We start from the raw sequence: 56,416 nt of genomic DNA on the forward strand, positions 1-56,416 counted from the left end.
CGCCACAAGATTTGGCGTGGCCAGCGCCAAAACCATTGCCTTCTTATTGTTGTCGGTTTCAGCCCCCGAGTTTCTGGTAAAAAAATTACCCGCATCGCTGGTGTACGGCTCTCATCAATGGGCGACTTTCAGTGCCGCAGTCGCACGTATTGACGCCAGCCAGCCAGGGTCTGCGGCATCAATGAATTATTCGGCGATCATGGCGCGTGATGAGCAGGCGCCTGTTTCAGTCACAGAGAAGCTCCAACGGCAATACGCGCAAATGCAAGCCGTTACCGACTGGGGCATTGCCAACGGCATCATTCTTGAAAATAGCGATGATGACTATACCTTCGAGAGCATTGGGCGTGCCGTCGATGCCATGCAAACACTGCATACCACCCTCGCTGACTCTGTTACGGCTCTGAACACACCAGTGCCCACTCGCCGAGAATTGGCGCTTGAGGAGCTGAGGAGGGTGTATGGGGCTGAAAATGAGCGTTTTTTTACGCAAAAATTGCTGGGGGATATTGTTCCGGGCTCTCCTGGCCGGAAGTCGTATTCGTTGTTGGACATTTACATGTCCGGCGAGCTGGGCAAGCATTTCTGGATATCCAGTGACCCTGAATTCAATACCGTTAAAGTCAATCTTGGTTTTTCGGCATTGAAAAATATCAAAAGTCAGTTTGTTGAAAAGTTTGATGAGTATACCAAGGGGCTGAAAGAGGCGTTCACTGCACAGTTCAAGTATCAACTATCGTCACTCCCGGCTGAGGACCGGAGATTGATTGAGTATGGCAAGGTCACGACTTTCTCTCTTGTACATCCCAATCGGAATCAAGGACCTGTCAGCTCTTCTCATAAAATTCACCCTTATGTAGACAGCGGCGCGGTATTGATCAGAGCGGATCTTGACGGGAAAGTTTGCCACTATCTGTACTCGCCCGCGCAGGGGCGAATTATCAAGGATGCTGATCCTTCCCGGCCTGGTTTGCAGCTTCCGGGCAGCCGCTTGTATTTTTCCATGTCTCTACCCGATTCGCCTGCTGGCAAAGAGCCTGCTGTCACAATTTTGTGGCAACCGCTAGGTACTCCCTGGCCGAAAAAAGACCCGATTGACTTTGCGGCGTTCTCCATTTACCCCTCCAAATCGTTGCAAGCTGGAACGCCTGGGCCGCATTCCACCAAGCCGCTTGAAACCTTTACCTCGTCTAAGTCAAATGAGCTGGCGAACGCTGTCTCTGCTTATTTCACGCGGGGTTTGGAAGAAGTGAAAGTAGCGGCTAATGGCATGACCGAGATAGAAATTGAAAGACGTACTGCAGAAGTCGTCAATGAGTTTTTTCTAGGATTTATTCCTTTCTACAGTGCGGTTAAGAGTTTCATTGATGGTAAGCCCACGGAGGGTTTTTTTTATGCAGTGCTGGACGTGTTTGGTTTTTTGACGCCTGCATTGAAAGGGGGTATCCAAGGGGCCAAAGCGGTTGTTAAATCCGGGATGGGCTCGGCATTGGGTTTTCTCAAGGGGTTTGGCAAAACGAGTGCCCAGATGATTAACCCTCTTGCAGGTGTTTATGATGTGGGGCGTGGTGTTTTTAATCTAAGCAAGGCGGGTTTTAAAAAGCTACGGCCTCTAAGTGGGCACTACGGTAGTTTCGAGCCCCCTTTATTACGGAGTACAGATAGTATTGCCGAGGGGATTTACCGGCCCTGGGGGGCTAATGCAGATGGTGCTCGGGTCACGGCTGTAAAGCAGAACGATCTATGGTATGCGTTTGACGTTTCCACCCAAACCCCTTACGGGGCACCGTTAAAAGGTTTTGTACCCAGGTCGTACTCACCGTTCATGACCCAGATTATACAAACCGCAAGTTCGACGGCCATTGACGTTGGCGTTTTTTCAGCCATCTCCTTTGCGGAGAATGCCTTAAAAACGCACTATGCGCGTTTGCCTGTACAGGCCACCAGATTTGATCCTGGTGAGGTGGCAGTACCGGAGTTGCCGTCGGTGCCGGGAATTTTTGATCCGTCCCTCCTATCCCGCCTTGACGCCAGTTCGCGGAGCATGACTGAGCTGGATAAGTTAATCCTGGCATTAGTCTCGGGCCATGAGGAACCGATCTGTATAAAGTGTGCGGAACCTCTGGAGTACTTGGATAAGCTGGAAACGGCTCTTGAGAAACTTGAGGATCACACTGTTCTTATAGCAGATGCGTACCAGGTTTATTGCAAACCTTATAATCCACGTGCGCATGGCGATTGGAGCAACAGCAGTTTGATGGAGCGGGTGGAGGCGATTGAGAAAAGAGTCGATGAAGTACGTAAGGCGCTTGTACGGGTTCAGGCGTTGCTTGGCGTATCAGCGTAGTTGCTGTTTGATGTCTTGATTCAATCATGTTGTTACATGCGCTGAACGACTGAGCCTGCGAGGGTTGTTCGCGGTACGCTTTGTGAGCGGTTGCGCAAGCCTGCAACCAGTCGCACTTGTTGGCTTGATTGGCGCATTACTCATCGCGCTACCTGTAGAAAAGTCTGGTTTTTCATATGCAGGGTACGAACTATTAAGTCGGTTGGTTTTCATGCGTCGTGGTTAAGCAATGCAGTCTATCTGTAGGCTTTTATATAAAGTGCTAGTGAAAAGCTGACGATGGGGGGGCGGACATTTTTTCAAATCGGCTGGTCGTTTTCAGAGGTTCCCTACTGACATATTTGGGAATAGATCAGCAGCGTCGGCTGCGTCATTTATGGATCGTTTCGCCACTCAGTGCATGAACAGAGGTTTTGTCTGATTGACGTGCGAGGCGGTTAAATGACGGGTATTTTGGGTTCCAATGCAGCACCAATCCTTTCAAACAGTGTGGCAAGACAGCCTGAGCCGAAAGCCGAGTCTTCTGCGCCAGCCGTTGCGCCACCCCTTGGCGATGCAAGGGTGACGAGCAACCTCGACGCGGCCTTGGCTGATACTCCTGAAGCCCGTGCAACGGCGGACGCTCAGTTGGCGAGGCCCTTCGCAGTCGCATTGGCCACACGTTCTTTCCACACCTCAATGATGCCGCCTGATGTTGAAGTTCCACCTCAGTCCACGCTCGGGCGTTGGCGCACTCAACTGGACAGCGCGTTCAAAAGCCCCAGGGTCCTGGCTTGGGCGGCAGAGCAGGGGCTTGATACCCGAAGCTTAACCCTGGACCCCTCGCGCGGGACGTTGGCCGGCACGGTAAATGGCCAGGCACACACGTTTTCCCTGGCGGACGATTCGGGTTGGTCCGATGTTTCCCGAACACTCTTGTCGATTGCCAGGGTGATCGCGCCGAAGCCTGGGCAGGTGTTCAGTTACCCCTGGCCGGAGGCAAAGGTGCCGCTGTACACGGTGGGGCGATTTTACGGCGAACCGATAGACCTCTCGCCTGCGCAAGCGCGCTTGCACCGCCAGAAATTGAAGAATGGAACACGATTTGAATTTGCACCCATGGCTTATACGTTGCAGCGCTCAGCGCAGGCGTTAACGAAGCAGATTACTGGGCTAGGGGATGACGCTAACCATCAAGCCCTTATTACCGCGCTGAGGTCCCAGGTCGATGATGCAAAAGGGACCATCGACCTGAGCCAGGTCATGATCCCCATCGACCTGCGCTCACATCGGTTTGCCACCGAGCAACGCCGCCAGGTAAGTGTTGCGCAATACCTCCAAAGTGAGGGGTGTACGGTACCTGCCAACAGCAGGGATGCACACGACCTGGCCAGCGCGTTATTTTTTGATCTTGCCCATCGAGTACCCGGGGGGGACGCTGGAGGGGTAAGGCATATTGCTCGATTATTGAGTGACACCGATCTGCGCAAGATGAGGGGCGTGGTCACCCGATGGAAGGCACAGACCGTAACCGATGTGCCAGAAGCTCAGGCCGGTGCCGGGGCCGGCAGCCTGTTGCACAGGCTAATCAGCACGCTGCCTGAACCCACAAGAAAGTTGATAGCGAACAACCCTGCGTCTGTATTGGACGCACTCATTCGGTCCCCCGGGGCACAGGGGCTGGGTGAAACCATACGGAAAAAACTAAATCTGGCTGAATCGCCGACCACTGCGATTGAGAGTGTGAGTGTCGCGATCTTGCAAGAACTGGATCCCGCTTCAGGCCAGTCTTGTTTTAATGTGGCGGGCTATAACCTGTATCAAAAAGGTAATGCGGGCGCCTCAGCCGCGCAGATCGTCAAACGGTTTACGGCTCACCTTGAACATAAGGTTGGCGTGGAAGCAGCGCCTGTTGCCGCGCAACTCTTGCTCTCTGCGGTGGCTCCGGAGTTCCTGGCAAAAGATATTCCACCTTTGCTTGTTATTGGCTCTCACACTTGGGAATCTTTTTCCACGGCGGTTGCACTGATAGAGAAACAAGCCTCCGGCGCGCCGGTGAATATGACCTTCAGCCAAATAATGAAATACGCGGATGCCCAGCTCATCGTTCTTGAAGGGGAGAGCCAGTTAGAGATCGCATCGATTAACCCGCTGATTGCCTGGGGCTTGGCGAATGACGTGATCGAGAAAAAACCAAACGACGTTTATACGTCTGAAGATGTTGCGCGTTCGCTGCGCGTGCTGAAAGAACAGAAAAAAGAGTTGGAGGGCGCGCGCGTCAATTTGTTAAAACCCGTGCCGACACGGGAAGAACTCGCGCTGGCCGAGTTGAAGCGAGTCTTTCCTGATCTGGACCCCACAGCGAAAACGTTGCGGGGCTTTTATGATAAAAGTTATGTTGTGTCACTGCTGGATGTCTATATGACTGAGCCGTATGAGCCGGATATGTGGGTGTCACGAGATAAAAAAGTGTTTCCGTGGGAGGAGATAAAGCGGAGTTTATCCAAGTCTCCAAGCATTAATTCAACATTTTCTGAAGTGTTTGAGTCGTATAAAAAAAGCCATGCGCAAGCTTGGGCCATACAGTTCAAATATCAGATTTCCTTGTTGCCGGCGGCAGAGCGAGAGCGCCTACAACAATCAGATGTCAGCTTCATGGAACTGTCTCGGCTCTTTCTGGGAACGGAGCTTGAACCGGGCCTCTCGTTGTTTCCCGCGCGTGTACCACGAAAACCCACTGTGCAGGAGCTGGAAGATTTAAAAGGTCGTCATGGTTTGCTGATGAAAGTGCAGGGGCGCGACGGGCAGGTTGATTATTATAGTTATTTCCCGGGGCTGGGAAAGCTTGTTAAGGCTGAGGGTGTACCGGGGGAAAACGCCAGTTTTGACGACAGTGCCTATTTCGGCAAACGCTCCAAAACGCGCGAGCCAGGCACCTACAATATCTTTTCGCCCTTTGGCGAACCCAATACAGAGCGTGAACCGCCTGGCGCGATCGGCAACGCGAAGGGTGCTTTTTTTTCCGGCAGGAACGGATCACTGGCCAACGTGGTGGGGCAGTTTTTTACGAAGGATTATGCGGGTTTAAAAGCAGAGGCCGCCGGGGAGACAGCGATAGAAAAGACGACAAAGACGAATCAAAAGATAAACGAATTTCTCCTTTCGCTGGTTCCTTTTTATGACGGTATTAAGGATGCAATCAACGGAAATGTGGCGGGGGCAATTTTTAATATCGGCTTCGACATATTAGGCTTTCTTCTTCCTGGTGCAGCGGCCGGGAGCAAAGCGCTGAAGGCTGGGAAGTCAGTAGGCAATGCCTTGCGACGTTCATTTTTCGCTGGTGTTGGCGCTTCTATCGGGGTCACGGACGCTCTGGATCTCCCGAAGCACATAAAACGAGGGACAGTGACCGGCATCAAAGATGCAAGGTTGTTACGTCAGCATGCAGATGAGGTGTTGCCCCGGCTCAAAGGCAACTATCAATCTTATGACGTAACACGGTTTTATAAAGAGGGTGACATTGTTAAGGGGGCCGCTGTACTGGAAACGAGCGGCGTATTGACGCCTGTCGTCGCTATTTTCAGGAAAGGGGGGTGGTATACATACAGTGCCCTTACGAATACACCGTTTGGCCCGCAGTTAGCGCAGTTTGGTAGTTTAAGCGCACTGGAGTCTTTGAGGCCGCAGCCGAACGTGCTGGATAAAACAGATCTGCCAACGATTGGCACATAATTTTATTGGCGTGAATATATTTTTACTACCTTGCGGCAGGTTTCGTTGTGTGCGTGCAAAAATCCATTTTGTTATTTTTGATTTTATTGGAACTGTTCAGGTGTTTTTTTCACGAAATAAACGAGAGTAAGGGATGACTTTCTAATGTCAATTAATCATTAGGTAAATCATTATGATATTTTCATATTCATTCAGGCGGTCAGCTGTACATTCAAAGTTTGGGGATTTGTTCAGCGGCGGGTGGAATAGAGTCGTTGATGTGCCCCCCCCTCCTAGGACAATTGAAGTTCCAAGGAGCCCGGATGCATCAGGAACGCATTCGGGAAACGGTGCTGACGCCTCTGCTCATAAACCCGTCGATTCCAAACCTACTGGTTTTGATGCGCCAGGGCACGCAAGCGGTACCAAACAGCCTGGAGACGTTGCCGAAGCCGGCACCCCGGAGTCTCTGGAGATAAAAGCCTACAAGGAAGCACAACAAAAAAAGTGGCAAGCTGAAAAAGATGCACAAGCCCGGGATAAGTTGTTTAACCAGCCGACGACGGGCCGAGTCGATGGAAAAGAAGTTGACTCTTTTTCTGTAAGTGCCCTGGAAGAGAGCGCAGAGGCTTTGGTGAAGGCCGAGAAGGCAAACCCCCTCCGGCGCAAGGACATTTTAAAGACGGCGGGAATCACGGCAGCCGTCACAGTACCTTTCACATTTGCCGCGATAGTTGGCGGTGCTACCGTAAACGAACTTCTCAAACCCTATCTCAACCCGCTGCCGGTCGCGGCCACAGAGCAAAGCGTCATGGAAGGGCGGTTGGTGGGGCATACCATGCAGCGTGTATTTCTGCTGGCGAATACCTTGGCAGATCTTCGTTCAGAGCCGCATGTTGGGCCCTCTGTGGCGTGGATGGCGAACACGAATGATGAACGCATGGACAATCTTGAGGAGATGCTTGGGTTCATCGAAACGGCGTTTCGCGATGACGCCAAAAAGGTAGGTATATCGTTTGAGCCGCCTTCAACCGGTAAATCAGAGGACGATATTACGCTGCGGGCCACGGCAATGGAGTCAAGAATGGCGGCGCTCACGGCATTGATGGGCGCAATGAAAGAGAAGCTTACGGCTACCGCTGCATAGGATGAAGGTTCACTTTTTACTGTCAGGATAGTGCTGCCGGCAATGGATAGCCTTTCAAATGCGCTGCTGTATTCAGTGGAAGGTGCGTGCGCCCCCTTGTATCCAGCGGCGCTTTCCATCGGGTTCACGGGGCGCGCCATCGTGCCCTGACACATGAACGCCCCACCTAAAGAGTGCGATTTCCCACGCCCTGCGCTAACCTGCCTCGATGTTTTACGAGGTCGACTATGCACATTCATATTCTTGGTATTTGCGGCACTTTCATGGGCTCGATGGCGGTTCTGGCCAAAGAGCTGGGCCATCACGTCACCGGTTCCGACGCCAATGTTTACCCGCCCATGAGCACGCAACTGCAAGCCCAGGGCATTGAGTTGACCCAAGGCTACGACCCTGCGCAATTCGACCCGGTCCCGGATCTGGTGGTGATCGGTAACGCCATGGTGCGTGGCAATCCGGCGGTCGAGTATGTGCTCAACAAAGGTCTGCCTTATGTGTCCGGCCCTCAGTGGCTGGCAGACCATGTATTGCAAGGGCGCTGGGTACTGGCCGTCGCCGGCACCCACGGCAAGACCACCACCAGCAGCATGCTGGCCTGGGTGCTGGAGCATGCGGGCATGAGCCCGGGCTTCCTGATCGGCGGCGTGCCGCAGAATTTCTCGGTGTCGGCGCGTCTGGGTGATACGCCGTTCTTCGTGATTGAGGCGGATGAATACGACAGCGCTTTCTTCGACAAGCGCTCCAAGTTCGTTCATTACCGCCCGCGCACGGCGATCCTGAACAACCTTGAGTACGATCACGCCGACATTTTCCCTGATCTGCCGGCCATCGAGCGCCAGTTCCATCATTTGGTACGCACCATTCCAAGCGAAGGTCTGGTGATCCATCCGACCACCGAGCCCGCTTTGCAACGCGTGATTGAAATGGGCTGCTGGACCCCGGTGCAAACCACCGGCGCGGGCGGGCAGTGGCAGGTCAAACTACTCAGCGAAGACGGCTCCCGGTTTGAAGTGCTGTTCGAAGGCGTGGCTCAGGGCATTGTCGACTGGGATATGACGGGCCAGCACAATGTCGCCAATGCGTTGGTAACGCTGGCAGCGGCGCGGCATGTCGGCGTGGTTCCCTCCATGGGCATCGCGGCCTTGAGCGCGTTCAAAAGCGTGAAACGCCGTATGGAAAAAGTCGCCGACGTAAACGGAGTTACCATCTACGACGACTTTGCCCACCACCCGACGGCCATCGCCACCACCCTCGATGGCTTGCGCAAACGCGTCGGGGATGCGCTGATCATTGCGATTGTCGAGCCGCGCTCCAACTCCATGAAGCTCGGCGCGCACCGCGATGGCCTGCCGGAAAGCGTCAATGATGCCGACCAGGTGGTGTGGTACGCACCCGCCAACCTGGGCTGGGATCTGCCAGCGATTGCAGCGCAGTGCACTGTGCCTTCCAAGGTCTGCGACTCCATCGAAGGCATCATCGAGTTCGTCAAACAACAGGCCAAGCCTGGCACTCACGTGGTCGTGATGAGCAACGGCGGCTTCGGCGGGCTGCACGGCAAATTGGCCGAGGCTTTGAAATGAGTGGCCCGGAACGCGTCACCTTGGCGATGACCGGCGCGTCCGGCGCGCCCTATGGCCTGCGCCTGCTCGATTGTCTGGTGCGCGAGGAGCGCGAGGTGCACTTTCTGATTTCAAAGGCCGCGCAACTGGTGCTGGCCACCGAAACCGACGTCGCCTTGCCGGCCAAGGTGCAGACCATGCAAGCCTTCCTCACCGAGTACACCGGTGCGGCGGCGGGGCAGATCAGGGTCTACGGTAAAGAAGACTGGATGTCGCCGGTGGCCTCCGGCTCCGGCGCGCCGGCGGCGATGGTGGTGGTGCCCTGTTCCACCGGCACGCTGTCGGCGATTGCGACGGGCGCCTGCAATAACCTGATCGAGCGCGCAGCGGACGTGACCTTGAAAGAGCGTCGCCAGTTGATCCTGGTCCCGCGTGAGGCGCCGTATTCGAGCATTCACCTGGAACACATGCTCAAGTTGTCGAACATGGGCGTGACCATTTTGCCGGCATCGCCCGGTTTTTATCACCAGCCGCAGACCATCGATGACCTGGTGGATTTTGTAGTGGCGCGGATTCTCAACCTGCTGAACATTCCTCAGGACATGCTGCCGCGTTGGGGTGAGCATCATTTGAGCAGCGATGAATAAGGCCCTGCTGGTGCTGTTGGCGCTGCAACTGGCGGGTTGCGCCACGGCGCGTACCCTGGACGCCGCGCAACCCGGTGCGCCGGTGGTGTATGCCGGTACACGCCTGGATTTGTATGCGATCAATGGTGGGTGTTGTGCCAAGGACAGGTTTGGTGCCGAGGCGCCGAGCTATCCGCATGTGGACCTGCCGGCCAGTGCGTTGCTCGATACCTTGCTGTTGCCCCTGTCAGCATTGACGGTGCTGGGGGTGGGGTTTAACGCAACCGGTGGCCTGTAGATCTATAGCGCCTGGGCCGGCCCCATCGCAGGCAAGCCAGCTCCCACCTTTGGAATGCGTTCCCCTGTGGGAGCTGGCTTGCCTGCGATGAGGCCCGGTCAATCACTGCACGTTTATTTGCCTAGCTTGCGCAACTCATCCGACTCCACCACCCGTACCCCATCCTGCTCTTCCAGCGCCAGGCGCCACATCGCGCGGGCCAGTTCGCACACTTCGATGCCGTGGTATTTTCCCGGAATCAAGCGCGACAGCGGCCCGGCGATCTTCTCGGCCAGGCGCGTTTCCAAGCGTTCCCCGAGCAACAAAGAAGGCCGCACGATGGTCAGTTGCGGCCAGTCCTGAGCCCTCAGCGCCTGTTCCATTTCGCCTTTGACACGGTTGTAGAACACCGAGGATTTCGGGTCAGCGCCAATCGCGCTGATTACGATCAGGTGGCGCGCGCCCATTTCCCGCGCACGTTTGGCGAAAGCCACGACCATGTCCAGGTCGACGGCACGAAACGCCGCTTCAGATCCGGCTTTTTTAATCGTGGTGCCCAGGCAGCAGAAGGCGATATCGACCTGGCCACTCAACTGCGGCAGAAACACGGCCGGATCGCCCACCGGGTTTTCCAGGTGCGGGTGTTCCGCCAAAGGCTTGCGGCTGGGCGCCAGTACGCGGGTCACAGTGGGTTCGTTGAGCAGGCGGTCGAGCAAGTGTTCGCCGGTCAGGCCAGAGGCGCCGGCAAGCAGGATATGTTGTGGTGTCAGGTACATGGTGTTTCCCCCTTGTTACACGTTACAGCTTAGTTGCCTTTGGCTTCCTTGCTATTCATGGAGACGCTTTCGAGCGCCTTTCGTGCCTGCTGTTTACGTAATAGTTGCCAATGGGCGACCACGCCCTTGGGGGCCCAGATCTGCGGTTCGGAGGCTTCGAAGTTGTCCGCCTGTTCGCGTTCGGCCACGTGTACCTGTGCCAGTTTGAAGGCTTGCTGTAAATCGTCGGTTTGGTTGAAAGCCTGTGCGAAAAGAGCGTCGCCGAAGTAGGTGAAGTCCTCTTCCTCGGAGCAGCCGAAAGACACACGATCGGCGCGGGAGGCGGTCATGATCAGGGTGCGCTCATCTTTCAAGGCCGGGATAAAACCGCCCGAGTAGCAGGCCGATATCACGATGATCTTGTCGCGGTTCTTCAACGGGGCAAGCACGTTCGCCAACTCATCGGCCGGCAGGTCGGCCAGCTCCATGCGCGGCTGGTCGAGCACCAGTTCATGTTCATGGGTGCCATGGCTGGTGAGGTAGATAAATACCAGGTCTTCCGGGCCGGTGCGTTCGGCCAGGGTTTGCACGGCGCGGCGCAGGCTTTCGCGGGTCGCGAGCGGGCGGTCGGCGATATGGTCGCGGTGGTTGACCAGGCGAATCTGCCCGCGCGCGCCGAAGCGGGTGGCGAGCATGTTGCTGACGTAATCGGCTTCGCGCAGGAACACGCTTTGCTTGCCGTCACCGGCCAGCACCAGGGTGTACAACTCGACGGCGGGGGTGGATGCAGGCACGGCGGCGAGGGCGGCATCAAGCAGGCGGCCCTGGGCCAGTATTCCGGTTTCCAATGGGTCTGGCAGCAGCTTGCCGTCGGCGTCACGCACGCGCATGCCGTTGACCCAGGTGCCGGCCTGCACGGTGCCATCGGTCAATACGAGAGTGCCCTTGCCCTGATAGCTGTCGCTGTCGAAGCCGCCGATATAGAAGCTGCCGTCAGTGAGGTTCAGGCGGCCTTCGCCACTGAAACGCCACTCGCTGAACTGGCCGACATAATGGCTGCCGTCAATGCCGATCAACTCGCCCTTGCCGCTCAGTGCACCTTCCTTGAACTGGCCGATCCACACGTCGCCGTCGGCGTTTTCGTAGCGGCCCTTGCCGTTGAGCTGGTTCTGCTTGAACTGGCCGACATAGATGTCACCGTCGGCGCTGTTGAACGTGCCGTTGCCTTCCAGTTGGCCATCCACGAAGTGGCCGCTGAACTGGTTGCCGCTGTCGTCGTTGCGCTGGCCTTCGCCATTGGGCTTGCCGTGGGCGAACTGGCCCTGGTATTGGCTGCCGTCGGCCAATTCCAGACGACCCAGGCCGGAGTACTGGTCGTCCTTGAATTCACCGCGATAAGTCATTTGCCCCTCTTTGAGGGTGCCTTCGCCGTTGCGCCGGCCATTCTTGAAACCGCCGACGTAGCTGCTGCCCGCCGTGGTCAGGCTGCCCTGGCCGTCAAACAGGCCTTGCTGGAACTGGCCTTTATAGACTTCGCCGTTACTGCCGTGCCATTCGCCCTGGCCGTGCCACTGGCCCTTGTCGAACTGGCCGGCGTACCAACTGCCGTTGGGGTAGTCCACGCGGCCCTGGCCTTGCAGCAAACCGTTGACCACATCACCCCGGTAGCGGCCGCCATCGGGCAGGCGCGCATCGGGCGGCAACAGCGATTCGCCGTCTCCGCAAGCGGTGAGCAACAGGGCAAGGGCAAGGGGAGCGAGTGGGCGCATAGCGGGATCCGGATAATTGAGCGCCGAGTATGCCGCAGCTGCGAGATTCATACATAAATTTACATACACTGTGGCAAGGTTTATCACCTCACCACAGGCACGGCCTTACACGAAGCAGAGTGACAACGACTCGGCGATGTAAGCGGGTTTTTCCTGACCGTCGATTTCCAGAGTGGCGGTGGCCTTAAATAGCCATTGGCCAGGTTTTTTCTCGGTGACGTCAGTCAGGGTGACGTTCAGGCGCACCCTGGAATTGACTTTCACCGGCTGGATAAAACGCACGCTGTCCAGGCCATAGTTGACCGCCATCTTCAGGCCTTCGGGCATGATCAGGATGTCTTCCATCAGCTTGGGCATCAACGACAGCGACAGGAAACCGTGGGCGATGGTGCTGCCGAACGGTGTTTGCGCGGCCTTGACCGGGTCGACGTGGATGAACTGATGATCACCGGTGGCTTCTGCGAACAGGTTGATACGCGCCTGGTCGATGGTGAGCCATTCGGAACGTCCCAGTTCCTTGCCGACATAATCTTTGAGCTGCGCTACAGGTACATAGGGCATTGCGACTCTCCTTGGTTTCATCGGTTTTTATAGGTGTGCGAAATCCATGGTAGATCATCACGGGCAACTGGCCCGGTCAACCCACCATGCTTTTGGCGAATGCCGGAGCATAGGGTGGGCGTGCTTATAATGCGGGCGTGCGAAAAAGGGGGGAGAACGGATGCTGTTACGGGGCCTGACATGGCTGGTGTTGTTTCAATTGATCGGCACCGCGATCAACCATTTGCTGTTGCCGGTGCTGCCGGGGCCGATCATCGGCTTGCTGCTGATGCTGGGGTTTCTGATCTGGCGCGGTGAGGTCGGCGAGCCCCTGAGCCTGGCTGCCAGCAGTTTATTGCGTTACTTGCCGTTGCTGCTGGTGCCGCCGGCGGTGGGCGTGATGGTGTACGCGAAGGACATCGCCGCCGACTTTTGGGCCATCGTCGGTGCGCTGGTGTTGTCGCTGGTGATCGCCATGGGGTTTGTCGGGGTATTGATGCAGCAGATGGTCAAGCGCAAGGAAAAGGACCAATGACCTTCGACTGGCAGGGCGCTTGGGCTGCCGTTATTCATCACCCCTTGTTCGGCATTGGCATCACCCTCGGCGCGTATCAGTTGGTGCTGGCGGCCTTCGAGAAAACCCGCTGGATCTTCCTGCAACCGGTGTTGGTGTCCATGCTGCTGGTGATCGGCGTGCTGGTCAGTTGCGGGCTGACCTATGTCGAGTACCGCAAAAGCACCGAAATCATGGGCATCCTGCTCGGCCCCGCAACCGTGGCGCTGGCCGTACCGCTGTATTTGAACCTGCGGCGGATTCGCCAATTGTTCTGGCCGATTTTTACTACGCTGGTGATAGGTGGGGTAGTGGCGACCGGCCTGTGTGTGCTGCTGGGCGGGTGGTTCGGTGCCGAACACAGGATGCTGATGACCATGGCGCCCAAATCGGTGACTTCGCCGATTGCCATGCTGGTGGCCGAGCAGATCGGCGGCGTGGCCGCGCTGGCGGCGGTGTTTGTACTGATCACCGGTGTGATCGGCGCAATGATCGGCCCGGCGTACTTGTCACGCCTGGGCGTGCACAGCCCCGAAGCGCGGGGCATGGCCCTGGGCATGACTGCCCACGCCGTCGGCACCTCGGTGGCGTTGCAAGAAAGCGAAGAGTGCGGCGCCTTTGCGGCGCTGGCCATGAGTCTGATGGGCGTGGCCACGGCGGTCTTTCTGCCGCTGGCCGTGTCGGTGATGGTTTAAACCCGGGTTTGAAGGAAACCTTATATGAGTCTGGCGCTGTTCCCGCTCAATACCGTGCTGTTCCCCGGCTGCACCCTCGACTTGCAACTGTTCGAGGCGCGCTACCTGGACATGATCAGCCGCTGCATGAAAAAGGGCGAAAGCTTCGGCGTGGTGTGCATCCTCGATGGCAAGGAGGTCGGCATGGCGCCGGACGGCTACGCGCTGATCGGCTGTGAAGCGCTGATCCGCGACTTCAAGCAGCAAGACAACGGCCTGCTGGGGATTCGCGTCGAAGGTGGGCGGCGTTTTCGCGTACGCGACGCCGGGGTGCAGAAAGACCAATTGCTGGTGGCCGACGTGCAATGGCTGGAGGAACTGCCGGACCAGGCGCTGGAAGACGAGGACGCCGACCTGCTGGCCTTGCTTCACGCACTGGCCGAACACCCGATGGTCGCCTCGCTGGACATGGGCACCCACGCCGATGGCCAGCAAGCGCTGGGCAATCAGTTGGCCTACCTGCTGCCGTTCACCGAGGCCGACAAGATCGACCTGCTGCAACTCGACGATCCGCAACAGCGGCTGGACGCGATCCAGATGTTGCTCGACGAGTTGCAGGGCGAACTGTTCACTTAATAGGCGTAGCGCAGCAATGCATGGGAAGTGCCGGTGAGGGCGATAAAGCTCAGCACCGCGACCAGCGCCGGCAGCAGCAACCACCAGGTTTTTTGCGACATGGCCGGCAACGGCGTGCGGTACTGGATGACGGTCAAGCTGAAGGCACACACCGTCATCGCCAGCAGCGTGCCGGCCAGGATGTCCGTTGGCCAGTGGGCGCCGAGGTAGACCCGCGACAGGGCGATGAAGGCCGCCGGAATGCAGCCCATCAGCATCCAGGTCAGGCGCAACCGGGTAGGTTGGCCGCGACCCGCCAGCACCGCCAGCGCCAGGAAAAACGCAAAGGCACCGGACGCGTGGCCGCTGGGCATGCTGAAACTGGTCAGCGGGTCTGTGAGAATCTCCGGGCGGCCACGGGCGAAAAACAGCTTGGTCCCGGTGTTGATCAACGCAGCGCCTGCCAGCGTGGCGCCAACAAACACCGCGTGCTGCCATTGCCGCGCCAGTAACAGCAAGCCAGTAAACACAGCGCTGGCGAAAAACATCTTCTTGAATTCGCCCAATTGCGTGACGCGCACCATCACTTCATCCAGCCACGGGCTGCGGTGCTCTTGCACCAGCGCGCTCAGGCCTGTGTCAAAGTCATTCAGGGAGTGATAGCCGATAAACAGCGCGATCAGCAGCGTCAAGCTGGCGCAGCCAATCCACAAGGTGGCGCGACGATGGCCGCGCAGGCTGCTGTTCAAACTCAATCCGAGCAATACCGCCAAACAGGCCGCGACGATTGCCGCTTCCGGCCAGAAACCTTCCGGTAAGGGCAGGCGGAAGGCGGCACCGGTCGCCCAGCCCGGCAGCAAATAGGCCACCGACCAACCGGCCGCTGCCACGATGCTGACGGCGGCGAAGCGAGGGAAGGGCATGTCGCACATCCCGGCCACCATCGGTAGCATGGGGCGCAGCGGGCCGATGAAGCGTCCAACCAACAGGCTGGCGATACCGTACTTGTGGAAGTAGGTTTCTGCGCCGTTCATCCATTCGGGATGGTGACGCAGGCCCGGTAAACGCCGGATTCCCTGATGGAAATGTCGGCCCAGGAAGTAGGACACTCCGTCACCGACCAATCCCCCCACGAAGCCCAGCAACAAGGTTTCGCTCAGGGACAGCGCGCCACTGCCCGCGAGCGCAGCAATCGCAAACAGCAACACCGTGCCCGGCACGATCAGCCCGGCAATCGCCAGGCACTCCACGCACGCGACGACAAATACCGCCACTGCCAGCCATTCGGGGTTCAGGGTCAGCCAACCGGTAATGCTATCGAGCCATTGGCTCATACACTCAACTCCCTCTCTGTAATCCATAACCCCAAACACTGGAGATCAAACTGTGGGAGCAGGCAAGCCAGCTCCCACAGGGGATCTGCTGTGCTGCCGGTTTTTGTGTTCAATCAATTAAAAAGTAATCGCGGCCTTCGACCTGGCCCCGGCGCAGCGGGTTCCGGGTGCAATACGGCGCATAACCCGCCTCCACGAAGCGGTACATCAAGTGTTCATCACGCCCGTTGGGGATGCCCAAACGGGTGGTTTGAATGATTTGCGCAGGTGTCTGGCCCACGTCTTCGACGTAAAGCAGCTCCTGGTCGAAACGCTTGGCGTCCCACATCGGCACCTTCAAGCCCAGCGCCTTGCACAGCAGGGTCTGGCCCGCGCAGAGTTTCTGGGCGCGGCGCGGGCTGCCATTGGCATCTGGATTATTCAGCAGCATCTGCGCCAGGCTGGCCGGCCCGGACAGCTGGTCTACCCACGGATACGCAGATTTGATCAGCACGGCATTGCCCGGGCCCTGGGCACTGAAGTTCAGTGAATCGCCGCCGCGGGCGTAATACATGTATATGTGGCCGCCATCCAGAAACAAAGCCTTACGCTTTTCTGTGTAGCCGAGTGAGGCATGGCTGCCTTTTTCGGCCACGTAATAGGCTTCGGTTTCAATAATTCGCGCCGAAAGCCAGATTTCGCCGACGCGATGGCGAATGACTTTTCCGAGCAACTCGCGCGCAAGAACTTGCGCGTCACGGTCGAAGAAGCTGTCGGGCAGGGCGCTGGCGGGCAGGTTCGGGGCAAAACTGGACATGGCGATCAGGGTTAATACGGCTAAATGTGACGGAATAATAACAACTCCCACCTTAATTACCGCTGAAGGCCGGGTTTTTACAGTTCATTTCGACCATCCGCCCCTCACCGCTGTCAGTCGGGCGGCGTCACAGCTATAATCTGCCGCTTTCCTCCCTGCCAAGACTCCCTGACCATGACTGAGTCCGTTCTTGACTACATGACCCGCCTGGGTCGCGCTGCCCGTCAGGCCTCGCGGTTGATCGCCCGTGCGAGCACTGCGCAGAAGAACCGCGCCCTGCTGGCCGCCGCTGACGCTCTGGATGCTTCGCGCTCCGAGCTCACCGCCGCCAACGAGCAAGACCTGGCCAACGGCCGCGCCAATGGCCTGGAGCCGGCACTGCTGGACCGCCTGGCGCTGACCCCGGCACGTATCGACGACATGATCGAAGGCCTGCGTCAGGTGGCCAAGCTGCCTGACCCCATCGGTGAAATCCGCGACATGCGGTACCTGCCGTCCGGCATTCAAGTTGGCAAGATGCGCGTGCCCCTGGGCGTGATCGGCATCATTTATGAGTCGCGTCCTAACGTGACCATCGACGCCGCGAGCCTGTGCCTCAAGTCGGGCAACGCCACCATCCTGCGTGGCGGTTCCGAGGCGATCAATTCCAACCGTGCCATCGCCGCGTGCATCCAGCAGGGCCTGGCCGTGGCCGAGTTGCCCGCCGAAGTGGTGCAAGTGGTGGAAACCACCGACCGCGCCGCCGTGGGCGCGCTGATCACCATGCCGGAGTTCGTCGACGTGATCGTGCCTCGCGGGGGCAAAAGCCTGATCGAACGGGTCAGCCGCGATGCCAAGGTGCCGGTCATCAAGCACCTGGATGGCGTCTGCCACGTGTACATCGACATCGCCGCCGACATCGACAAGGCGATCCGCATCGCCGACAACGCCAAGACCCACCGTTACGCCCCGTGCAACACCATGGAAACCCTGCTGGTGCACGCCGGCATTGCCGAGCGCGTGTTGCCGCCGCTGGCTGCCATCTACCGCGACAAGGGCGTGGAGCTGCGCGGTTGCGCGCGTACCCGTGCGTTGCTGGGCGCGGACGTGATCGAAGCGACCGAGCTGGACTGGTACACCGAATACACGGCACCGATCCTGTCGATCAAGATTGTCGACGACCTGGATGAGGCCATCGAACACATCAACACCTACGGCTCCAAGCATACCGACGCCATTGTCTCCGAGCATTTCAGCGATGCACGGCGTTTCCTCAACGAAGTGGATTCCGCTTCGGTGATGATCAACGCCTCGACGCGTTTTGCCGACGGCTTCGAATACGGCCTGGGGGCGGAGATCGGTATCTCCACCGACAAGCTCCACGCACGCGGCCCGGTTGGCCTGGAAGGTCTGACCAGCGAGAAGTACGTGGTGTTCGGCGATGGCCATGTGCGCACTTGATGGGTAAACGCATCGGGCTGCTCGGCGGTACCTTCGACCCCGTGCACATCGGCCATTTGCGCAGTGCCCTGGAAGTCGCGGATGCCCTCGCGCTGGATGAGCTGCGCGTGATGCCCAACGCACGGCCGCCACACCGCGATACGCCACAGGTGTCAGCGCAGCAACGCCTGGAAATGGTGCGCCTGGCCGTTGATGGCATAGCGCCGTTGGTGGTGGACGACCACGAGCTCAAGCGTGATAAACCGTCCTACACTGTCGATACCCTGGAAGTGATGCGCGCTGAAATGGCCGCAGATGACCAGTTGTTTCTGCTTTTGGGCTGGGACGCATTTTGCGGCCTGCCCTCTTGGCATCGCTGGGAGGAACTCCTCCAGCATTGCCACATCCTGGTTTTGCAACGCCCGGATGCCGACAGCGAACCGCCGGATGCCTTGCGCAACCTGCTGGCCGCGCGGTCGGTAAGTGACCCCTTGGCCCTGACCGGGCCGAACGGGAATATTGCATTCGTCTGGCAGACCCCGCTTGCGGTGTCCGCCACCCAGATCCGTCAACTGCTGGCCAGCGGTAAGTCGGTACGTTTCCTGGTGCCTGACGCGGTCCTGGCCTACATCGATGCGCACGGGCTTTACCGTGCGTCGAACTGAAAAGGCGCGCTTGACGCTACGCACCGTCGTGCAGCGAGCGCCCGAACATACGAGCAAAACGAGTTTTATATGACGAACAAAGACGTAAGCAAAGTTAAGCGTAAAGGCACCTTCAAAAGCGCCCCGCTGCCGGTAGAAGCCCACGTTGGCCCTGAGCTGGCGGGCGAAGAGCTGGTAAAAGTGGCCGTGGCTGCCCTGGAAGACGTTAAAGCCCAGGACATCCAGGTGCTGGACGTGCGCGACAAGCAGAGCATCACCGATTACATGATCATCGCCACCGGTACCTCGAACCGTCAGATCGGCGCGATGCTGGACAAAGTCCGCGAAGCCGTCAAAGCCCAAGGCGTCAAGCCGCTGGGTGAAGAAGGCAAGGGCGACAGCGACTGGGTGCTGCTGGACATGGACGACGTGATCGTTCACATGATGACTTCCAACGCTCGCCAGTTCTACGACCTGGAGCGTCTCTGGAAAGGCGCCGAGCAGAGCCGTGCCGCCGATGGCAAGCACCACAGCCCGGAAGTGGGCCACGCGCACTTCGACAAGCTGAACAAAGACCAGGAATAAGGAACGGCTGTGCGCCTGCGTCTGATCGCTGTCGGTTCACGCATGCCCAAGTGGGTGGAAGAAGGCTGGCACGAGTATGCCAAGCGTCTGCCCGCTGAGCTGTCGCTGGAACTGGTGGAAATACCGCTCAACACCCGGGGCAAGAATGCCGACGTGGCGCGCTTCATTCGCCAGGAAGGCGAAGCCATGCTGGCCAAGGTCGGCCCCAACGAGCGCATCGTCACCCTTGAAGTGCACGGCAAACCCTGGAGCACCGAGCAGCTGGCGGTGGAACTGGATCGCTGGCGCCTGGATTCGCGCACGGTCAACTTTATGGTCGGTGGCCCCGAAGGGCTGGCGCCGGAAGTCTGTGCGCGGGCGGACCAGCGCTGGTCGCTGTCGGCGCTGACGCTGCCGCACCCGTTGGTAAGGATTCTGATCGGTGAACAGCTGTATCGCGCCTGGACAGTTCTGTCCGGGCACCCTTACCACAAATAATCTGCGCCCCTCCCGATGACTCAGCCGATCCGCATCAAGGACCACGAAAAAGACGCACGTCTGGTACGCGCGCGGGTCGTGTTCGGCGCGTTTTTGGTGGTGGGGCTGGTCGGCGTGCTGATCGCGCGCCTGTATTTCCTGCAGGTGATCCAGTACGACTATCACTCCACGTTGTCGGAAAACAACCGGGTGCATGTGCAGCCGATTCCGCCGACCCGTGGGCTGATTTTCGACCGCAATGGCGTGGTGGTCGCGGACAACCGGCCCAGCTTCAGCCTGAGCATGACCCGCGAGCGCTCCGGCGATTGGCAGCAGATCCTCGATGTGATCGTCGAGGTGCTGCAGCTGACCCCGGAAGACCGGGTGATCTTTGAAAAGCGCATGAAACAGGGGCGCCGGCCGTTCGAGCCGGTGCCGATCCTGTTTGAGCTGACCGAAGAGCAGATCGCCCGGATCGCCGTGAACCAGTTCCGTCTGCCCGGTGTGGAAGTGGTGGCGCAGTTGGTGCGGCATTACCCGCAAGGGCCGCACTTTGCGCACTCCGTGGGTTACATGGGGCGGATCAACGAGAAAGAGCTGAAAACCCTCGATCCGGTGAATTACAGCGGCACCCACCATATCGGCAAAACCGGCATTGAGCGTTTCTACGAGCCCGAGCTGCATGGCCAGGTGGGTTACGAAGAAGTCGAGACCAACGCCCGCGGCCGTGTGCTGCGGGTGCTCAAGCGTACCGACCCGGTGCCGGGCAAGGACATTGTGCTCAGCCTGGACATCAAGCTGCAGGAAGCTGCCGAGATGGCCTTGGGTGGGCGCCGTGGGGCCGTGGTAGCGCTGGACCCGACCACCGGCGAAGTGCTGGCGATGGTCAGCCAGCCAAGCTTCGACCCCAACCTGTTCGTGACCGGTATCAGCTTCAAGGCTTACGCCGAGTTGCGTGATTCCATTGACCGGCCACTGTTCAACCGCGTGCTGCGCGGGCTGTATCCGCCCGGTTCGACGATCAAACCGGCGGTGGCGATTGCGGGCCTGGATTCCGGTGTGGTCACGGCCTCCAGCCGTGTGTTCGACCCGGGCTACTACATGCTGCCCAACTACGATCACAAATACCGTAACTGGAACCGCACCGGTGACGGCTATGTCGATTTGGACACTGCCATCATGCGCTCCAACGACACCTATTTTTACGACTTGGCCCACAAGCTGGGGATCGATCGCCTCTCTGCCTATATGGGCAAGTTCGGCCTCGGCCAGAAAGTCTCCCTGGACATGTTCGAAGAATCTCCCGGCCTGATGCCCTCGCGGGAGTGGAAGCGCGCGACCCGCCGGCAGGCGTGGTTCCCGGGTGAAACCCTGATTCTCGGCATCGGCCAGGGCTACATGCAGGCCACACCGCTGCAACTGGCCCAGGCCACGGCACTGGTGGCCAACAAAGGCATCTGGAACCGCCCGCACCTGGCCAAGACCATCGAAGGCGAAAAGCCGGTGGATGACAACCCGATTCCCGACATCGTGCTGCGCGACCCGTCCGACTGGACCAAGGTTAACCACGGCATGCAACAAGTGATGCACGGCGCCCGAGGCACCGCGCGCAAGGCGGCGGTGGGTGCGCAATACCGGATCGCCGGCAAGAGCGGTACCGCTCAAGTGGTCGCGATCAAGCAGGGCGAGAAATATGACCGCTCCAAAGTTCAGGAGCGCCATCGCGACCACGCCTTGTTTGTTGGCTTCGCCCCGGCGGACGCCCCGAAAATCGTGGTGGCGGTGATGGTCGAGAACGGTGAGTCCGGCTCCGGCGTGGCGGCGCCCGTGGTGCGTCAGATCATGGACGCCTGGCTGTTGGCCGACGACGGCAGGCTCAAGCCCGAATATGGCGGCCCCCCTTCAAACACCGAGGTCACGGCCCGTGAAGAGTAATTTTGACCGCATCCTCTCCAGCGAGGATGTGATGCGTCGCCGCGCGACGTTGCTGCAACGCATGCACATTGATGGCCCGTTGCTGATCCTGCTGCTGACCCTCGCGGCGGGCAGCCTGTTTGTACTGTATTCGGCCAGCGGCAAGAACTGGGACCTGCTGATCAAGCAAGCGTCCTCGTTCGGTTTGGGGCTGTTGTCGATGGTGGTGATCGCCCAGCTGGAGCCGCGCTTCATGGCGCGCTGGGTACCCTTGGGTTATGTGGTCGGGGTGTTGCTGCTGGTGGTGGTGGACGTGATGGGCCACAACGCCATGGGCGCGACGCGCTGGATCAACATTCCGGGGGTGATTCGCTTCCAGCCCTCGGAATTTCTCAAGATCCTGATGCCGGCGACCATCGCCTGGTACCTGTCCAAGCGCACCTTGCCACCGCAGCTCAAGCACGTGGGGGTCAGCCTGCTCCTGATTGGCGTGCCGTTTATCCTGATCGTGCGCCAGCCCGACCTCGGCACCTCGCTGCTGATCCTCGCCGGCGGCGCGTTCGTGCTGTTCATGGGCGGGCTGCGCTGGCGCTGGATCCTCAGCGTGCTGGCGGCCGCGATCCCGGTGGCGGTGGCGATGTGGTTCTTCTTTATGCACGACTACCAGAAGCAGCGGATCCTGACGTTCCTCGACCCGGAAAGCGACCCGTTGGGCACCGGCTGGAACATCATCCAGTCCAAGGCCGCCATCGGTTCCGGTGGCGTATTTGGCAAGGGTTGGTTACTGGGCACCCAGTCGCATTTGGACTTTTTGCCGGAGAGCCACACCGACTTCATCATTGCGGTATTGGGCGAAGAGTTCGGCCTGGTGGGCATCTGCGCCTTGTTGTTGATCTATGTGCTGTTGATCGGTCGCGGCTTGGTGATCACCGCCCAGGCTCAGACGCTGTTCGGCAAGTTGCTTGCCGGCAGCCTGACCATGACGTTTTTTGTTTACGTTTTCGTCAACATCGGTATGGTCAGTGGCCTGTTGCCGGTGGTTGGGGTGCCGTTGCCTTTCATTAGCTACGGCGGAACTTCGCTGGTGACATTGCTGTCAGCGTTTGGGGTTTTGATGTCGATTCATACGCATCGCAAATGGATCGCACAGGTTTGAATAAGGTGAAGATGTCAATGCAAGTAATGCGCGGCTGGGCGACTCGGCACGCGTCCTGGATGGGCCTGATCGGGCTCTTGGGCGCAACGCAGGAGGTGCAGGCCGGTGACTACGATGGCTCACCTCAGGTCGCCGAATTTGTCGGTGAGATGACCCGCGACTACGGTTTTGCCGGTGAGCAACTGATGGGCGTGTTCCGCGAAGCCCAGCGCAAGCAGGCGATTCTCGACGCCATCTCACGCCCCGCCGAGCGGGTTAAACAGTGGAAAGAATACCGCCCGATGTTCCTCACCGACGCCCGCGTGGCGCGGGGCGTGGATTTCTGGCGTCAGCACGAAGCCGTGCTGGCCCGCGCCGAGCAGGAATACGGCGTTCCCGCCCAGGTGATTGTCGCGATCATCGGCATTGAAACCTTTTACGGGCGCAATACCGGCAGTTACCGGGTGATCGACGCGTTGTCGACCCTGGGCTTCGATTACCCGCCACGCGCCGAGTTCTTCCGCAAGGAACTGCGCGAATTCCTGTTGCTGGCCCGCGAAGAGCAGGTCGATCCGCTGACCCTCAAAGGCTCCTATGCCGGCGCGATGGGCTTGCCGCAGTTCATGCCGAGCAGTTTTCGCGCCTACGCGGTGGATTTCGACGGTGACGGCCATATCAATATCTGGAGCAACCCCGACGACGCCATCGGCAGTGTGGCCAGCTACTTCAAGCGCCACGGCTGGGTTGCAGGCGAGCCTGTAGTGATTCGCGCCGATGTCACCGGGGATCGCGCCGACGAAGGCCTGACCCAGGGTATCGAGCCCGTCAAGACGGTCGGGGAGTTGCGGGCGCTGGGCTGGTCGAGTCAGAATGCGCCACGCGACGACATGCCGGTGACGGCGTTCCGCCTGGAAGGCGAAAACGGCCCGGAATACTGGATGGGCCTGAAGAATTTCTACGCAATCACGCGTTATAACCGCAGTGTGATGTACGCCATGGCCGTGCATCAGCTGTCAGACATGCTGGTCCAAGCACGGGGCAACAAGTAATGCGGGTATCGCCGTTCAATAAACCGCTCAAGCTGGTGGCGTTCGCCGCGTTGTCCTTGCTGGTTGTCAGTTGCTCCTCCACCACCAGCCGCGCACCGGCGCAGAAGGGTGGTGCTATCGTTCGCGCCCAGCCGGGCCTGGACATCAACCGCGCCCACAAAGACGGCGCGCCGTGGTGGGACGTCGATGTTTCAAAGATCCCGGACGCCACGCCCACCCTGCACACCGGCCCGTACAAGGCCAACCCCTATACCGTGCTGGGTAAAAACTACTTCCCGCTGCAGGAATCCAAGACCTACTCGCAAACGGGTACGGCTTCCTGGTACGGCACCAAATTCCATGGCCAGAACACCGCCAACGGCGAAGTGTATGACCTGTACGGCATGAGCGCCGCGCACAAAACCCTGCCGCTGCCCAGCTATGTACGCGTGACCAACCTGGACAACAACCGCACGGTGATCCTGCGGGTCAATGACCGTGGGCCGTTCTATTCGGACCGCATCATCGACTTGTCCTACGCCGCCGCGAAGAAGCTCGGTTATGCCGAAACCGGCACCGCGCGCGTGAAGGTTGAGGGGATCGACCCGGCGCAGTATTGGGCCCAGCGTGGCAAACCGGCGCCGTTGATGCTCAATGAGCCGCAAACACCGCAGCCGCAAGTCACCGCGTCGGCTGGCAAGATCGAACAATGGACACCACCACCGGCGCAGCACGCACCCGACACGGTCGTCGTGCCTCACGCAGCACCGGGTGCTTCGATGGCCGGTGGGCAATACCTGCAAGTGGGCGCTTTCGCCAACCCCGATGCGGCAGAACTGTTAAGGTCCAAGCTCAGCGGCATGGTCAGCGCGCCGGTGTTTATCAGCTCCATCGTGCGTAACCAGCAGACCCTGCACCGTGTGCGCATGGGCCCGATCGGTTCGCCAAGTGAAGTGGCGCAAGTACAGAACAGCGTGCGTCTGGCCAACCTGGGGCAACCCAGTGTGGTCACCGCTGAATAAGTAAAAGGATTGATGGCTCAGGTTCGCCTGAGCCCTGGTTGTTGGCTCGTTGAACAATAAAAACCCGGGGGCAAGGGGTGAGCGGGCAACCGAACACGCGACAGGCTGGCAACGGTTTGTCTGAATAAGTTTTGCCCGCGAGGGCAAGTTTCCATAAGCAATTTCGAGAGACGGATGAACATCACCACCTTAGCCAAACGCACGTGCCTGCTTCTTTCGCTGATCATCACCCCGGCCGCCTGGGCGGTTGAAATGGTGCCGGCTTCCCCGCAACTGGCCGCCAAGGCCTGGGTCCTCATGGATGCCGCCAGCGGCAACGTACTGGTCGAGAACAATGGTGACCAGCGCCTGCCCCCGGCCAGCTTGACCAAGCTGATGACGGCGTATATCGCGACCCTGGAAATCCGTCGCGGCCAGATCGGCGAGAACGACCCGGTCACCGTCAGCGAAAACGCCTGGCGCACCGGCGGTTCGCGGATGTTCATCAAGGTCGGCTCGCAAGTGACCGTGAGCGACTTGCTGCACGGCATCATCATCCAGTCCGGTAACGACGCCAGCGTGGCCCTGTCCGAGCACATCGCCGGCAGCGAAGACGCGTTCGCCGACATGATGAACAAAACCGTGACTGACCTGGGCATGACCAACAGCCACTTCATGAACCCGACCGGTCTGCCGAACCCTGAGCACTACTCCTCGGCTCACGACATGGCGATCCTGGCGCGCGCGATCATTCGTGTCGACCCGGTGCACTACGCGATCTACTCCCAGAAAGAGTTCTACTGGAACAACATCAAGCAGCCTAACCGCAACCTGCTGCTGTGGCGCGACAAGACCGTTGATGGTCTGAAAACCGGCCACACTGAAGAAGCCGGCTACTGCATGGTGTCGTCTGCTGTACGTGACGGCCAGCGCCTGATCGCCGTGGTTTTCGGCACCAACAGCGAACAAGCCCGTGCGGCCGAAACGCAAAAGCTGCTGACCTATGGCTTCCGCTTCTTCGAAACCCAGACCTTCTACCAGAAGGGTGCTGAGCTCGCGACCGCACCCGTCTGGAAAGGCGCTACCTCGCAAGTCAAAGCCGGCCTGGCCGATGACCTGACCCTGACCATGCCTAAAGGCCAGCTGAAAAAGCTCGCGGCCAGCATGACCCTGAATCCGCAATTGGTTGCCCCGATTGCCAAGGGTCAGGTCATCGGTAAAGTCGAAGTGAAACTGGACGACAAAGTCGTGCACAGTGCCGATCTGATCGCTCTGGACGCCGTCGACGAAGGTGGTATCTTCCGCCGCGTGTGGGATAGCATCCGTCTATTCTTCTACAGCTTGTTCAACTGATAAGTGTGCACCTGCAAAGCCCCGTGTTGATCCGACACGGGGCTTTGCCCGTCGCCACGGCTTACGCTTACGAGGCCGTTACGCCATGACCGATAAAGAAGCAGAAGTAAAGGCGCCAAAGATCGAATTCCCGAACGTGGACTATCCCGTCAAGGTGATCAGCGATACCGGTGTTGGCAACAAGGACAAGATTCTCGAGATCGTGCGCAAGCACGCAACGATCAATGACAACCGTGTGGATGAACGTTTGAGCTCCAACGGGAAATACACCACGATCCAGTTGCACATCGTTGCGACCGGTCAAGACCAGCTCTACGACATCAACAGCGAACTGCGGGCCACCGGCTTCGTGCACATGGTGCTGTGATGTCTCAGGTTCTGGGCTTTCGCGAGCTCGGCCAGATGGCCTACGAGCCCGTCTGGCATGCCATGCAGCGTTTCACCAATGAACGCGGCAGCTCGGCCCCCGATGAAATCTGGCTGGTGGAACACCCGCCGGTGTTCACCCAGGGCCAGGCCGGCAAGGCTGAACATTTGCTGCTGCCGGGTGATATTCCGGTGGTGCAGGTCGACCGAGGTGGCCAAGTGACTTACCATGGCCCCGGTCAGCTTGTCGCGTATCTCTTGCTGGACGTGCGCAAGCTGGGTTTCGGCGTACGCGACCTGGTGAGCCGCATGGAGGCTTGCCTGATTGAGCTGTTGGCCAGTTACGGCGTGACCGCCGCGGCCAAGCCTGATGCACCCGGTGTGTATGTGGGCGGCGCGAAAATCGCCTCGTTGGGTTTGCGCATCCGCCACGGCTGTTCCTTTCACGGCCTGGCCTTGAATGTGGACATGGACCTGGCGCCGTTTCGGCGGATCAACCCGTGTGGCTATGCCGGGTTGGCGATGACTCAATTGAGCGACCACGCCACACCGATTAAATTTGCCGAGGTAAGTGCCCGGCTGCGCGCGCAGCTCGTCAAACACCTCGACTATGCTGAGCAGACGACCCTCACGGGCGGAATCGACTGATTATGACTACTGATGCAGTGCAAACCATGATCCCGACGGTGGACGTTACCGACCGTCCGGCCCCGGCCCCGCGTGCCAAGGTGGAAGCCGGCGTCAAGCTGCGCGGCGCCGAAAAAGTTGCACGCATCCCGGTGAAGATCATTCCGACCACCGAATTGCCGAAGAAGCCTGACTGGATCCGCGTGCGCATCCCGGTTTCGCCGGAAGTCGACCGTATCAAGGCCCTGCTGCGTAAACACAAGCTGCACAGCGTGTGCGAAGAAGCCTCCTGCCCGAACCTGGGTGAATGCTTCTCCGGCGGCACCGCCACCTTCATGATCATGGGTGACATCTGCACCCGTCGTTGCCCGTTCTGCGACGTCGGCCACGGCCGGCCGAAGCCACTGGACGTCAACGAGCCGGAAAGCCTGGCTATCGCCATCGCCGACCTGAAACTCAAATACGTGGTGATCACCTCGGTAGACCGCGACGACCTGCGTGACGGCGGCGCCCAGCACTTTGCCGACTGCATCCGCGAGATCCGCAAGCTGTCGCCGAACGTGATGCTCGAAACGCTCGTGCCGGACTACCGTGGCCGTATGGACGTGGCGCTGGAAATCACCGCCGCCGAGCCGCCGGATGTGTTCAACCACAACCTGGAAACCGTGCCACGCCTGTACAAGGCGGCGCGTCCGGGTTCGGACTACCAGTGGTCGCTGACTCTGCTGCAGAAATTCAAGCAGATGATGCCGCACATTCCGACCAAGTCCGGCTTGATGCTGGGCCTGGGCGAGACCGACGAAGAAGTCATCGAAGTCATGAAGCGCATGCGCGAGCACGACATCGACATGCTGACCCTCGGCCAGTACCTGCAACCGTCCCGCAGCCACTTGCCGGTGCAGCGTTTCGTGCACCCGGACACCTTTGCCTGGTTCGCCGAGGAAGGGTACAAGATGGGCTTCAAGAACGTGGCATCGGGCCCGTTGGTACGTTCCTCGTACCACGCTGACGAGCAGGCCAAGCTGGTCAAGGCGAGCCTGGTTTCGTAACAGAGGCTTGGACAACGCCGCTTATCCAATGTGGGAGCGGGCTTGCTCGCGAAGGCGGTGTTTCAGTCACCTGTTTAGTTGACTGACACTCCGCCTTCGCGAGCAAGCCCGCTCCCACATTTCGTTTTGTATCAGTCAAGGAGAGATGTGGATGACTGCTGCAGTACCTGCCCTCCGTAGCGAAGGCACCATCGGCCTCATCGCCCCCGCCGGCCCCGCCGCGCTGGACATTGAAAAAGCCGGCCAATGGATGCGCGCCCGTGGCTTCGAGTTGCGCATCTTCCCCGGCGTTTACGAGCGCGACGGCTACCTCGCCGGCAGCGATGACGTGCGTTTGCGTGACCTGCACGCGGCCTTCGCCGACCCTGAAATCGACGCCATTTTCTGCCTGCGTGGCGGCTACGGTACGCCACGCTTGCTCGATCGCCTGGACTTCGACCTGTTGCGCGCCAATCCGAAGCCGTTCGTGGGTTATAGCGACATTACCGCGTTGCATCTTGCCATCAGCCGGTACGCGGGTTTTGTAACGTTCCACGGGCCGATGCTCAGCGCTGACCTGCTCGGCGAAAAGCAGCCACCCACCGAATCATCACTGCTCAGTATGCTGCGTGGCGACCTTTGCGCCGGCAGTGAGCTGACGCACCCCGTAGCCTACCCGTTGACGACCATCGAGCCGGGCATCGCGTGTGGGCGCTTGCTGGGCGGCAACCTGTCGATGATTGCGGCGGTGATGGGCACGGCGTACGAGATTGACGCAGAGGGCATCATTCTGCTGATCGAGGACGTCAACGAGCCGATCTACCGTATCGACCGTTTGCTGACCCATCTGCGGCTGGCAGGCAAGCTGGCTCAGGTTGCCGGTGTGTTGGTGGGGGATGTGGCGGGTGTGGACAAAGTGGCGCTGGAGCGGCTGCTCAAACAGACCTTCGAACCGTTGCTTATTCCGGTGTTGGCGGGGTGGCGCAGTGGGCATTGCGACCCGAACCTGACGCTGCCGATGGGCGCGCTGGTACGGCTGGATGCGGGGGAACAGCGGTTGGTGTTGGAGCAGGATGTGGTCTTTAAATAGATATTGCCTGTGAAGCCGCCTTCGCGAGCAAGCCCGCTCCCACATTCGACCGCATTCCAAAGGATGTACTCGGTTAAATGTGGGAGCGGGCTTGCTCGCGAAGACGGTAGCCGCCATCAGCAGATCTAGCGGTTTTGCAACGATTCCAGCAACTTCACCGTCGGATACCCATCCGCCGGCCAGCCCAGCGCTTGCTGCGCCGCACGAATCGCCTTGCGCGTATTCGCACCAATAATTCCGTCGGGGTTACCCGCGTCATAGCCCTTGGCGCTGAGTGCCGTTTGCAGGTCAATGCGCTGTGAACGGCTCAGCGGCAGCTCATCCGTTGGCCAATCGCCACGAATCACACCACCGCCACCGAACCGCTCCGACAGCAGGCCCACCGCCAGTGCGTAGGACGACGAGTTGTTGTACTTGAGGATCGCACGGAAGTTATCCAGCACCAGGAACGCCGGGCCACGGTAGCCGGCCGGCAGCAGCAGGGCGGCGGAGAGCTGGTTGACGTTCGGTGGCATGCTGGCGCCAGGCGGCAGCTGGATGCCGAGGCTCATCCACTCAGCGACAGTTTTGCGCACATCACCGTCGGCCAGTGCGTAGTCGAAATTCGACGGCAGTTGCTGCACCTCGAAGCCCCAGGGCTGGCCTTTCTGCCAGCCAGAGCTTTGCAGGTAGTGCGCCGTGGAGGCGAGGGCGTCAGCCGGGCTGTTCCAGATATCGCGGCGGCCGTCGCCATCGAAGTCGACGGCGTGGGTGTTGTAGGTGGTCGGGATGAACTGGGTCTGGCCCATGGCGCCGGCCCAGGAGCCTTTCATCTGATCAGCCTGGATATCGCCGTGCTGGATGATCTGCAGTGCCGCCAGCAGTTGCGCCTGGGCAAATGCCGGGCGACGGCCTTCATAGGCCAGAGTCGCCAGGGAGCGGATCACTGAATTATTGCCCTGGAACTGGCCGAAGTTGCTTTCCATGCCCCAGACCGAGACCAGCGCCTGGCGGTCGACGCCATAGCGTTGCTCGATGCTTTGCAGGATGTCGGCGTATTTGATCAGCAGTGCCTGGCCGTTGCGCACACGCACCGGCGACAGCGCGCCGTTGAGGTATTCCCACACCGGGCGGGAAAACTCCGGCTGGCTGCGGTCGGCGCGGATCACTGCCATGTCGGGGGTGACATTGGCGAAGGCATTATCGAAGACGGCGGCGGTGATGCCGGCCTTCAGGGCTTCCACACGAAAGCCAGCCTGCCATTCGGCGAAGGTCTGGGTCGGTTGGATATCAAGGTTGTCCACCGCCAGAGGTGCAACCACGGCAGGCGCGACGGCCGGTGCGGTTTGCAGTTTCGGCAGGGGTTGAGCGTCCGCGGCGGTGGGTTTCTCCGCGCAGGCGACAAGCAGAATGAGGCTGGAGGCAGCGATCAATTGGCGAAAGTGCCAACGACGGGAAAGACTAGAGGGCATGCACAGGTCCAGGGATTACAAATCAGGTACAGACCTTATCATGCCGGAGGGGCGCTTGCCTTCAGGCGGCCAGAAAGTAAGAAGCCTCCCAGCTATTAGACTGGAAGGCTTCGCGGCGGTAGCTGCCTTTGCCCTTGCCGGCGCGTTCCTGACGGCTGCGGAACAGTGGCTGGGCGATGATGGATTTGGCCTTGTTGGGGCCATGCTTGGATGGCTTTTTGCTCATGCTGGGTACTCTCTGAAGGTGGGATGGAACGGTGCAAATCATCTGCCGAAGTGGCGCGGCTGTAAAGCCCGGCGCGGTGTAGGAAAGGTGCACGATCAAAATGTGGGAGCGGGCTTGCTCGCTCCCACATTGGAGTTGTGGTGGTTTTGAGGGCGAGGTTATTCAGCGGGGAGCGTCAGGCGCTGACCCGCCATCAACAGCGACAAACGGCTCAAGCTCATCCACGGCGAACCCGCCGCCTGGCCCTTGATCTGCGCATCAATGCGTTGCGCCTCCAGCAGCAGCTGCGCCCAGCGTTGCGCCGAGTGCCGTTGCAGGGCTTTGCTCATCAGGGGTTTGCGCTTGTCCCACACGGGCGGCCTGGCTTGGCTGAAGGCTTTGTCCAGTGGAATGCCCTGGCTGTATTGCAAGGCAATATTGGCCAGCACTCGCAACTCCCGGGCCAGGGCCCAGAGAATCACCGGAGGCTCCACGCCTTCGCCGCGCAGCCCTTCAAGCATGCGCAGCGCATGCGCAGGTTCGCCATTGAGAATCGCATCCACCAGCCCGAACACATCAAAACGCGCACTGTCGGCCACCGCGCCTTGCACGGTTTCGACGGTGATCTGCCCGTCTTCGGCCATCAGCTTGAGTTTTTCGATCTCCTGGGCGGCGGCAAGCAGGTTGCCTTCGACCCGTGCGGCGATCAGCTCCACGGCATCTTGCGTCGCCGACAGCCCCGATTGTGACAGCCGTTGACGAATCCACTGCGGCAACTGGTTGCTGTCCACCGGCCAGATCTGGATGAACTGGGTTTGCGGCCCTTCCACCAGCGCCTTGCCCCACTTGGTCTTTTGCGCGCTGCCGTCGAGCTTGGGCAGGCTGACCAGCAATACCGTGTCTTCGGCAGGTCGCGAACAGTATTCCATCAGCGCCGCCGCGCCCTTGTCGCCGGGCTTGCCCGAAGGCAAGCGCAGTTCCAACAGGCGTTTTTCAGCGAACAGCGACATGCTCGCACCGGCTTGCAGCAGCGTGCCCCAGTCGAAACTGGCGTCAGCGCTGAATACCTGGCGTTCATCGAAGCCTTGCTGGCGCGCGGCGCTGCGAATGGCGTCCGCCGCTTCCTGGCACAGCAGCGGGTCATCACCGCTGACGATATAGACAGGCGCAAGGCCACCTTGCAGGTGCTTGGCGAGTTGGGCGGGGGCGAGTTTCATAGGCGGGGCAAACGGGGCGCCTGGGGCGCCCCGTCTGGCTTACTCGACTGGCACTTCAACAGGCGATTGTTTCGGCGTGTTGTCTTCGTACTCTTGCGCGGCTTTCAGGGCGTCGGCGTCGGCTTTGGCCTTGTTGTCAGCGGTCTGTTGCAGGGCTTCGAGTTTTTCAGGCGTCAGCTGCTGCAGACGGGTCATCATGCGCTGGACCAGCTCGCGACGCATTTCCTTGCGAGCCTGGGTGATTTCCGAGTCGGAACCTACCAGGTTGTTACCGTCGTGGCTCACGACCTTCTGCACTTCGACCTTGTCACCCATCAATGGCAACTGGTCGCGGCCGCGCAACTCGAAGACAAGCCTGGTGTTCAGCTCAATGTCCGATGCACGGCCGGCGCTGGCGAAGCTGACGTTACGCTGGGTATCCTGCTCGTCTGCCAGGAACAGTTTGTAGGTCGCGCCGGTGTAAACGTGCACGCCGCTGTTTTCCAGGGTCTGGCGAAGTTGCACCACGGTTTCGCCATAGGCGTTACGGGCGCTGAGGTCGAGTTCCTTGATGGCCAGCTCGTTGGTGCCGGTACCGCGCAGCTGGAAGCCGCAAGCGCTCAGCAGCACAGCGAGGCCCATCACCAGCAAATTGCGTTTGATCATTTTGTTGCTCCCCTTGAAACCATGTCGGCCTTATCGAGGCCCTAAAGGTTTAGTTCGGCGCAGGGCTCAAGCCCTGCGCCCGATCCGATTCAGCTGGCGACGATATTGACCAGTTTGCCAGGCACCACGATGACTTTGCGGATCGTCAGGCCTTCGGTAAAGCGCAGCACGTTCTCGTTGACCCGTGCGGCGGCTTCCACGTCTTCACGGCTGGCGCTGGCCGGCATGTCGATCTGGCCACGCAGTTTACCGTTAACCTGAATCACCAGTTGCAGCGTGTCCTGTACCAGGGCGCTGTCATCCTGCACCGGCCAGCCGGCGTCGATCACCGCGCCAGTGTGGCCCAGGCGGTTCCACAGGTCATGGCTGATGTGCGGCGTGATCGGCGCCAGCAGCAACACGACCGTTTCCAGGCCTTCCTGCACCAGCGCACGATCCTGTTCAGTCGCTTGCGGGGCTTTTTCCAGCACGTTCATCAGCGTCATCACCTGAGCGATGGCAGTGTTGAACTTGTGGTTCTGACCCACGTCCTGGCTGGCCTGGCGGATGGCCAGGTGCGTGCTGCGGCGAATGGCTTTCTGCTCGTCGCTCAAGGCTGCCACGTCCAGTTTGCCCGGCAGGCCCTGGCTGATATGGGCGTGGGCCAGGCGCCAGACGCGCTTGAGGAAACGGTGCGAGCCTTCAACGCCAGAGTCGGACCATTCGGCGCTCATGTCAGGCGGCGAGGCGAACATCATGAACAGGCGGCACGTGTCGGCGCCGAACTGATCGATCATCGACTGTGGGTCGACGCCGTTGTTCTTGGACTTGGCCATCTTCTCGGTGCCACCGATTTCTACCGGCAAGCCGTCGGCGATCAGCTTGGCGCTGATGACCTTGGCTTTGCTGTCGCGCTCAAGTTCGACGTCAGCCGGGTTGAACCAGGTGTAGGCGCCGTTGGCTTCGCGGCGATAGTAGGTCTCGGCGACCACCATGCCCTGGGTCAGCAGGTTCTTGAACGGCTCGTCGGAACTCACCAGGCCTTCGTCGCGCATCAGCTTGTGGAAGAAGCGCGCGTACAGCAGGTGAAGGATGGCGTGTTCGATGCCTCCGATGTACTGGTCCACCGGCAGCCAATGATCGGCTGCGGATTTTTCGACCAGGCCACCTTCATAGTGCGGCGAGGCGTAGCGGGCGTAGTACCACGACGACTCGACAAAGGTGTCCATGGTGTCGGTTTCACGCTTGGCCGGTGCGCCGCATTTCGGGCAAGCGCACTCGTAGAACTCGGGCATGCGCGCCAGTGGCGAGCCTGCGCCGTCCGGCACCACGTCTTCCGGCAGCACGACCGGCAGTTGATCCTCCGGCACCGGCACGTCACCGCAGGTTTCGCAGTGGATGATCGGGATCGGGCAGCCCCAGTAGCGCTGGCGGCTGATGCCCCAATCACGCAGGCGGAACTGGGTGCGCGAGGCACCGAGATTTTTCTTGATCAGCGCAACTTCAATAGCGTCGAAGGCGCCCTGGAAATCCAGGCCGTCGAACTCGCCGGAGTTGATCAGCTCGCCGTGCTCGCCGTAGGCGTCTTGCCACGGGGCCGGGTTAGTGTCACCCGAGCTGGTGCGTACCACGGATTTGATCGGCAGGCTGTACTTGGTGGCGAATTCGAAATCGCGCTCGTCGTGCGCCGGAACGGCCATTACTGCGCCATCGCCGTAGTGCATCAGCACGTAGTTGGCGACCCATACCGGCAGTTTCTCGCCGGTCAATGGATGTTCAACAAACAGCCCGGTCGGCAGGCCCTTTTTCTCCTGGGTGGCGACGTCGGCTTCGGCCACGCTGCCGCCTTTGCATTCGGCGATGAAGGCCGAAAGCTCTGGGTTGTTCTGTGCGGCCTGGGTGGCCAGCGGGTGTTCGGCGGCCACGGCGACGTAGGTCGCGCCCATCAAGGTATCCGGGCGGGTGGTGAAGACTTTGAGTGCGCCCGCTGCGCCGATCGAATCGACGTTGTACGGGAACTGCACTTCCATACCTTTGGATTTGCCGATCCAGTTACGTTGCATGGTCTTGACCTGTTCAGGCCAGCCCGGCAAATCGTCGAGGCTCGACAAGAGCTCATCCGCGTAGGCGGTGATCTTGAAGTAATACATCGGGATTTCGCGCTTTTCGATCAGCGCGCCGGAGCGCCAGCCGCGACCGTCGATCACTTGCTCGTTGGCCAGAACTGTCTGGTCCAGCGGGTCCCAGTTCACGGTGCCGCTCTTTTTGTAGATCACGCCTTTTTCGAACAGGCGAGTGAACAGCCATTGTTCCCAGCGGTAGTAATCCGGCTTGCAGGTGGTCACTTCGCGGGACCAGTCCACCGCCAGGCCCAGGCTGCGCAGCTGGGTCTTCATGTAGGCGATGTTTTCGTAGGTCCACTTGGCGGGGGCCACGTTGTTTTTCATCGCGGCGTTTTCTGCCGGCATGCCGAAGGCGTCCCAACCCATGGGTTGCAGGACGTTCTTGCCGAGCATGCGCTGGTAGCGGGAGATGACGTCGCCGATGGTGTAGTTACGCACGTGCCCCATGTGTAGCTTGCCGCTGGGGTAAGGGAACATCGATAGGCAGTAGTAAGTCTCCTTGCCTGGCTGTTCACTGACTTCAAAGGACTTTTGCTCGTCCCAGAAAGTTTGGGCGGCATTTTCTATTTCACGGGGCTGATATTGTTCGTGCATGGCTACTTTTGAACTGAATAGGGGTGGCCTAATCCTCTTCGGTGCAACGTTCAGGTCCATCGACACCAGAAAGCGGCGCGTCCGTGCCCAAACCCTGCGGGAAGTGGAGTTACAGGAAGCGCCGTAGCATACATGACCCCACTCTATCGAGGGAAACCCTGATTGCGCGGGCGAGGCCGTCTGTCGCGGCACCAGGCAGGTGCAGCCACGGGGGCTACGCTGTTTATTGGGGAGTGAGTCTTATCTTCAATGAGGTGAGGGGATGGTTGAATCGCAGCGAACTTTAACGAAACCGCAGTTGTACGAAGGACTGATCGACCGTTTGGGTCGTGCATTGGATGCAGCAAGAACCGCAGGCCGATTGCGTGATGAACGGCCTCTGGAGCTGGAGTTGCGAGGCTTGAGCCAGGCGGAGCTTGAATTGATCAAGTGCTACCTGGAGTTGAATGACCACCGCGCCTCTCATGGGCAGGCTTCCCCGCCGACCCAGGAGCCCTTGCGATCGGCCAAGGTAATCTGGCTGAAGGACGTGTCTGCGCGCCGCGGTCCCGAAAAATTTCGGGCCGTACGGTGCAAGTGAAGCACAGCATTATCCGTTGGCCTTCTCAAAAGGTGCTGGTAAAGATTGTCGCTAGACCGCGTTGCCTCTAGGCTTCGGGCATCTTTGGAGATGCCCGATGCCTTTTCGTTATTTCATTAAACAATTGCTCTTGCCGCCCGGCATTTTCTTGCTGCTGCTTGCGCTTGCCTGGTGGTTTCGTCGAAGCCGCCCGCGCCTGGCCGGGCTTTGCTTTGCCGTGGGGCTGGGCGGTATGTGGCTGATCAGCCTGCCGGTAGTGGTTCAATGGGGCGCGCATGCATTGGAAACCGAACCGCCGTTAACCCGTGAAGAGTGGGCCACTTTGGCGCAGCGGGCCGATGCGATTGTGGTGCTGGGCTCCGGGCGTGAGCGCGGTGACCCGGCGTGGGGCACGGATCAGCCCACAGGTGTCGGGCTGGAGCGCGAGCGTTATGCCGCGCGGCTGGCCAAGGCCTCCGGGTTGCCGGTGCTGACCAGCGGCGGCTTGCACTACGGCACGCCGCCCAGCGAGGCCGAATTGATGGCGGTGTCGATGCTCGATGACTTCGGCGTGAGCGTGCGCTGGAAGGAAGAACGCAGCCGTACCACCTGGGAAAACGCACAGATGAGCGCCGATATTCTGTTGCCTCAAGGTATCAAGCGCGTGGTGGTGGTGACCCAGGCCTGGCATATGCCGCGTGCGGTGTGGAGTTTTGAGAAGGTCGGTTTTACCGTGGTGCCAGGGCCGGTGGGTTTTTTGGGTGTGGACAATGCACGGCCATTGGGCGGCTGGATGCCGGAGTTTGTGTCGGTGTGGCGCAGTGGGCAGTTGATCAACGAGGCGGTGGGGCAGGTGGGTTACCGGTTGTTTTATCGATAACACCACAAATCAAAATGTGGGAGCGGGCTTGCTCGCGAATACGGTGGGTCAGTCAACATCTCTGGAGAATGACACCCCGCATTCGCGAGCAAGCCCGCTCCCACATGGGGTTTGTGGTTGGCGGTTAGACGGTTTTGGCCATCCGCCCCGCCAGCAACGCCCAGCCGAACAACCCCAGGCACACAATGATCAGCGGCCACGAGCGCCATTGCAGGTACGGCGTCAGGTTGTGCATTGGCACCACTTCGCCATACAGAATCCCGCGTTCGAACTGCGGAATCTGCTCGGTAATCTGCCCGAACGGGTTGATCAACCCGGTCACGCCATTGTTGGTGGCGCGGATCATCCAGCGGCCGGCTTCCAGCGCGCGCATCTGCGCCATCTGCAGGTGCTGCAGCGGGCCGATCGAGCGGCCGAACCAGGTGTCGTTGCTGATGGTCAGCAGCAAATCGCTCCGGGCCGACAGGCCGGCAGCGAACTCCGGGTACACCACTTCATAGCAAATGAACGGCGCAATCTGGTAGCCCTTGGCCTGCAGCATCGCCTGGTCGGCGGGGCCGCGAGCGAAGTCGGACATAGGCAGATCGAAGAAGGCAATCAGTCCGCGCAACATGTCCTGCAACGGTACGTACTCGCCGAACGGCACCAGCTTTTGCTTGAGGTAAGTGCCTTCTCCTTCGCCCACCACGGTGATGCCGTTGAAGTAACGCTTCTGGTGGTGCACGTCCTGGCGGATCGGTACGCCGGTGATCAGCGCGGTGTGCCGGTCAGCGGCGAACTTGCCCATCATGCCCAGATAGCCCTCGACGGACTCCTTGAGCACCGGCACGGCGGTTTCCGGCCACACCAGCAGGTCGACACGCTTGGAGCTGAAGCTCATGTCGCGGTACAGCGCCAACTGTGCGTTGAGCTGTTCCGGGTCCCACTTCATGCTTTGTTCGACGTTGCCCTGCACCGCCGCCACACTCAGTGGCGGGCCGGACGGGGAGGTCCAGGCGTGATGCTTGAGCGCCAGGCCAATCGCCCACGGCGCAACCAGCAGCACCAGACCCGCACCGATGAAGCCATTTCGCTTGCTCGCCAACAGGCGCGGCAGGTTGCACAGCACCGCAGCCGTCAGCGCCAGGGCAAAGGAAATCAGCCACATCCCGCCCAATGGCGCGAGGCCGGTCAGCGGGCCGTCGAGCTGGCTGTAACCGGAATATAGCCACGGGAAGCCGGTGAGGAACCACCCGCGAAACGCTTCCTGGCCCACCCACAATGCCGCGAAGGTCAGCGCATCGGCCAGCGGCGCTTCATTGCGCCGCAGCCAGCGCGCCCATAGCCAGGCGGGCAGGGCGAAGAATAGGGCAATCGCAGCCGTAAACAGCAGCATCAGGAAACCCGCCAGCAGCACCGAAGCGCCGCCGAAGTGGTGGATGCTGTAGTAGATCCAACTGGTGCCGGCGCCAAACAGGCCGAAACCGAAGCACCAGCCACGGCCCAGGGCCTGGCGTGGCGTCAGCTCCCGCAGCCCGACATAGAACAACCCGACGGCCACCAGCGCAAACGGCCACAGATCGAACGGCGCCAGCGCCAGGGTGGTGATGGCGCCGGCCACCACGGCCAGCAAGTTACCGGGCCAGCCGGGTGCGATCAAACGGCGCATTTCAGTCCTTAACGGGCAATAGGTGTCAGGCGAATCAGATGAATCCGGCGACTATCGGCATTCAGAATGCGGAAGCGATACGCGCCAATTTCGGTGGTTTCGTTGCGTTTCGGCAGATGGCCAAATGCACTCATCACCAAACCGCCGACGGTGTCGAACTCATCGTCGGAGAATTCGCTGTCGAAGAACTCGTTGAAATTCTCGATCGGCGTCAGTGCTTTCACCAAAAAGTCACCGCTCGGCAGTGGTTTGATGTAGCTGTCTTCTTCAACGTCATGCTCGTCTTCGATGTCGCCGACGATCTGTTCCAGCACGTCTTCGATGGTGACAAGACCGGCTACGCCGCCGTATTCGTCGATCACAATGGCCATGTGATTGTGGTTGGCGCGGAATTCGCGCAGCAGCACATTCAGGCGCTTGGATTCAGGCACGAAGGTGGCCGGGCGCAGCAAATCCTTGATGTTGAAGTTGTCGCCGTTCTCTTTGAGGATCAGCGGCAACAGGTCCTTGGCCAACAGGACACCCATGACGTCGTCATGGCTTTCACCGATCACCGGGTAGCGCGAGTGCGCCGAGTCGATCACGGCCGGGAGGAATTCCCGAGGGGTCTGGGTCGCCTTGATGCTGATCATCTGCGAGCGCGGGACCATGATGTCCCGCACTTGCAGGTCAGCCACCTGGATGGCGCCTTCGACGATGGCCAGCGCTTCGCTGTCCAGCAACTTGTTCTGATGGGCCTCGCGCAGCAGCTCCAGCAGCTCCTGGCGGTTTTTCGGCTCGTGGGCAAAAGCCTGGGTCAGTTTACCCAGCCATGACTTCTGCCCGTTGCTCGATCGGTCTTCGCTCATAGCGATTACTCTAAATCCTTTGTTGTTTCAGTTGAGTGTTGATCAGTTTTCGTCATCTGCATAAGGGTCAGGGTGACCCAATTCAGCAAGCAACGTTTGTTCCAGAGTTTCCATTTCCTCGGCTTCGTCATCGTCTATATGGTCGTAACCCAAGAGATGCAAGCAGCCGTGGATGACTAGATGGGCCCAATGGGCCTCAAGTTCCTTGCCTTGTTCCTTTGCTTCGCGCTCCACCACCGCGACGCAGATCACCAGATCGCCCAGCAGCGGGATATCCAGTAACTCATCCGGTACGTCGGCGGGGAAGGACAGCACGTTGGTCGCGTAGTCCTTTTGGCGCCAGGTGTGATTCAGTTCACGGCCTTCGGGCTCGTCGACCAGGCGAATGGTCAGCTCCGAGTCGGCGGTGCGCTGGCGCAGGGCCAGAGCGCACCATTGACGGAACTGTTCTTCAGTAGGGGCGGGCGCTTCGGTGGCCAGCTGCAGGTCTAGCTCAAGCATTGTGGCGGGCGTCCTTGGACAAACCATCGTCACGGTGTTCGAAGCGCTCGTAGGCTTCGACAATGCGCTGCACCAACGGGTGGCGCACCACGTCCTTGGGCGAGAAGTGCGTGAAGCTGATACCCGGCACGTCCTTGAGCACTTCAATCACATGGCTCAAGCCCGACTTGGTGCCCTTGGGCAGGTCAACCTGGGTAATGTCGCCGGTGATAATGGCCGTGGAGCCAAACCCGATGCGGGTCAGGAACATCTTCATCTGCTCGACCGTGGTGTTCTGGCTTTCGTCGAGGATGATGAAACTGTTGCTCAAGGTGCGGCCGCGCATGTAGGCCAGCGGGGCGATCTCGATCACCTGGCGCTCGATCAGCTTGGCCACGTACTCAAAGCCAAGCATCTCGTAAAGCGCGTCGTAGAGCGGACGCAGGTACGGGTCGATCTTCTGGGCGAGGTCGCCAGGCAGGAAGCCGAGCTTTTCGCCCGCTTCGACCGCCGGGCGCACCAGCAGGATGCGGCGCACTTGCTCGCGCTCCAGGGCATCCACTGCACAGGCGACAGCCAGGTAGGTTTTGCCGGTACCGGCGGGGCCGATGCCGAAATTGATGTCGTTACCGAGGATTGCCTTGACGTACTTCTGCTGATTCAAGCCCTTTGGGCGAATCATGCCTTTTTTGGTACGCAGGGCCACGCTGGCTTCGGCCACAGGGTTGTTGGCCAGGTCTTCCACCGCCGATTCCTGCAAATACAGGTGCACGGTTTCCGGCGACAGCTCACTGCCCTTGGTTTCGCGGTAGAGACGGCGCAGCAGGTTTTCTGCCGATTTTGTGGGCTGGGTTTCACCGATGAGCTCGAACTGATTGCCGCGGTTGCGGATCTCGATGCCCAGGCGTTGTTCGATCAGGCGCAGGTGCTCGTCGAACTGTCCGCACAGGTTGGCGAAACGGCGAGCCTCAAACGGCTCGAGGATAAAACGATGGGGTTCTGCGATGGGTGCGTTCAAGGTCGCTTTTAGCCGCCCTTTGGCTGTTGAGGTGAAAGAGAGGATAACGCCAGTGGCGCGGGTACGAAAGCACTTACGTCATCGGAATGTTGCGCGGTCTAAATGTGGGAGCGGGCTTGCTCGCGAAGGCGTTGGGTCAGCCAATACATACATCGACTGAATCGCCGCCTTCGCGAGCAAGCCCGCTCCCACATTTTGATCTTCATCAAGTCAACCTGATCAGTTAACCAGCGAGCCGCGCAGTGAGTGCGGCTGGGCCGCATCGATGTGCACATCGGCAAACTGACCGATCAACGTTGGATTATCGCAGCGGAAATTGACGATTCGGTTGTTCTCGGTACGGCCTTGCAGCTCGCCCGGGTCTTTTTTCGAATAATCGGTGACCAGAATGCGCTGAATCGAACCGACCATTTGTCGGCTGATTTCGAACCCTTGCTGATTCAAGCGATGTTGCAGCGCGTTCAAACGTTCTTTTTTCAGCGCTTCCGGCGTTTCATCCAGCAGGTCGGCAGCCGGGGTGCCCGGGCGTTGGCTATAAACGAAGGAGTACGAGAAGTCGAAACCAACGTCCTCGATCAGCTTCATCGTTTGTTCGAAATCTTTCTCGGTCTCCCCGGGGAAACCGACAATAAAGTCCGAACTGATGCAAATGCCCGGCACCGCCGCACGCAGCTTGCGCAGCTTGGATTTGTATTCCAGGGCCGTGTGGTTGCGCTTCATCGCCGAGAGAATGCGGTCAGAGCCCGACTGCACCGGCAAGTGCAGGTGCTTGACCAGCTCCGGCACGTCGGCGTGGGCCTGGATCAGGCTGTCGGAGAACTCCAGCGGGTGCGAGGTGGTGTAGCGAATGCGTTCGATGCCATCCACGGCGGCGACCACACGGATCAGCTCCGCCAGGTCAGCCAACCGGCCGTCTTCGGTCTGGCCGCGATAGCCGTTGACGTTCTGGCCCAGCAGGGTGACTTCGCGCACGCCGTTTTCGGCCAAGTGGATGATTTCCGCCAGCACGTCATCAAACGGCCGGCTGACCTCTTCGCCCCGGGTGTAAGGCACCACGCAGAAGGTGCAGTACTTGCTGCAGCCTTCCATCACCGACACATAAGCACTTGGCCCGTCGATGCGGGGCTCTGGCAAGTGGTCGAATTTTTCGATTTCCGGGAACGAGACGTCAACCTGCGGCAGCTTGGTGATGCGCGCGGCGTCAATCATTTCCGGCAGACGGTGCAGGGTTTGCGGGCCGAAAACCACGTCGACATAGGGGGCGCGGTCGCGGATGGCGGCGCCTTCCTGGCTGGCCACGCACCCGCCGACGGCGATCACCATGTCCGGGTTGGCCAGTTTCAATTCACGCCAGCGGCCCAGCTGGGAGTACACACGGTCCTGGGCCCGTTCGCGGATCGAGCAGGTATTGAGCAGGATCACGTCGGCATCTTCGGCGCGGGCGGTGACTTCCAGGGCCTGGTGTTCGCCCAGCAAGTCGACCATGCGCGAGCTGTCGTACTCGTTCATTTGGCAACCGTGGGTTTCGATATAAAGCTTCTTGGCCATGGGAATCGTCAACTGGTGGTAAAGAACCGCGCATTATAGGGGGCATGCCCATTGGTTCCTAGCGTTGTGCATCGGGTGCCATGCTATAGTTCGCGCCCTCTTTTATATCCCCGATGTGTTATCCGCCCACCATGACCAAACGTGAAGCTCCAATCTACAAGGTGATTTTCCTCAACCAGGGCCAGGTGTTCGAAATGTACGCCAAGCAGATCTATCAAAGTGATCTGTGGGGCTTCCTGGAAGTGGAAGAGTTCGTCTTTGGCGAGCGCACCCAACTGGTCGTGGACCCGGGCGAGGAAAAACTCAAGGCTCAGTTCGAAGGCGTGGTGCGCAGTTTTGTGCCGATGCATTCGATCGTGCGCATCGACGAAGTGGAGCGCTTGGGCACGCCGAAAATCAGCGAGGCGCGTGGCACCAGCAATGTGATGCCGTTTCCGATGCCGATGCCTGAGAAGTAGGGCTCAAGAGCCTGTGGTAAGAGGGCTTTTGTGGTGAGCGGGCTTGCCCCGCGCTGGGTGGCGAAGCCACCCCAAACCAGCCGCTTAAATTTACCTGAAACACCGCAGCGGTCCGATTGGGGCGGCTTCGCCACCCAGCGCGGGGCAAGCCCGCTCACTACAGGTCCCGCGGGATCAGGGCAGGGGAGAGAAGGGCGAACGCCCATCGGCACTCTGCAATTCCTGCAAATAATTGCGGAAAATCTGCCCCAGCACTTGGGTCGCCACTTCCAGCTCATCACGCTGCATGTGCTCGGCCACTTCGTCAGCCGTATCCAGCGCGTCTTCAGCACCATTCACCGCCGCCATTTTCAGCACGATGTACGCCTGCACGTTGTTGGCCGGCACGCCTTCGCCTTTGAAGAACATGTTGCCCAGCTGGAATTGTGCCTGGGCGTGGCCCTGCAACGAGGCTTTCTCGAAATAGCTCAAGGCTTGGTTGAGGTCGCGGGCGGGGTTTTTGCTGTCGTGGAAGTACTCACCCAACTCGTATTGCGCCTGCGCATCCCCGCCGTCGGCCTGTTTCTGGCACGCGCTCAGGGCTTCGGCCTGGCTGTCTGGCTGGGTATTGAGGGTGCAACGACCCATCGCTGGGATTAACAACGAGTTGCCGCCTGCTTGTGCATGTGCCAGCAGCGGCTGAAGGAGCAACAGGCAGCCCAGAACCAGGGTGCGGCCGGTGCGTTTCATGGGAATCGACTTACCTCTGACGGGGCACGCGGACCCTCGGGGAGTCCAATAAGCGCGCATTATGAAATAAGCAGGCCCCTGCTTACAAAGTCTTTACTCGTTTTTCTGCTGCATGGGCAAGTTATCTGCCGGATTGCAGGTGATTTCTCGAAAAATGCAGGAAATATCTGTAAGCAAAGTAGCAAATTCTGACGCCGCCAAGGGCGGCGTCAGAATCAGTGCCCCTTATTTCAGGGCCGCGAAGGCGCGCTCGGCAGCATCCAGGGTCAGTTTCAGCTCGGCTTCGCCATGGGCGATCGAGGTAAAACCGGCTTCGAACGCGCTGGGTGCCAGGTACACGCCGCCTTCCAGCATCAGGTGGAAGAAGCGCTTGAACAGATCGGCATCGCTGCTCATCACGTCATCAAAGGTAACGATATCGTCGGCGCCGCTGAAGTACAGGCCGAACATGCCGCCCGCTTGAGTGGTGACAAACGGAATGCCCGCAGCATCGGCACGTTGTTGCAGGCCGTCGAGCAGGCGGGTGGTGTAGTCAGTCAGCTCGGCGTGAAAGCCCGGGCGGCTGATCAGGCGCAGGGTGGTCAGGCCGGCGGCCATGGCCAACGGGTTACCCGACAAGGTACCTGCCTGGTACACCGGGCCCAGCGGCGCGATGTGCTGCATGATTTCACGCTTGCCGCCAAAGCAGCCCACCGGCATGCCGCCGCCGATGATCTTGCCGAACGTGCTCAGGTCCGGTGTGACGCCGTAGTGCGCCTGGGCGCCGCCGAGGGCGACGCGGAAACCGGTCATCACTTCGTCGAAAATCAGCACTACGCCGTGCTTGTCGCACTGCTCGCGCAGGCCTTCAAGAAAGCCCGGTGCCGGTGGCACGCAGTTCATGTTGCCCGCTACCGGTTCGACGATGATGCATGCCACCTCCTGGCCCACTTCATTGAGCATCTGCTCGACGGCAGCGATGTCGTTGAATGGCAGGGTCAGGGTGTGTTTGGCAAAGGCTGCCGGCACACCGGCCGAGCTTGGCACGCCTTGGGTCAACGCACCGGAACCGGCTTTCACCAGCAGGCTGTCGGAGTGGCCGTGATAGCAGCCTTCGAATTTGATGATGCTGTCGCGGCCAGTGAAGCCACGGGCCAGGCGGATCGCACTCATGGTGGCTTCGGTGCCGGAGCTGACCATGCGCACCATTTCCATCGATGGCACGATCGAGCAGACCAGGTCGGCCATCTCGGTTTCCATGGCGGTCGGTGCGCCATAGGACAAGCCGTGCTGCAATTGCTGGCGCACGGCGTCCAGCACGTCCGGGTGGCTGTGGCCGAGGATCATCGGGCCCCAGGAACCTACGTAGTCCACATAACGTTTGTCATCTTCATCGGTGACGTAGGCGCCTTCGGCATGCTTGAAGAACAGCGGCGTGCCGCCCACGCTCTTGAATGCACGCACGGGGGAGTTCACACCGCCGGGGATGTGTTTCTGGGCATTGGCAAACAGTGTTTCGGAACGGGACATGGTGGGGCTCTCTTAAATCAAATCTTGAGTAGGGCGTTGAACGCGCGGGCGCGGCGGGTGACTTCCTGGGTGCTATCGGCACCGAACAGGCCGTGCACCACAGCGAGCAGGTCGGCGCCGTGGGCCACCAGCGGTTCAGCGTTTTCCAGGGTCACGCCGCCGATCACGCAGAGGGGCAACTGCAACCGTGTGCGGGCTTCAGCCAGCATGTCGACGGTGGCGGCGGGTGCGCCGGGCTTGGTATTGGAATTGAAGAAGCGGCCGAAGGCGACGTAGCTGGCGCCTTCTTTGGCGGCCTGCTCGGCCAGTTCGATCTGGCTGTGGCAGGTGGCGCCGATGATGGCCTTGGAACCGAGCAGCGCACGGGCCGGGGTCAGTGGGCCATCGGTCTGGCCCAGGTGCACGCCGACGCCCAGGCGTGCGGCCAGTTCGGCGTCATCATTGATGATCAACTGAGTCTTGTAGCGCGAGCACAGCTCGCGCAGCTTTTCGGCTTCGCGCAGGCGGCGGGCCTCGTCGCTGCTTTTGTCGCGGTATTGCAGCAGGGTCACGCCGCCATCCAGCGCCGCTTCGACGTAGGCGAGAAATTTGCCGGCCAACAGTTGGCTGTCGGTGATGGCGTAAAGGCCACGTAGTTTCATCGGGCAAGCCCCTTGCTGTTGAAGGCAGACAGTGACTAAAGGCAAACGGTTACGAGCAGAAATCCAGCGGCAAACGGCGCGGCACGAACTGGCCCTGGCCTAGCTGTTCGGCGTCACGCAGGGTGCGCCACGTGTAGTTGAGTGCCGTTTGCACGGCGCTCACCAACCCTTCGCCTTGAGCGATGCGGCCAGCCAGCGCACTGGCCAGCGTGCAGCCCGAACCATGATAGCTGCCCGGCAAGCGCTGGCAGGTGAAGGTCTGCTGCGTGCCGTCGCGGCTATAGAGGCGGTTGTGCACTTCATGCTCGTCGCCATGGCCGCCGGTGATCAACAGGTGTTTGATAAACGGCAATAGCTTTTCGGCGCATTCGTCCGCCGTACCTTGCGGTAACTCAGCGAGGATGCGTGCTTCCGGCAAGTTGGGCGTGGCAATCAGCGACAACGGCAGCAGCCGCTCGCGCATGGCGTAGCCGACTTCATCCTTGCCCAGGCTGCCACCGCCGCCGGCACGCAGTACCGGGTCGCACACCACCGGCAGGTGCGGGTGCGCCTGCAGCAGTTCGACCACGGTGTCGACCATTGCGGTGGAGCCGAGCATGCCCAGCTTGACCGCCGCGACTTCGGAATCACCGAGCACCGCATTGGCCTGGGCCAGCACCCACTCACGGTCGAGCACGCGGAAATCGCTGACATTGACGGTGTTCTGCACGGTCAGGGCGGTGACGGCCGGGGCCGCATGACAGCCTTGGGCGAGCAGGGCTTCGATATCTGCCTGCAAGCCGGCGCCACCACTGGGGTCGTGGCCGGAGAGACAGAGGACAACGGGGCGAGAGCTGTAGATATTCATGGTGCGCGAGCTTACCACCAAACGCTTTTGGCGTGGCTGCCTGGCTCGAGGGGAATTTTGTGCGCGCAAGTGGCCGGTTTGGCAGGTTTTGCCTGTGCAGATTGTTGCGTAAAAAAGCGTTGAAAGTGCCGTGCTAGAGCCTTTGGGAAATTTATTTCAATGGTGTCCAATGGCCTGTACCGGCTATGCTAGAGTGGATCCAAACAACTTACTGTATCGCCGGTATACGTCATCTCAAAAGGAATGGGGGGCTTTTGGCATAACCGGACAGGCCACGCTGGGGCTCTATGCGCTATTTGCTGATCTTAATATTGTGCGGGCTGCCGATGCTCGCCAGCGCCATCGAGTTTGATCAGAGCACTCGAAGCCTGCCGTTGGGCCGTGTCATGCAGGTGCTCGAAGACCCCACCGACGCCCTGACCATCGGCGACGTCAGCTCCCCGGCCTATGCGGGCCAGTTCAAGACCCACGACAAAGCCACCCTTAACGCCGGTTATTCACGCTCGGTGTTCTGGCTCAAGGTCGACCTGCATTACGTCGCCAAAGACCCGCGCGCGCCACGCACCTGGTTCCTGGAGCTGGCCTACCCGCCGCTGAACCGCCTGGACCTCTACCAGCGCGACAACGCCGGCAACTATCGCCTGACCACCCGCACCGGCAGCACCTTGCCGTTCTCCAGCCGCGAAGTGCGCCAGAGCAACTACCTGTTCAAGCTCAACTTCGTGCCCGACCAGCAGGAAACCGTGTACCTGCGCCTGCAGAGCGAAGGCTCGATCCAGGCTCCGCTGACCCTCTGGGCCGGTACCGCGTATCTCGAAGAACAGCCGCTGCGCCTCTACGTATTGGGCGCGATCTATGGCGTGCTGCTGGGGATGCTGATCTACAACCTGTTCATTTACCTGAGCGTGCGCGACACCAGCTACCTCTATTACATCCTCTATATCGCTTCGTTCGGGTTGTATCAGCTGTCGGTCAACGGTGTGGCGGTTGAGCACTTCTGGCCGAACAACCCCTGGTGGGCGAATGCGGCGGTGCCTTTCCTGATCGGCTCGGCGGCGCTGTTTGGCAGCCTGTTTGCGCGCAGCTTCCTGCACACCGCGCAACACAGCCGCTGGCTGGACCGGATCCTGCTGGGGTTGGCAGCCTGCGGTGCGCTGGTGATGGTGTTGGCGCTGCTGACCAGCTACGCCGTGGCGTTGCGCCTGGCCACTGGTTTGGCGCTGGTGTTTACCGTGACCATCTTCGTCGCCGCCATCAAAGCCTGGTATTGCGGGCAGCGCATGGCGCGCTATTTCATCATCGCCTGGTCCGCGTTCCTGCTCGGCGGGGTGGTCAATACGATGATGGTGCTGGGTTACCTGCCCAATATGTTCCTCACCATGTACGCCAGCCAGCTTGGCTCGGCCATTGAAGTGGCGCTGTTGTCCCTGGCCCTGGCCGACCGCATCAACGGCATGCGCGAGCAGCAGGCACAGATTCTGTTCGACGCCAGCCAGAAGCTCGAGGTGCTCAACCAGCAATTGGCCCGCAGCAACCGGCTCAAGGACGAGTTCCTCGCCACCCTGACCCACGAACTGCGCACGCCGATGAATGGCGTGATCGGCTCCCTCGAGTTGATGCAGACCGTGCCGCTGGACGACGACCTGGCGCAGTATCAGCAAACGGCCGCCGGCTCGGCGCGGGACATGATGCGCATGGTCAACGGCATCCTGACCCTCACCGAATTGCAAGCCGGGCGCCTCAGCGCGCAGCCCGAAGTGTTCAGTCTGCGCGGCACCCTTGATGCGCTGCGCCAGCAATTCAGCACCAGCGCCCAGAGCAAGCGCCTGGCATTTTCCATCGACGTGGCGGACGAACTTCCGGACCGGTTGATCGGTGACGCCGGCAAACTCAGCCAATGCCTGGATTGCCTGCTCGACAATGCGTTCAAATTCACCCATACCGGTGCGGTGCGCCTGCGCGTGGTCGGTGTGCCCCACAGCGACGGCTCGCTGCGTCTGAGCTTTATCGTGACGGATACCGGTATTGGCTTCGCCTTCCTTGACGAGGCCACGCTGTACCAACGCTTCTTCCAGGTCGATGGCTCGATGACCCGTGAATACGGCGGCCTGGGCATCGGCCTGGCGATTTGCCGGCAGTTGATCGAATTGCTCGGCGGGCGCCTGACCCACCATTCCGAGCTGCGTAAAGGCAGCCGCTTCCAGTTGGAAGCGAGCGTGAACATCGCGCCCTCAGAACCCAAACAAGCGCCCGACAAACAACGCTCGCCGCAGGAATGCGCGGTGCTGCTGGTGGACGACAACAGTGTGGGCCAGTTGGCGGTGCGCGGCATGCTGCTCAAGCTCGGCTACCGGGTCAAAACCGTGGACAACGGCCCGGCAGCCTTGGCGGCCTTGCAGGCTGAAGCCTTTGATGCCGTGCTGCTGGACGTGCCTGAAGGCGGTTTTTCATTGTGCTGCCAGATCCGTGCATTGCCCGGCTGCGGTGAATTGCCGGTGATCGCCCTGAGCACTTCCTTGCAGGCGCCTGACCGAGAGCGCTGCCACGGTGTGGGCGTGACCGATCGTCTGGCCAAACCGGTACGTTTCGAAGCATTGCAGGCAGTGCTGGAGCGCCGATTGTTGCATGCAGTCGAGGGTGAAAGCGCCGAACATTCGGCGCGTATGCCACTTTTTTAAGCCGGTTGACGGTGCTTAACTGAAATCCAGGCCTCACCGCACGTGGCCTTTTTCCAGGAGGCCCGTCATGAACCTGCATCAGTTTGCCGAAACCCACGACGTCACCAACCAGCCGCCGTCCCTGGATGGCACCAACCTGTACCGCATCGACCTGCCCCTGCAAGACTGGTCACGCCGTTTCGGCGCTGGCTGGGCGCAGGGGCGCATGGATGCTTACGGCGCGCTGGCCGGTGGCCCGTTGATGGCGGCCGGGTTCCTGGCGAATGAGAACAAGCCGGTGTTCAGCAGCCACGACCGTTACGGGCACCGCATCGACCTGGTTGAGTTTCATCCGGCCTACCACGAACTGATGCGCACCGCCGTCGAACACGGGCTGCCATCCCTGCCATGGGCCCACCCGCAGCCCGGCGCCCACGTGGCCCGCGCCGCCATGACCTACCTGCACAGCCAGGCCGAAGCCGGCACGGGTTGCCCGCTGACCATGACTTTTGCTTGCGTGCCGGCGCTGCGCTTGCAGCCGGACCTGGCGGATGTCTGGCTGCCGAAAATCCTGAATACCGAATATGACCCACGCAACGTCGGCATCGCCCACAAGGCCGGCGCCACCATCGGCATGGCCATGACCGAGAAACAGGGCGGCACCGACGTGCGTGCCAACACTACCCGCGCTTACCCGGTGGGCGCAGGCGGCCCGGGGCAAGCCTATGAGCTGGTGGGCCACAAGTGGTTCTGCTCGGCACCGATGTGCGATGCGTTCCTGACCCTGGCCCAGACCGAAAAAGGCCTTACCTGTTTCCTGCTGCCAAGGCACCGCCCGGATGACACGCGCAACGAGTTCTACATCCAGCGCCTGAAAAACAAACTCGGCAACTGCTCCAACGCTTCCAGCGAAGTGGAGTTTCGCGGCGCCCTGGCCTGGATGATCGGTGAAGAAGGCCGTGGCGTGCCGACCATTATCGAGATGGTCGCCATGACCCGTTTCGACTGCATGGTCGGCTCCAGTGCCCTGATGCGCCAGGCGTTGACCCAGGCCAGCCATCATTGTGCCCATCGTTCGGTCGGAGGGCGTGTGCTCAGTGAGCAACCGCTGATGCAAAACGTGCTGGCCGACCTGGCCCTGGAAAGCGAAGCAGCGCTGGCGTTGAGCATGCGCATGGGCCGCGCGCTGGATCATCTGGAGAGTGAACAGGAAGCCAAGTTCGCCCGGTTGGTGACGGCAGTGGGCAAGTATTGGATCTGCAAACGCGCGCCGGCGATGATCAACGAAGCCGCCGAGTGCATGGGCGGCGCCGGTTATGTCGAGGACAGCATCCTGCCCCGCCTGTACCGTGAGGCACCGGTGAATTCGACGTGGGAAGGTTCCGGCAACGTGCAGTGCCTGGACGTGCTGCGCGCGCTGTCGAAAGAGCCGGGCGTGCTGGAGGCGTTGTTTGTCGAGCTGGGCGATGGGCATGGCGACCGGCAACTGGCGCGGCATATCGAGCAGTTGAAGGCGGCGTTTATGGATACCCAGGATATTCAGTACCGTGCGCGGCAACTGACCGAGGACATCGCGCTGGCGCTGCAGGCCAAGCTGTTGCTGGAGGCGGGCAATGCGGCGGTGAGTGACGGGTTTATTGCCAGCCGGTTGGGCGAGTCGTCCGGCCGGGTGTATGGCACCTTGCCGCGTGGGGTTGATGTAGAAGCGATTGTCGCCCGCTCAACACCCACCCTCTGACTACACGCGATCAAAATGTGGGAGCTGGCTTGCCTGCGATAGCGGTCCATCAGTCACATCATTGCTGACTGAACGACCGCCATCGCAGGCAAGCCAGCTCCCACAGCAATTGCAGTTAACTTGAGTGGGCACTCCAATTCAAAGTTTGCGTCTGACAGGGATACAGGCAAGATAAAGGCCTGCACGTCAGAACACAGGATGCTTACCGTGACCGAAGCTTTTGTTGTCGTCAAAACCGCCGAAGAAGCCGTGGATCGGCTGGCGGCTCTGCATGAGCGTGCCACCGGCGCACTTAACCAAGCCCTCAAGCAATACCTCAAGGACCGCGTCGAACCCGACGCCGAACAACGTGCGCTGTTTCGCTACCCGGAACTGCGCCTGACTTACCACTGCCACGGCGAAGTTCCACAGACCACCCGGGCGTATGCCAAAGTTCAGTTGCCGGGGACCTACAGCGTCACCGTCACCCATCCCGCCGCCTTCCGTAAATATTTGCTGGAGCAACTGGTGCCGCTGATGCACGACTTCACCGTGACGGTGGAAGTGGGCGTCAGCCAGCAGAACATTCCTTACCCGTACGTGGTGGAGCAGGGCGACGAACTGGCCGGGTCCGGCGTGACCGCTGCGACCCTGGCCCGCGTATTTCCCAGCACTGACTTGTCAGCCGCGACCGATGGCATCGCCGACGGCCTTTATGATTGGGAAAACACCGACCCGCTGCCGCTGGCGCTGTTCGATGCGGCCCGCGTGGACTTTTCCCTGCGCCGCCTGGTGCACTACACCGGCAGCGACTGGCGTCATGTGCAACCGTGGATCCTGCTGACCAACTACCACCGCTACGTCGACCAGTTCATCCTGCATGGCCTGGAGCAACTGCGCAGCGACCCGCGTTTTATCCGCATGGTGCTGCCGGGCAACGTGGTGATCGACAAGAGCATGGACCACGGCGAAGCGTCGGCCATCGCCGCAGGCGTGGTTTGGCACCGCTATCAGATGCCGGCCTATCACCTGCAGGCGGCTGACGGCCACGGCGTGACGTTGGTGAACATCGGCGTCGGCCCGTCCAACGCCAAGAACATCACCGACCACCTGGCCGTGCTGCGCCCGCATTGCTGGTTGATGATTGGCCACTGCGGCGGCCTGCGCCAATCCCAGACCATTGGCGATTACGTACTGGCCCACGCCTACATGCGCCGCGACGGGATTCTTGACCGCGTAGTGCCCCCAAACATCCCGATCCCGGCGCTGGCCGAAGTGCAGATGGCCTTGCAGCAGGCCGCGGCCAACGTCACCGGCGAGAAAGGCGAAGAGCTGAAAAAGCGCCTGCGCACCGGCACCGTGTTGACCTACGACGACCGCAACTGGGAACTGCGTTGGGCCCAGGAACGACCGCTGATCAACCTGTCCCGCGCCGTGGCCGTGGACATGGAAAGCGGCACCATTGCCGCCCAGGGTTATCGCTTGCGCGTACCGTACGGCACGCTGCTGTGCGTGTCGGACAAACCGCTGCACAGCGAAATCAAGCTGCCCGGCTCGGCCAACGCGTTCTATGAGCGTGCGGTGAGCCAGCACTTGAAGATCGGGATCGAGGCGGTGGATTTGTTGCGCACCGAGCTCAACTCGCTGCACTCGCGCAAACTGCGCAGCTTCGACGAGCCGCCGTTCCGCTAAGCGGTTGGGATGGTCATTTAGCGGTCAGGCCACTAGCATTGTCGGTCCTGACCGTTAGATGTTCCTTTGCCATGTCCCGTCCCACCCGTCCCGATTCCCGCCGCCCCGGCGTGAAACCTGCGCAGTCCTCCGCCCGTCGTGTCGCCAAGGCACCGCCGGCCGAGCCGAAGCTCGTCCTGTTCAATAAACCCTTCGACGTGTTGACCCAGTTCAGCGACGAAGGCGGTCGCGCGACCCTCAAGGATTTTATCGACATCCCCGGCATCTACCCGGCGGGCCGCCTGGACCGTGACAGCGAAGGCCTGTTGCTGCTGACCAACGACGGCCAATTGCAGGCGCGCATTGCCGACCCCAAGCACAAGCTGGCGAAGACCTATTGGGTGCAAGTGGAAGGCGAGCCGACCGAAGAACAGCTGCAACGCTTGCGTGACGGTGTGGAGCTGAACGACGGCAAGACCTTGCCCGCGCAAGCGCGGCAACTGGATGAGCCTGCGCTATGGCCACGCAACCCGCCGGTGCGCTTTCGCAAAAGCGTGCCCACGCACTGGCTGGAATTGGTGATTCGTGAAGGGCGTAACCGCCAGGTGCGGCGCATGACGGCAGCAGTGGGGTTGCCGACCCTGCGCCTGGTGCGCGTGCGAATTGGCGAGTGGTCAATCGACGGCCTGGATCAAGGCCAATGGAAGGAAGTGCCGGCGCGCTTATAAAGCGCCGGACTCGATCAGGCCGATCACCACGCTTTTGATGATGAACGCGGCCACGCCCAGCCCCAGCACGAAAAACAGGATGAAGGAGCCAAAGCGCCCGGCTTTGGATTTCTTCGCCAGGTCCCAGACGATAAAACCCATGAAAATGATCAGGATGGTGACGAGGCCGGTCATCATCCATTCTTCAAACAGGGCGGGGTCGATGGAATTCATAAGGGCTTTTCCGGCGCAGGAGACGGTGAGTATAAGGCAGTGGCAGCGACCTGGAATTGACCTGCGTCGGTCAGTCGCACACGGCGCTGCAGCAAAAGTGTGAAAGCCGTGGAATAAAAAAGCCTGTGGCCCTGTTTTATTGAAGTCATTAAAACAGTGCCGTGCGCAGCGTTGAACGCTATTGAGTCGGCCCATCGCGTCAACTTCAATGTTCGTTGGATGCAAGGCACGCCATAGGAGCACAACCCAATGTGGCACCTGAATAAAGTCACCGCGTCGTTTACCGCCCATCTTCCCCGCGCGGCACAGAACAACTTCGATACCTTCCAGAATGCGATTCATAACTTGGGTATCCACCCAAGGGACGCGGCGCAAATGCTCGGCAGCGCCGATTACAAAAGGTTAGGCACCTCGGACCAGTACCAAATTCGCCTGTCCGGTTCCGAGCGCGCGACCTTCCTGGTGGATACGGCTACCCGTACGGTGACCATTTTGCAGGTGGGCGGGCATACGTAGCCCTGCATCAACACCTCGCCGACGTGCGCGCTTGTGCGTTTGGTCAGGTGCGCAGGTGGGTCAACGGCAACTCGGTGCTATTCAATACCTGGTTCAGCACAAAGCTGGAGCGCACACTGGTCACGCCTTCGATGCGGGTCAGGTGCCCCAGCAGCAGTTTCTGGTAGTGGTCCATGTCCGGCACCACCACTTTGAGCTGATAGTCAGCGTCCATCCCGGTCACCAGGCTGCATTCGAGCACTTGGGGCAGGGTGCGGATGGCGGCTTCGAAGTTCTCGAAACGCTCGGGGGTGTGGCGGTCCATGCCGATCAGCACGTAGGCCGTCAGGCTCAAGCCAAGCATCTTGCGGTCGAGCAGCGCGACCTGGCGCGCAATGTAGCCGTCGTCTTCCAACTGCTTGACCCGGCGCGAGCAGGGCGACGGCGACAGGCCGATGCGCTCGGCCAACTCCTGGTTGGAGATCCTCGCGTCGCGCTGCAATTCCGCCAAAATACTCAGGTCGTATCGGTCAAGCTTGCTCATTGGGTTGGCCTTTGTCGTAACTATTGCGGTGAATTATCCATGAAGGGTTAAAAATTGCGCAAGCACTGTTTATTGACGCAATCTTCGCAATCATCTGTCGGGCGCTGGCGGGTATCTTTATTAACAGAATCACCGCCTGGACAAACAGTCCACTGCAGCTCGCCCAATCAGGCCGGCTGCGGCCGCCGCCCCAGCAGGGTTGAGCCGGCCTCCAGGCTGCACACTGTCCACAAGACTGCGTGAGGTGAGCCAACGTCAAAAGCGTTGAGCACGGACGAAATTCTCAAGGGGTGGCCGACGGGTCGCCCCTTTTTCTTTGCCTTCAGAAAATTGTTCTCGTGACTGATAACCTGTCTCAGAACCGGGTGAGGCTTTTCCAGTCTCATACTGTGAGGCCGGACATTCCAGGCCCAAACCCGCAGTGAGGAATAGCATGAAGCGCATCTGGCGTATGGCCGGTGTAGGTTTGCTGATGATCAGCGTCGGCACGCAAGTGATGGCCGACGACCCGCGTTCTGAAGGTGGTGGTCAGCGTGATCGTGGGCCTGAAGGCGGGCGGCAAGGTAACGAGCAGCCGCGCCCGCAAAATAACCAGCCGCGCCCGCAGAATCAACATTTCGAGCGTGCCGAGCAGCAGGGCCATGGGCAGTGGCAAGGTCGCCCTCAGGGCGACGGGCAGCCCCGGCCTGCGCCGCAGCAGCCGGCGAATAACCTGCCGATCCAGGGCCGCCCGGACACGGTTCGCCAGACCCAGGAACCACGCCAGGGTTATTACCGCGACATCCCGCGCCGCAACGACGACAACCCGCATTGGCAAGCCGGCAACGGCCCAGGCCCGCGCCCGGGTGGCGGTTTCAATAATGGCCACCCCAATGACACGCGCTGGCCAGGCCGCCCCGATGGGCATGGCAATGGCTGGGGCCCCGGCCCGCAGCATCGCCCCGGGTATATCGTCGACCGTTTTCCCGACCGCAATTACCGCGTGCCCTACCGTGGCCAGGATTACTTCTTCTCCGGCGGCTACTGGTATCGCCCGCAAGGCCCGCGCTACGTCGTCGTGACGCCGCCGTACGGCATCCGCGTGCAATACCTGCCGGACTACGCGCGGGAAGTGTGGGTGGGCAGCGCGCTGTTCTTCGTCGCAGCCGGCGCCTATTACACCTACGAAAGCACCTCCCAGCAGTACGTGGTGGTGCAACCGCCGGCGGAGGCGTCAGCACCCGCGCCGCAGAGCAATGGCTATGACGTGGTCGCCTATCCCGCCAACGGCCAGTCACCGGCCCAGGTGCAGCAAGACGGCTACGACTGTTATCGCTGGGCAGTGCAGCAAAGTGGTTTCGACCCCCGCACCGTCACCTACGCCCCGGACCCTGCGGTGGTGCAAACTTACCGTCAGGCCCAGGGCAACTGCCTGAGCAGTCGCGGTTATCAGGTGCAGTATTAGGTTTTGTTGCCCGTGACCACTTCCCGCGGGTCGGCGTGCACCAGCACTTCGGCGCGCGGGTAGGCTTGGTGAATGGCATCGGCGGCCTGATCGCTGATGCCGTGGGCGACTGACAGCGTCAACTCCCCTGGCAATTCCAGGTGCAGCTGCACAAACCAGTGGCTGCCGGAAATCCGTGTGCGCAAATCATGTGCACCCAACACCCCGGGCACCCCGCGCGCCAGTTCCAGCATGTGCTGGCTG

General features: G+C 60.3%; 53 protein-coding genes (2 of these 53 only partly in view). 31 read left to right on the forward strand and 22 right to left on the reverse strand.

All coding sequences use genetic code 11. From position 1 onward, the window contains the following. The 6 genes from AB4P94_RS10055 to AB4P94_RS10080 form a co-directional block, all read left to right on the forward strand. Positions 1-2,347 carry the 3' portion of a hypothetical protein gene (locus AB4P94_RS10055; RefSeq protein ID WP_395610390.1) on the forward strand. Its footprint begins 614 nt before the window's first position, so 2,347 of the gene's 2,961 nt are visible here — the last part of the coding sequence; its start codon lies beyond the left edge, outside the window; the stop codon is at positions 2,345-2,347. Positions 2,348-2,788: 441 nt separating this feature from the next. Continuing rightward, positions 2,789-6,058, forward strand: a complete 3,270-nt coding sequence (locus AB4P94_RS10060; RefSeq protein WP_395610391.1) for a hypothetical protein — start codon at positions 2,789-2,791, stop codon at positions 6,056-6,058. A 259-nt stretch (positions 6,059-6,317) separates the two neighbouring features. Beyond that, positions 6,318-7,184: a hypothetical protein gene (locus AB4P94_RS10065; RefSeq protein WP_395610392.1), complete on the forward strand. Its 867-nt coding sequence runs from the start codon at positions 6,318-6,320 to the stop codon at positions 7,182-7,184. Positions 7,185-7,411: 227 nt separating this feature from the next. Beyond that, a complete protein-coding gene (mpl, locus tag AB4P94_RS10070; protein WP_395610393.1) occupies positions 7,412-8,761 on the forward strand; it encodes a UDP-N-acetylmuramate:L-alanyl-gamma-D-glutamyl-meso-diaminopimelate ligase in 1,350 nt (449 codons plus the stop codon). Continuing rightward, positions 8,758-9,387 carry a flavin prenyltransferase UbiX gene (gene ubiX / locus AB4P94_RS10075; protein WP_395610394.1) on the forward strand — a complete coding sequence of 210 codons (630 nt, stop codon included), beginning with the start codon at positions 8,758-8,760 and terminating at the stop codon, positions 9,385-9,387. Before mpl ends, ubiX begins: the two co-directional genes overlap by 4 nt. Beyond that, positions 9,380-9,664 carry a YceK/YidQ family lipoprotein gene (locus tag AB4P94_RS10080; protein ID WP_395610395.1) on the forward strand — a complete coding sequence of 95 codons (285 nt, stop codon included), beginning with the start codon at positions 9,380-9,382 and terminating at the stop codon, positions 9,662-9,664. Before ubiX ends, AB4P94_RS10080 begins: the two co-directional genes overlap by 8 nt. Before the next feature lie 113 nt (positions 9,665-9,777). Here AB4P94_RS10080 and AB4P94_RS10085 read toward each other — a convergent pair whose 3' ends face one another. From AB4P94_RS10085 to AB4P94_RS10095, 3 genes are all read right to left on the reverse strand, one after another. Continuing rightward, a complete protein-coding gene (locus AB4P94_RS10085; RefSeq protein WP_395610396.1) occupies positions 9,778-10,419 on the reverse strand; it encodes an oxidoreductase in 642 nt (213 codons plus the stop codon). A 29-nt stretch (positions 10,420-10,448) separates the two neighbouring features. Continuing rightward, positions 10,449-12,167, reverse strand: a complete 1,719-nt coding sequence (locus AB4P94_RS10090; RefSeq protein ID WP_395610397.1) for a C13 family peptidase — start codon at positions 12,165-12,167, stop codon at positions 10,449-10,451. A gap of 105 nt (positions 12,168-12,272) precedes the next feature. Beyond that, a complete protein-coding gene (locus AB4P94_RS10095) occupies positions 12,273-12,728 on the reverse strand; it encodes a MaoC family dehydratase (RefSeq protein ID WP_016973926.1) in 456 nt (151 codons plus the stop codon). Between the two features lie 160 nt (positions 12,729-12,888). On the opposite strand from AB4P94_RS10095, the gene AB4P94_RS10100 reads away from it, so the two are divergent. Genes AB4P94_RS10100 through AB4P94_RS10110 form a run of 3 tightly spaced genes read left to right on the forward strand, consistent with a single transcriptional unit; the run spans position 12,889 to position 14,570 of the window. Then, positions 12,889-13,242 carry a CidA/LrgA family protein gene (locus AB4P94_RS10100; RefSeq protein WP_094951239.1) on the forward strand — a complete coding sequence of 118 codons (354 nt, stop codon included), beginning with the start codon at positions 12,889-12,891 and terminating at the stop codon, positions 13,240-13,242. After that, positions 13,239-13,955, forward strand: coding sequence for an LrgB family protein (locus AB4P94_RS10105; RefSeq protein WP_395610398.1), 717 nt, complete (start codon positions 13,239-13,241; stop codon positions 13,953-13,955). Before AB4P94_RS10100 ends, AB4P94_RS10105 begins: the two co-directional genes overlap by 4 nt. A gap of 24 nt (positions 13,956-13,979) precedes the next feature. Next, positions 13,980-14,570, forward strand: a complete 591-nt coding sequence (locus AB4P94_RS10110; protein ID WP_395610399.1) for an LON peptidase substrate-binding domain-containing protein — start codon at positions 13,980-13,982, stop codon at positions 14,568-14,570. On the opposite strand, the gene AB4P94_RS10115 is transcribed toward AB4P94_RS10110, so the two are convergent. Both AB4P94_RS10115 and AB4P94_RS10120 read right to left on the reverse strand, forming a co-directional pair. Next, complete coding sequence (locus AB4P94_RS10115; RefSeq protein WP_395610400.1) at positions 14,567-15,883, reverse strand: bifunctional DedA family/phosphatase PAP2 family protein; 1,317 nt, start codon at positions 15,881-15,883, stop codon at positions 14,567-14,569. The two genes, AB4P94_RS10110 and AB4P94_RS10115, sit on opposite strands and share 4 nt — an antisense overlap. Positions 15,884-15,992: 109 nt before the next feature. Then, complete coding sequence (locus AB4P94_RS10120) at positions 15,993-16,679, reverse strand: DNA-3-methyladenine glycosylase (RefSeq protein WP_395610401.1); 687 nt, start codon at positions 16,677-16,679, stop codon at positions 15,993-15,995. A gap of 174 nt (positions 16,680-16,853) precedes the next feature. On the opposite strand from AB4P94_RS10120, the gene AB4P94_RS10125 reads away from it, so the two are divergent. The 13 genes from AB4P94_RS10125 to AB4P94_RS10185 all read left to right on the forward strand — a co-directional run bounded on the left by AB4P94_RS10125 (position 16,854) and on the right by AB4P94_RS10185 (position 29,325). Further along, entirely contained in the window at positions 16,854-18,119 is a 1,266-nt protein-coding gene (locus AB4P94_RS10125; protein ID WP_395610402.1) for a glutamate-5-semialdehyde dehydrogenase, read from the forward strand. Continuing rightward, positions 18,119-18,763 carry a nicotinate-nucleotide adenylyltransferase gene (nadD, locus tag AB4P94_RS10130; RefSeq protein ID WP_016973919.1) on the forward strand — a complete coding sequence of 215 codons (645 nt, stop codon included), beginning with the start codon at positions 18,119-18,121 and terminating at the stop codon, positions 18,761-18,763. Before AB4P94_RS10125 ends, nadD begins: the two co-directional genes overlap by 1 nt. Positions 18,764-18,832: 69 nt before the next feature. After that, positions 18,833-19,327 carry a ribosome silencing factor gene (gene rsfS, locus AB4P94_RS10135; RefSeq protein ID WP_003237041.1) on the forward strand — a complete coding sequence of 165 codons (495 nt, stop codon included), beginning with the start codon at positions 18,833-18,835 and terminating at the stop codon, positions 19,325-19,327. A gap of 9 nt (positions 19,328-19,336) precedes the next feature. Then, positions 19,337-19,804, forward strand: a complete 468-nt coding sequence (rlmH, locus tag AB4P94_RS10140; protein WP_003176297.1) for a 23S rRNA (pseudouridine(1915)-N(3))-methyltransferase RlmH — start codon at positions 19,337-19,339, stop codon at positions 19,802-19,804. Between the two features lie 15 nt (positions 19,805-19,819). Further along, positions 19,820-21,718 (forward strand): penicillin-binding protein 2, encoded by a 1,899-nt coding sequence (gene mrdA, locus AB4P94_RS10145; protein WP_395610403.1) that lies wholly within the window; start codon positions 19,820-19,822, stop codon positions 21,716-21,718. A 31-nt stretch (positions 21,719-21,749) separates the two neighbouring features. Next, entirely contained in the window at positions 21,750-22,853 is a 1,104-nt protein-coding gene (gene rodA / locus AB4P94_RS10150) for a rod shape-determining protein RodA (protein WP_016973917.1), read from the forward strand. A gap of 17 nt (positions 22,854-22,870) precedes the next feature. After that, positions 22,871-23,881, forward strand: coding sequence for a lytic murein transglycosylase B (mltB, locus tag AB4P94_RS10155; RefSeq protein WP_395610404.1), 1,011 nt, complete (start codon positions 22,871-22,873; stop codon positions 23,879-23,881). Further along, positions 23,881-24,882: a septal ring lytic transglycosylase RlpA family protein gene (locus tag AB4P94_RS10160; protein WP_395610405.1), complete on the forward strand. Its 1,002-nt coding sequence runs from the start codon at positions 23,881-23,883 to the stop codon at positions 24,880-24,882. The genes mltB and AB4P94_RS10160 overlap by 1 nt, the downstream gene beginning before the upstream one ends. 174 nt (positions 24,883-25,056) lie before the next feature. Then, on the forward strand, positions 25,057-26,214 hold the full coding sequence (locus AB4P94_RS10165; RefSeq protein ID WP_395610406.1) for a D-alanyl-D-alanine carboxypeptidase family protein: 1,158 nt from the start codon (positions 25,057-25,059) through the stop codon (positions 26,212-26,214). Between the two features lie 85 nt (positions 26,215-26,299). Beyond that, positions 26,300-26,581 (forward strand): DUF493 domain-containing protein, encoded by a 282-nt coding sequence (locus AB4P94_RS10170; RefSeq protein WP_197626668.1) that lies wholly within the window; start codon positions 26,300-26,302, stop codon positions 26,579-26,581. Continuing rightward, positions 26,581-27,228 carry a lipoyl(octanoyl) transferase LipB gene (lipB, locus tag AB4P94_RS10175; RefSeq protein ID WP_395610407.1) on the forward strand — a complete coding sequence of 216 codons (648 nt, stop codon included), beginning with the start codon at positions 26,581-26,583 and terminating at the stop codon, positions 27,226-27,228. Before AB4P94_RS10170 ends, lipB begins: the two co-directional genes overlap by 1 nt. Positions 27,229-27,254: 26 nt before the next feature. Then, positions 27,255-28,256 carry a lipoyl synthase gene (gene lipA / locus AB4P94_RS10180; RefSeq protein WP_162493887.1) on the forward strand — a complete coding sequence of 334 codons (1,002 nt, stop codon included), beginning with the start codon at positions 27,255-27,257 and terminating at the stop codon, positions 28,254-28,256. A 151-nt stretch (positions 28,257-28,407) separates the two neighbouring features. After that, positions 28,408-29,325: an LD-carboxypeptidase gene (locus AB4P94_RS10185; RefSeq protein ID WP_395610408.1), complete on the forward strand. Its 918-nt coding sequence runs from the start codon at positions 28,408-28,410 to the stop codon at positions 29,323-29,325. 125 nt (positions 29,326-29,450) lie between these two features. Here the strand turns inward: AB4P94_RS10185 and AB4P94_RS10190 are convergent, their stop codons facing one another. The 5 genes from AB4P94_RS10190 to leuS form a co-directional block, all read right to left on the reverse strand. Beyond that, positions 29,451-30,776, reverse strand: coding sequence for a lytic murein transglycosylase (locus AB4P94_RS10190; protein ID WP_395610409.1), 1,326 nt, complete (start codon positions 30,774-30,776; stop codon positions 29,451-29,453). Positions 30,777-30,837: 61 nt separating this feature from the next. Further along, positions 30,838-31,002, reverse strand: a complete 165-nt coding sequence (gene arfA, locus AB4P94_RS10195) for an alternative ribosome rescue factor ArfA (protein ID WP_003176285.1) — start codon at positions 31,000-31,002, stop codon at positions 30,838-30,840. Between the two features lie 158 nt (positions 31,003-31,160). Continuing rightward, complete coding sequence (gene holA / locus AB4P94_RS10200) at positions 31,161-32,198, reverse strand: DNA polymerase III subunit delta (protein ID WP_395610410.1); 1,038 nt, start codon at positions 32,196-32,198, stop codon at positions 31,161-31,163. A gap of 39 nt (positions 32,199-32,237) precedes the next feature. Then, on the reverse strand, positions 32,238-32,843 hold the full coding sequence (gene lptE, locus AB4P94_RS10205) for an LPS assembly lipoprotein LptE (protein WP_395610411.1): 606 nt from the start codon (positions 32,841-32,843) through the stop codon (positions 32,238-32,240). Positions 32,844-32,932: 89 nt separating this feature from the next. Beyond that, the gene (gene leuS / locus AB4P94_RS10210; protein ID WP_395610412.1) at positions 32,933-35,539 is read right to left on the reverse strand and encodes a leucine--tRNA ligase; all 2,607 of its coding nucleotides are present in this window, start codon (positions 35,537-35,539) and stop codon (positions 32,933-32,935) included. A gap of 262 nt (positions 35,540-35,801) precedes the next feature. Here leuS and AB4P94_RS10215 point away from each other — a divergent pair, with 262 nt between their 5' ends. Next, a complete protein-coding gene (locus tag AB4P94_RS10215; RefSeq protein WP_395610413.1) occupies positions 35,802-36,119 on the forward strand; it encodes a hypothetical protein in 318 nt (105 codons plus the stop codon). A gap of 97 nt (positions 36,120-36,216) precedes the next feature. Continuing rightward, positions 36,217-36,978, forward strand: a complete 762-nt coding sequence (locus tag AB4P94_RS10220) for a YdcF family protein (protein ID WP_395610414.1) — start codon at positions 36,217-36,219, stop codon at positions 36,976-36,978. A 124-nt stretch (positions 36,979-37,102) separates the two neighbouring features. Here AB4P94_RS10220 and lnt read toward each other — a convergent pair whose 3' ends face one another. The 5 genes from lnt to miaB form a co-directional block, all read right to left on the reverse strand. Beyond that, entirely contained in the window at positions 37,103-38,626 is a 1,524-nt protein-coding gene (gene lnt, locus AB4P94_RS10225; RefSeq protein WP_395610415.1) for an apolipoprotein N-acyltransferase, read from the reverse strand. Positions 38,627-38,634: 8 nt separating this feature from the next. Beyond that, positions 38,635-39,474, reverse strand: a complete 840-nt coding sequence (locus AB4P94_RS10230; protein WP_015373027.1) for an HlyC/CorC family transporter — start codon at positions 39,472-39,474, stop codon at positions 38,635-38,637. Between the two features lie 42 nt (positions 39,475-39,516). Further along, entirely contained in the window at positions 39,517-39,975 is a 459-nt protein-coding gene (ybeY, locus tag AB4P94_RS10235) for an rRNA maturation RNase YbeY (RefSeq protein WP_078739265.1), read from the reverse strand. After that, positions 39,968-40,972, reverse strand: coding sequence for a PhoH family protein (locus AB4P94_RS10240; RefSeq protein ID WP_395610416.1), 1,005 nt, complete (start codon positions 40,970-40,972; stop codon positions 39,968-39,970). Before AB4P94_RS10240 ends, ybeY begins: the two co-directional genes overlap by 8 nt. A gap of 219 nt (positions 40,973-41,191) precedes the next feature. Then, the gene (miaB, locus tag AB4P94_RS10245; protein ID WP_395610417.1) at positions 41,192-42,520 is read right to left on the reverse strand and encodes a tRNA (N6-isopentenyl adenosine(37)-C2)-methylthiotransferase MiaB; all 1,329 of its coding nucleotides are present in this window, start codon (positions 42,518-42,520) and stop codon (positions 41,192-41,194) included. A gap of 131 nt (positions 42,521-42,651) precedes the next feature. Between miaB and AB4P94_RS10250 the strand changes: the two genes are divergently transcribed. After that, positions 42,652-42,978, forward strand: a complete 327-nt coding sequence (locus AB4P94_RS10250; RefSeq protein WP_003194436.1) for a DUF1820 family protein — start codon at positions 42,652-42,654, stop codon at positions 42,976-42,978. 174 nt (positions 42,979-43,152) lie between these two features. Here AB4P94_RS10250 and AB4P94_RS10255 read toward each other — a convergent pair whose 3' ends face one another. The 4 genes from AB4P94_RS10255 to AB4P94_RS10270 form a co-directional block, all read right to left on the reverse strand. Then, the gene (locus AB4P94_RS10255; RefSeq protein WP_395610418.1) at positions 43,153-43,707 is read right to left on the reverse strand and encodes a tetratricopeptide repeat protein; all 555 of its coding nucleotides are present in this window, start codon (positions 43,705-43,707) and stop codon (positions 43,153-43,155) included. A gap of 225 nt (positions 43,708-43,932) precedes the next feature. Then, complete coding sequence (gene hemL, locus AB4P94_RS10260) at positions 43,933-45,216, reverse strand: glutamate-1-semialdehyde 2,1-aminomutase (RefSeq protein ID WP_395610419.1); 1,284 nt, start codon at positions 45,214-45,216, stop codon at positions 43,933-43,935. A 17-nt stretch (positions 45,217-45,233) separates the two neighbouring features. Continuing rightward, positions 45,234-45,857 (reverse strand): thiamine phosphate synthase, encoded by a 624-nt coding sequence (gene thiE / locus AB4P94_RS10265; RefSeq protein WP_395610420.1) that lies wholly within the window; start codon positions 45,855-45,857, stop codon positions 45,234-45,236. Between the two features lie 49 nt (positions 45,858-45,906). Beyond that, a complete protein-coding gene (locus AB4P94_RS10270; protein WP_395610421.1) occupies positions 45,907-46,704 on the reverse strand; it encodes a hydroxymethylpyrimidine/phosphomethylpyrimidine kinase in 798 nt (265 codons plus the stop codon). 287 nt (positions 46,705-46,991) lie between these two features. Here AB4P94_RS10270 and AB4P94_RS10275 point away from each other — a divergent pair, with 287 nt between their 5' ends. From AB4P94_RS10275 to AB4P94_RS10290, 4 genes are all read left to right on the forward strand, one after another. Then, a complete protein-coding gene (locus AB4P94_RS10275; RefSeq protein WP_395610422.1) occupies positions 46,992-49,382 on the forward strand; it encodes a 7TM diverse intracellular signaling domain-containing protein in 2,391 nt (796 codons plus the stop codon). 67 nt (positions 49,383-49,449) lie between these two features. Further along, positions 49,450-51,099, forward strand: a complete 1,650-nt coding sequence (locus tag AB4P94_RS10280; RefSeq protein ID WP_395610423.1) for an acyl-CoA dehydrogenase family protein — start codon at positions 49,450-49,452, stop codon at positions 51,097-51,099. A 198-nt stretch (positions 51,100-51,297) separates the two neighbouring features. Next, on the forward strand, positions 51,298-52,770 hold the full coding sequence (gene amn, locus AB4P94_RS10285; protein ID WP_395610424.1) for an AMP nucleosidase: 1,473 nt from the start codon (positions 51,298-51,300) through the stop codon (positions 52,768-52,770). 71 nt (positions 52,771-52,841) lie between these two features. After that, on the forward strand, positions 52,842-53,477 hold the full coding sequence (locus AB4P94_RS10290) for a pseudouridine synthase (protein ID WP_395610425.1): 636 nt from the start codon (positions 52,842-52,844) through the stop codon (positions 53,475-53,477). On the opposite strand, the gene AB4P94_RS10295 is transcribed toward AB4P94_RS10290, so the two are convergent. Further along, complete coding sequence (locus tag AB4P94_RS10295; protein ID WP_025999909.1) at positions 53,472-53,681, reverse strand: DUF2788 domain-containing protein; 210 nt, start codon at positions 53,679-53,681, stop codon at positions 53,472-53,474. The genes AB4P94_RS10290 and AB4P94_RS10295 overlap by 6 nt on opposite strands. A gap of 258 nt (positions 53,682-53,939) precedes the next feature. Between AB4P94_RS10295 and AB4P94_RS10300 the strand changes: the two genes are divergently transcribed. Continuing rightward, the gene (locus AB4P94_RS10300) at positions 53,940-54,206 is read left to right on the forward strand and encodes a hypothetical protein (protein WP_078739244.1); all 267 of its coding nucleotides are present in this window, start codon (positions 53,940-53,942) and stop codon (positions 54,204-54,206) included. A 43-nt stretch (positions 54,207-54,249) separates the two neighbouring features. Here the strand turns inward: AB4P94_RS10300 and AB4P94_RS10305 are convergent, their stop codons facing one another. Further along, positions 54,250-54,729 (reverse strand): Lrp/AsnC family transcriptional regulator, encoded by a 480-nt coding sequence (locus tag AB4P94_RS10305; protein WP_003194418.1) that lies wholly within the window; start codon positions 54,727-54,729, stop codon positions 54,250-54,252. Between the two features lie 433 nt (positions 54,730-55,162). Between AB4P94_RS10305 and AB4P94_RS10310 the strand changes: the two genes are divergently transcribed. After that, on the forward strand, positions 55,163-56,173 hold the full coding sequence (locus AB4P94_RS10310; protein WP_395610426.1) for a DUF6515 family protein: 1,011 nt from the start codon (positions 55,163-55,165) through the stop codon (positions 56,171-56,173). On the opposite strand, the gene AB4P94_RS10315 is transcribed toward AB4P94_RS10310, so the two are convergent. Further along, a protein-coding gene (locus AB4P94_RS10315; RefSeq protein ID WP_395610427.1) for a cation diffusion facilitator family transporter crosses the window boundary here: on the reverse strand, positions 56,170-56,416 show its end. The gene runs 647 nt beyond the window's last position; only the last 247 of its 894 coding nucleotides appear in the window; its start codon lies off the right edge, out of view; its stop codon occupies positions 56,170-56,172. The two genes, AB4P94_RS10310 and AB4P94_RS10315, sit on opposite strands and share 4 nt — an antisense overlap.

Origin of the sequence: Pseudomonas sp. B22129, assembly GCF_044218875.1 — a bacterium.
Lineage (GTDB): Bacteria > Pseudomonadota > Gammaproteobacteria > Pseudomonadales > Pseudomonadaceae > Aquipseudomonas.

Excerpts from the sequence above, each read along its gene's own strand:
- AB4P94_RS10060 (WP_395610391.1), top strand. The coding sequence starts at position 2,789 with ATGACGGGTATTTTGGGTTCCAATGCAGCACCAATCCTTTCAAACAGT.
- mpl (WP_395610393.1), top strand. The coding sequence starts at position 7,412 with ATGCACATTCATATTCTTGGTATTTGCGGCACTTTCATGGGCTCGATG.
- ubiX (WP_395610394.1), top strand. The coding sequence starts at position 8,758 with ATGAGTGGCCCGGAACGCGTCACCTTGGCGATGACCGGCGCGTCCGGC.
- AB4P94_RS10080 (WP_395610395.1), top strand. The coding sequence starts at position 9,380 with ATGAATAAGGCCCTGCTGGTGCTGTTGGCGCTGCAACTGGCGGGTTGC.
- AB4P94_RS10085 (WP_395610396.1), bottom strand. The coding sequence starts at position 10,419 with ATGTACCTGACACCACAACATATCCTGCTTGCCGGCGCCTCTGGCCTG.
- AB4P94_RS10090 (WP_395610397.1), bottom strand. The coding sequence starts at position 12,167 with ATGCGCCCACTCGCTCCCCTTGCCCTTGCCCTGTTGCTCACCGCTTGC.
- AB4P94_RS10095 (WP_016973926.1), bottom strand. The coding sequence starts at position 12,728 with ATGCCCTATGTACCTGTAGCGCAGCTCAAAGATTATGTCGGCAAGGAA.
- AB4P94_RS10100 (WP_094951239.1), top strand. The coding sequence starts at position 12,889 with ATGCTGTTACGGGGCCTGACATGGCTGGTGTTGTTTCAATTGATCGGC.
- AB4P94_RS10105 (WP_395610398.1), top strand. The coding sequence starts at position 13,239 with ATGACCTTCGACTGGCAGGGCGCTTGGGCTGCCGTTATTCATCACCCC.
- AB4P94_RS10110 (WP_395610399.1), top strand. The coding sequence starts at position 13,980 with ATGAGTCTGGCGCTGTTCCCGCTCAATACCGTGCTGTTCCCCGGCTGC.
- AB4P94_RS10115 (WP_395610400.1), bottom strand. The coding sequence starts at position 15,883 with ATGAGCCAATGGCTCGATAGCATTACCGGTTGGCTGACCCTGAACCCC.
- AB4P94_RS10120 (WP_395610401.1), bottom strand. The coding sequence starts at position 16,679 with ATGTCCAGTTTTGCCCCGAACCTGCCCGCCAGCGCCCTGCCCGACAGC.
- AB4P94_RS10125 (WP_395610402.1), top strand. The coding sequence starts at position 16,854 with ATGACTGAGTCCGTTCTTGACTACATGACCCGCCTGGGTCGCGCTGCC.
- nadD (WP_016973919.1), top strand. The coding sequence starts at position 18,119 with ATGGGTAAACGCATCGGGCTGCTCGGCGGTACCTTCGACCCCGTGCAC.
- rsfS (WP_003237041.1), top strand. The coding sequence starts at position 18,833 with ATGACGAACAAAGACGTAAGCAAAGTTAAGCGTAAAGGCACCTTCAAA.
- mrdA (WP_395610403.1), top strand. The coding sequence starts at position 19,820 with ATGACTCAGCCGATCCGCATCAAGGACCACGAAAAAGACGCACGTCTG.
- rodA (WP_016973917.1), top strand. The coding sequence starts at position 21,750 with ATGCGTCGCCGCGCGACGTTGCTGCAACGCATGCACATTGATGGCCCG.
- mltB (WP_395610404.1), top strand. The coding sequence starts at position 22,871 with ATGCAAGTAATGCGCGGCTGGGCGACTCGGCACGCGTCCTGGATGGGC.
- AB4P94_RS10160 (WP_395610405.1), top strand. The coding sequence starts at position 23,881 with ATGCGGGTATCGCCGTTCAATAAACCGCTCAAGCTGGTGGCGTTCGCC.
- AB4P94_RS10165 (WP_395610406.1), top strand. The coding sequence starts at position 25,057 with ATGAACATCACCACCTTAGCCAAACGCACGTGCCTGCTTCTTTCGCTG.
- AB4P94_RS10170 (WP_197626668.1), top strand. The coding sequence starts at position 26,300 with ATGACCGATAAAGAAGCAGAAGTAAAGGCGCCAAAGATCGAATTCCCG.
- lipB (WP_395610407.1), top strand. The coding sequence starts at position 26,581 with ATGTCTCAGGTTCTGGGCTTTCGCGAGCTCGGCCAGATGGCCTACGAG.
- lipA (WP_162493887.1), top strand. The coding sequence starts at position 27,255 with ATGATCCCGACGGTGGACGTTACCGACCGTCCGGCCCCGGCCCCGCGT.
- AB4P94_RS10185 (WP_395610408.1), top strand. The coding sequence starts at position 28,408 with ATGACTGCTGCAGTACCTGCCCTCCGTAGCGAAGGCACCATCGGCCTC.
- AB4P94_RS10190 (WP_395610409.1), bottom strand. The coding sequence starts at position 30,776 with ATGCCCTCTAGTCTTTCCCGTCGTTGGCACTTTCGCCAATTGATCGCT.
- arfA (WP_003176285.1), bottom strand. The coding sequence starts at position 31,002 with ATGAGCAAAAAGCCATCCAAGCATGGCCCCAACAAGGCCAAATCCATC.
- holA (WP_395610410.1), bottom strand. The coding sequence starts at position 32,198 with ATGAAACTCGCCCCCGCCCAACTCGCCAAGCACCTGCAAGGTGGCCTT.
- lptE (WP_395610411.1), bottom strand. The coding sequence starts at position 32,843 with ATGATCAAACGCAATTTGCTGGTGATGGGCCTCGCTGTGCTGCTGAGC.
- leuS (WP_395610412.1), bottom strand. The coding sequence starts at position 35,539 with ATGCACGAACAATATCAGCCCCGTGAAATAGAAAATGCCGCCCAAACT.
- AB4P94_RS10215 (WP_395610413.1), top strand. The coding sequence starts at position 35,802 with ATGGTTGAATCGCAGCGAACTTTAACGAAACCGCAGTTGTACGAAGGA.
- AB4P94_RS10220 (WP_395610414.1), top strand. The coding sequence starts at position 36,217 with ATGCCTTTTCGTTATTTCATTAAACAATTGCTCTTGCCGCCCGGCATT.
- lnt (WP_395610415.1), bottom strand. The coding sequence starts at position 38,626 with ATGCGCCGTTTGATCGCACCCGGCTGGCCCGGTAACTTGCTGGCCGTG.
- AB4P94_RS10230 (WP_015373027.1), bottom strand. The coding sequence starts at position 39,474 with ATGAGCGAAGACCGATCGAGCAACGGGCAGAAGTCATGGCTGGGTAAA.
- ybeY (WP_078739265.1), bottom strand. The coding sequence starts at position 39,975 with ATGCTTGAGCTAGACCTGCAGCTGGCCACCGAAGCGCCCGCCCCTACT.
- miaB (WP_395610417.1), bottom strand. The coding sequence starts at position 42,520 with ATGGCCAAGAAGCTTTATATCGAAACCCACGGTTGCCAAATGAACGAG.
- AB4P94_RS10250 (WP_003194436.1), top strand. The coding sequence starts at position 42,652 with ATGACCAAACGTGAAGCTCCAATCTACAAGGTGATTTTCCTCAACCAG.
- AB4P94_RS10255 (WP_395610418.1), bottom strand. The coding sequence starts at position 43,707 with ATGAAACGCACCGGCCGCACCCTGGTTCTGGGCTGCCTGTTGCTCCTT.
- hemL (WP_395610419.1), bottom strand. The coding sequence starts at position 45,216 with ATGTCCCGTTCCGAAACACTGTTTGCCAATGCCCAGAAACACATCCCC.
- thiE (WP_395610420.1), bottom strand. The coding sequence starts at position 45,857 with ATGAAACTACGTGGCCTTTACGCCATCACCGACAGCCAACTGTTGGCC.
- AB4P94_RS10270 (WP_395610421.1), bottom strand. The coding sequence starts at position 46,704 with ATGAATATCTACAGCTCTCGCCCCGTTGTCCTCTGTCTCTCCGGCCAC.
- AB4P94_RS10275 (WP_395610422.1), top strand. The coding sequence starts at position 46,992 with ATGCGCTATTTGCTGATCTTAATATTGTGCGGGCTGCCGATGCTCGCC.
- AB4P94_RS10280 (WP_395610423.1), top strand. The coding sequence starts at position 49,450 with ATGAACCTGCATCAGTTTGCCGAAACCCACGACGTCACCAACCAGCCG.
- amn (WP_395610424.1), top strand. The coding sequence starts at position 51,298 with ATGCTTACCGTGACCGAAGCTTTTGTTGTCGTCAAAACCGCCGAAGAA.
- AB4P94_RS10290 (WP_395610425.1), top strand. The coding sequence starts at position 52,842 with ATGTCCCGTCCCACCCGTCCCGATTCCCGCCGCCCCGGCGTGAAACCT.
- AB4P94_RS10300 (WP_078739244.1), top strand. The coding sequence starts at position 53,940 with ATGTGGCACCTGAATAAAGTCACCGCGTCGTTTACCGCCCATCTTCCC.
- AB4P94_RS10305 (WP_003194418.1), bottom strand. The coding sequence starts at position 54,729 with ATGAGCAAGCTTGACCGATACGACCTGAGTATTTTGGCGGAATTGCAG.
- AB4P94_RS10310 (WP_395610426.1), top strand. The coding sequence starts at position 55,163 with ATGAAGCGCATCTGGCGTATGGCCGGTGTAGGTTTGCTGATGATCAGC.